The organism is Streptomyces sp. NPDC058576, assembly GCF_042718715.1.
Taxonomy (GTDB): Bacteria; Actinomycetota; Actinomycetes; order Streptomycetales; family Streptomycetaceae; genus Streptomyces.
This window is the reverse complement of the sequence record NZ_JBHXPF010000030.1, coordinates 1-57,671: the sequence shown is the minus strand read 5'-3', so window position 1 is coordinate 57,671 and position 57,671 is coordinate 1. Positions and strand designations below refer to the sequence as shown.

Genomic DNA, 57,671 nt, shown 5'->3' with positions numbered 1-57,671 from the left:
GGTGCTGGCGCTGATCTGCTTCGCGGTCGGGATCTGGGCCCTGACGCAGGTCTGACGGCCCGCGCCGACCACGCGGGGCCCGAGTCGGCGGCACGGGGGCCCGTCCCGCCGATGCAGGAGCCCGTGCCGGCGACGCGGGGGCCCGTGCCGCCGATGCAGGAGCCCGTGCCGGCGACGCGAGGGCCCATGCCTCCGATGCAGGAGCCCGTGCCGCCGACGCGACGATCCGGTACCGCCGACGCGAGGGTCCCGCGTTCGGACGCCGGCGCTCCGGCCCGCGACTACCAGCCCTGCGGCGGCTGGTGGCCCTGGTGACCCCCACCGGCCGGGGCTCCGGCCGCCGCGCGTCGGCGGGCCAGCAGCATCCAGACGCCCAGCCCGAGCACCAGCACGGACCCCGTGCCGATACCGGCCGCGGCGACCGCCTTCATCGGGCCGCTCTTCGCGGCCTGCTCGGCGTTCTGCCCCTTGCGCGCCACTTCCCGGTCCTCGTCGGTGACGCCGAAGACCCCGGCGTCACCGTCGTACGGGGACTCCTCGGCCTTGTTCTTCACCTGGACCGACAGCTCGAACGGGATCGGCTCGGCCCCGTAGGACTCCTTCAGCTTCGGGCTGAGGGACACCGACAGGTAGTACCAGCCCGCGAAGCGCATGGCGCTGACCTGGGTCGAGGAGTCGAACCGGTTGCGGTAGGCCACCGGCGGCAGCGGCTGCAGCGACGCGGACGCGGGCCCTCCGGAGTAGGAGAGCGATGCGTCGGAGACCGGCCCCTGGGCGGGGTTGGCCAGCGACAGGGTGAGCGCGTTGCCCACGAACTCGTCCGCGGAGCCTGTGCTGTTGGAGAGCCCTGCGGTGGCGTGGATCTGCTGCCCCCAGTCCACCGGCACCCGGTAGAAGCGGGTCTGTCCGGGGGCCACGGTGTCCTGCCAGCGGCCGTTCTCCAGGCTGGTGGCCTCGGTGTACCCGGCCCCGCCGGACCGCTTCTGCTGCTTACCTGTCAGAGGTGGCGGCGAGGCCGAGGGCCAGCTGTCGGGCGCCTCGGTCGGCATGGACGACCCGCTCCTGAGCCGCGGCTCCTGGAGGAAGCGCAACTCCAGGTTCCAGGTGCCGGAGTCGGAGGTGTCCTTGCTCTCGCGCTCGACGAGGACGTCGTACTGACCGCCCTCCTGGCAGGTGGTACTGCCCTCCTCGACGGTCCGGAAGGCGTACGCGGCGATGGGACGGGCGTACTCGCCCGAGCCGAAGTTCGCCCGCCCCGAGCCGCACTGGGAGTCGTCGGTCTCCCGGAGGCTGACGTCGACGCCGTCGCCGTAGGCGACCGTGCCGCCGTCCCCGGGCACCGCGACCGCCGAGACATAGGCGGCGGAGACGTCGTCCAGCGTGACCCGGTAGTAGAGCTTCTCGCCCGCCCTGATGGTGCTGCGGTACGGGACGCCCTCGTCGAGTTCGGACGCCTCGACGTTCGCCGTCGCCCCCTGCACCTTCTTCGCCTCGGGGTCGAACGCGTACACCCCGGGGCCGGCCGCGTGTGCCTGCCCCGGCAGGACCGCCGCCGCGCACATCGCCGCGAGTGCCGCGGCCACCACCCGGCCCCTGTTGCGCTGCCTCTTCACGCGCTTCCCCTCGTCGTCCTCACGCGCCGGTGCCCGTCGCCCGCCCGGCCGCGATGCCGGTCCATCCTGCCCCGCCCGCCCCGCCGCTGTCTCCGGCCGCAGCCGGATTGCCCCGCTTGTCCGCGTTCCCGGCAGCACCACGGGCACCGGCACCGGAAACCCGTACTGACGGTCATTCACGTAAGCAAGCTAGTGATTTGCTCAAGTGAATTCAAGGGATCGGCCGTCACCGTCCCGCGACACGGAGTACGGACGACAAGAAGGCCCCGGACAGCACGAAGCCCCGGCCGCTCAGCGACCGGGGCCCGTAACAGACTGTGCCGTCTCACACACCCGAACCTGCGGGCACGGAGTCGGTCGCCTCCGTCCACAGATCCTGCTCGGCGCGATCCGCCTGGATCTGGCGGTACACGAGGAGCCCGCCGATGGCGGCCAGTGCGACCAGGAGAAGCTTCTTCACCGCGCTACCTCGTCTTTCCTTGGCGTAAGGGCCTTCTGTCGCCGACTATACACACCGGCCGATACCGATCGGTGACCTGCCCGGACCCCCGCCGGAGCCCCTCCACGGCGTCCGGATCGACCTCCCGGGACCGCCTCTCCGCCGCCATCGAGGGCCTGTCCAGCCCGGTTGCACCATACGAGTGGTGTTCATCCGAAGATCGGCACAGAGCGGGCGTCGCTCCTCGAAAACGCGGCCCGGATCCACATGATCGGAGAAGTCAGCAACCGGACCGTCCGAAAGCGAGGGGCCATGAGCACCTTCCAGCCCAAGAACCTCTGGACCGCCTTCATCACCGCCTTCTTCGCCCTCCTGGCGTCGCTGGGCCTCGCCACCGCCACGGCGAGCACCGCGAACGCCACGAACGCCGCCGCGCAGCCGAGCACCACGACCCAGGAGCACACGGGTGCCACCGCGGCAACCCCGATCGCTCCCTCGGTCCGATGGACCCTTCCGCGTGACCGGGCTCTCCCGCCCACGATGAAGCAGCGCATCCGGGCCGAGGCCCACGGCTCCTCCCCGGCCACCCGCCACCTGGCGATCGACCCCGCGGAGACCGCCCGCACCACCGGCCAGACCGGCTCCCACCCCACAGCCCCGGAAGGCGACTCCCCGGCCCCGCCCCCCTGACGCCGGCGCCCACCGCACTCCGGGGCCCCTGGTCCGGTTCACACCGGCCGGGGGCCTTTTCGTGTGCCCGAACCGCTGACCCCCCAGGGTCCTGGCACACACGGCGGATTCCCCGGGCGAACCGGCACAGAGCCCGACGCCGCCCGCGCGCGAGGAGGCCGACCACCGGAGCGACCAGGGCGAGCCGGGACCGTCGTACGGCCTCACCCCCGGGAGCGAGAGGGCCCCGAGCACGGCTACCTCGTCCGGCCGGCCCCCGCAAGCTGACCGCACCACCGCAACGCGAAAGGCCCCCCACCGTCTCCGGTGAGGGGCCTTCGTGCTGGTGGGGCTAACAGGATTTGAACCTGTGGCCTCATCCTTATCAGGGATGCGCTCTAACCAACTGAGCTATAGCCCCGCCGCGCTGTGTTGCGTCGCGCTGACTTCTGAAGATTAGCGCACGTCGGGGCCAGTCCCAAAATCGATACTCGGCGACCTACTCGTCCTCGGCCAGCGTGAGCTCGACGCCGCCCACGAAGCCCGCCGACAGGTTGTAGATGAACGCGCCCAGCGTCGCCAGCGCGGTGGCCAGCACCACGTCGATCACGGCGATGACCGAGGTGAAGATGAGCACGCGCGGCAGCGACAGGAACGACTGCAGATCGAAGCCGTTGCTCTCGTTCGAGCCGGTGGCCTCGCTGATCGTGCCGCCGACGGTCTCGAAGACGCCCATCGCGTCCATGACCATCCACAGCACCGCCGACGCCACCACCGTGCAGATGCCCAGCGCGATGGACAGCAGGAAGCTGACCTTCATCACCGACCACGGGTCGGCCTTCGCCACCCGCAGACGGGCCTTGCGGGTACGCGGCGTGGTCCGCGCCCCCGTGCGCGGCTTGCGCGTCGCCTGCGCGGCGCCCACGCCCTGTGCGCCGCCCAGCGTGCCGCCGCCCTGGTCGTGGCGCTGCTGGCCGCCCTGGGTTCCGCCGCCGGGCGCCTGGTACGCCTGGGGCGGGTGGTACGGCCCCGAAGGCCCCGGTGCGGGCTCACGCTCGCCGGGCAGCGGCCCGGTCGCGTAACCCTCGTACTGGGGCTGAGACCCTCGTGTGTCCGTCACAGTGCCCCCTTGGGAGTCCGTGGCAGGGCCACGGGCACCGTTCGCTCCTGCTCCGGAAGCGGCCGAACCGGCGCCCGTGGCTCCACTCACGCTCTACTCCTCGTGCTCCCCGGTCGAAGGCTCCGTGCCCTCGACAGTGCCCTCACTCACGCCCTCGGCGTGAACCTCGGCCTCGCCGTCGACGTCATCGGCCCCATCGACCTCTTCCGCCTCACGACCGGCCTCGGCGTTGCGCGCGATACCGACGACGGCGTCGCGCTTGCCCAGATTGATCAGTTGGACGCCCATGGTGTCACGGCCCGTCTCCCTGACTTCATTGACTCGCGTACGAATCACACCACCGCCGAGCGTGATGGCGAGAATCTCGTCGGTCTCCTCGACCACCAGCGCACCGACGAGCGATCCGCGGTCCTCCACGATCTTGGCGGCCTTGATGCCGAGGCCGCCGCGACCCTGGACGCGGTACTCGTCGACGGGGGTCCGCTTCGCGTACCCGCCGTCGGTAGCGGTGAAGACGAACGTACCGGGCCGGACGACATTCATCGAGAGGAGTTCGTCGCCCTCGCGGAAACTCATCCCCTTCACGCCCGAGGTGGCGCGGCCCATCGGGCGCAGCGCGTCGTCCGTCGCGGTGAACCGGATCGACTGGGCCTTCTTGCTGATGAGCAGCAGATCGTCCTCGGCCGACACCAGCTCGGCGCCGATCAGCTCGTCGTCGCCGCCCTCCGGCATCTCGCGCAGGTTGATCGCGATGACACCGCCCGAGCGCGGCGAGTCGTAGTCCTTGAGCGCGGTCTTCTTCACGAGACCGCCCTTCGTCGCCAGGATCAGGTACGGCACGGCCTCGTAGTCGCGGATCGCGAGGATCTGGGCGATCTTCTCGTCCGGCTGGAAGGCCAGCAGGTTGGCGACGTGCTGGCCGCGCGCGTCCCGTCCGGCGTCCGGGAGCTCGTACGCCTTGGCCCGGTAGACCCGGCCCTTGTTCGTGAAGAAGAGCAGCCAGTGGTGGGTCGTCGAGACGAAGAAGTGGTCGACGATGTCGTCTTCCCGCAGCTTCGTCCCGCGCACGCCCTTGCCGCCGCGCTTCTGCGAGCGGTAGTCGTCGGTCTTCGTGCGCTTCACGTAGCCGCTGCGGGAGATCGTGACGACGATGTCCTCCTCGGCGATCAGGTCCTCGATGGACATGTCACCGTCGAAGGGCACCAGCGCGGAGCGCCGGTCGTCGCCGAACTTGTCGACGATCGCCGCCAGTTCCTCGCTGACGATGGTGCGCTGCTTGGCGGGCGAGGCCAGGATCTCGTTGTACTCGTTGATCTTCGCCTGGAGCTCGTCGTGCTCGGCGGTGATCTTCTGGTGCTCCAGCGCGGCCAGCCGGCGCAGCTGCATCTCCAGGATCGCGTTCGCCTGGAGCTCGTCGATCTCCAGCAGGCCCATCAGGCCCTCGCGCGCGATCTCCACCGTGTTGGAGCGCCGGATGAGGGCGATGACCTCGTCGATGGCGTTCAGGGCCTTCAGGAGGCCGCGCAGGATGTGTGCCCGCTCCTCCGCCTTGCGCAGCCGGAACTTCGTCCGCCGGACGATGACCTCGATCTGGTGCGTCACCCAGTGGCGGATGAACGCGTCGATCGACAGCGTGCGCGGCACCCCGTCGACGAGCGCCAGCATGTTCGCGCCGAAGTTCGTCTGGAGGTCGGTGTGCTTGTACAGGTTGTTCAGGACGACCTTGGCGACCGCGTCCCGCTTGAGGACGACGACCAGGCGCTGCCCCGTACGCGAGGAGGTCTCGTCGCGGACGTCGGCGATCCCGCCGACCCTGCCGTCCTTGACCAGGTCGGCGATCTTCTGCGCGAGGTTGTCGGGGTTGGTCTGGTACGGAAGCTCCGTGACGACCAGGCACTGGCGGCCCTGGATCTCCTCGACCGCGACGACCGCGCGCATCGTGATGGAGCCGCGGCCGGTGCGGTACGCCTCCTCGATGCCCTTGCGGCCCACGACCAGCGCGCCGGTGGGGAAGTCGGGGCCCTTGATGCGCTCGATCAGCGCGTCCAGCAGCTCCTCGTGCGAGGCCTCGGGGTGCTCCAGATACCACTGCGCACCGGCGGCGACCTCGCGGAGGTTGTGCGGCGGGATGTTGGTCGCCATGCCGACCGCGATCCCCGCGGAGCCGTTGACCAGCAGGTTCGGGAAGCGCGCCGGCAGGACCGTCGGCTCCTGGTTGCGGCCGTCGTAGTTGTCCTGGAAGTCGACGGTCTCCTCGTCGATGTCCCGGACCATCTCCATGGACAGCGGCATCATCTTGCACTCGGTGTACCGCATGGCGGCGGCCGGGTCGTTGCCCGGAGAACCGAAGTTGCCGTTGGAGTCCACCAGCGGCATGCGCATCGACCAGTGCTGCGCGAGGCGCACCAGGGCGTCGTAGATGGAGGAGTCGCCGTGCGGGTGGTACGTGCCCATGACGTCGCCGACGACGCGGGCGCACTTGTAGAACCCCTTCTCGGGGCGGTAGCCGCCGTCGTACATCGCGTACAGCACCCGGCGGTGGACGGGCTTGAGGCCGTCCCGTACGTCGGGCAGCGCACGCGAGACGATGACGGACATCGCGTAGTCGAGGTAGGAGCGCTGCATCTCCGTCTCGAGCTGGACGGGCTCGACACGCATCCCCACGCCGGGGACGGTGTCCTCCTCGTCGGGCGTCGCGGGTTCAGGTGTCACAGGGGTGTTCTCGTCGGCCATTGCTGGTCAAAGTCCTTTCGAGCTGCGGCGTGCGGATACGGCCGACTCAGATGTCGAGGAAGCGGACGTCCTTGGCGTTGCGCTGGATGAACGAGCGCCGCGCCTCGACGTCCTCACCCATGAGCACCGAGAACAGGTCGTCGGCCTGCGCCGCGTCGTCCAGCGTCACCTGGCCGAGGACCCGGTGGTCGACGTCCATGGTCGTGACGCGCAGCTCTTCGGCGTTCATCTCGCCGAGGCCCTTGAAGCGCTGGATCGAGTCTTCCTTGATCCGCTTGCCGTTCTGCTTGCCGAGCGCCACCAAGGCGTCGCGCTCCCGGTCCGAGTACGCGTACTCGAAGTCGTCCCGGCCCCACTTGATCTTGTAGAGCGGCGGGCGCGAGAGGTAGACGTGCCCGGCCTCCACCAGCGGCCGCATGAAGCGGAAGAGGAAGGTCAGCAGCAGGGTGTTGATGTGCTGCCCGTCGACGTCGGCGTCCGCCATCAGAATGATCTTGTGATAGCGGAGCTTCTCGATGTCGAAGTCCTCGTGGACCCCGGTGCCGAACGCCGAGATCAGCGCCTGGACCTCGGTGTTCTGGAGGATCTTGTCGATCCGGGCCTTCTCGACGTTCAGGATCTTGCCGCGGATCGGCAGGATCGCCTGGTACATCGGGTTACGGCCGGACTTCGCCGAACCGCCGGCGGAGTCACCCTCGACGATGAAGATCTCGCACTTGGTGGGGTCGTTCGACTGGCAGTCGCTGAGCTTGCCCGGCAGCGAGGCGCTCTCCAGGAGCCCCTTGCGCCGCGTCAGGTCGCGCGCCTTGCGGGCCGCCACGCGGGCGGTCGAGGCGGCGATGCCCTTGCGGATGATGTCGGCGGCCTCGTTGGGGTTCCGGTCGAACCAGTCCGTCAGCTGCTCGTGGACGACCTTCTGCACGAAGGTCTTGGCCTCCGTGTTGCCCAGCTTGGTCTTCGTCTGGCCCTCGAACTGCGGCTCGCCCAGCTTCACCGAGATGATCGCGGTGAGACCCTCGCGGACGTCCTCGCCGGTGAGGTTGTCGTCCTTCTCGCGGAGCAGCTTCTTGTCGCGCGCGTACCGGTTGACCAGCGAGGTCAGCGCCGCGCGGAAGCCCTCCTCGTGCGTACCGCCCTCGTGCGTGTGGATCGCGTTGGCGAAGGAGTACACGCCTTCGGTGTACTGCGTGTTCCACTGCATGGCGATCTCGGCCGAGAGGAGACGGTCCTTGTCCTCGGCCTCGATGTCGATCACCGACTGGTGAATGACGTCGCCCTTGCGGGAGTTGAGGTACTTCACGAAATCGACGATGCCGTTTTCGTAGTGGTACGTGACCGAGCGGGCGGTCTCCTCCTCGGCGGGCTCGACCGCGTCCGCGCTGTCCGCGCCCGCCGTCGCCTTCGCCGACTCACGCTCGTCGGTGAGCTTGAGGGTGAGGCCCTTGTTGAGGAACGCCATCTCCTGGAAGCGGCGCGAGAGGGTCTCGAAGCTGTACTCGGTGGTCTCGAAGATGTCCCCGTCGGCCCAGAACGTGACCGTCGTGCCGGTCTCCTCGGTGGCCTCGTGCTTGGCCAGCGGGGCGGTCGGGACGCCGAGCTTGTAGTCCTGGGTCCAGCGGTGGCCGTCCGTCTTGACCTCGACGGCGACCCGGGTGGACAGGGCGTTGACGACGGAGACGCCGACGCCGTGCAGACCGCCGGAGACGGCGTAGCCGCCGCCGCCGAACTTGCCGCCCGCGTGCAGCACGGTCAGCACGACCTCGACGGCCGGCTTCCCTTCGGACGGCACGATGCCGACCGGGATGCCACGGCCGTTGTCGATCACACGCACCCCGCCGTCGGGCAGGACCGTGACGTCGATGGTGTCCGCGTGGCCCGCCATCGCCTCGTCGACCGAGTTGTCGACGACTTCCTGCACGAGGTGGTGCAGGCCGCGCTCACCGGTCGAGCCGATGTACATGCCAGGCCGCTTGCGGACCGCGTCCAGCCCTTCCAGCACGGTGATCGCGCTGGCGTCGTACGAGGCGGAGGCCTCGCCCGGCTCACCGGCCGTGGACGGAATGTTCTCGTTGGGGTTGCCGGAATCGGCCACGAAGCGCCCTTTCTGGCACAGCACAGGCCGTTCTCCGGACAGGCGGGAGCGGCTGCGTCGTTCGGCTTGTATCGACGACTCCCGCCTCAGCGGCGGGATTACTCACCAGTCTACCGGTAGCGCTGACATGAATGGGGGTTTGCCGGTACCTGAGTCCGCATGTGCCGCCCTGAATGAGCGGCTGACGACTCCCCATATTCAGGAAGGGGCTCCAAGAGGCCCTGAAGGGCTTTGAGCGCTTCGGCCTGTCAACCTCCCGCTACGGTGAGGGACGCTCCCGCCGTACCGTCCGGTTTCCTCCCGCGCGAACCCTGACGAACTCACCCAGAATCTCGCCCAGTACACGACAATTTTGCGCCGAAAGTGCAGCTCAGCGTTGCCGAGCGATGATCGGTGGGGAAGAGGCGGGGGAGCGGAGAACCGACCGCGGGCCCCCTGCGGCCCGACCGCCTCCGGCCGGCGGCCCGAAGGCTCAGCCGTAGGTGTCCCCCGGACCCTTGCTGCCGGGCGCCCGCAACGGCCCGAACCGGCGCTCCGGACCGCCCGGACCGACCACCTTGATCATGCGTACGGTGCCCTGCCCCAGATCCGCGTTCAACCGGGCCACCAGCTGCGGGGCCAGCAGCCGCAACTGCGTGGCCCACGCCGTCGAGTCACAGCTCACCGTCAGCACCCGGGCGGCCGGATCGTCGTCGTACCGCAGCGGTACGCAGTGCTTCGCCAGGTCGTCGCCGACGATCTGCGGCCATCGCCCCATCACCCCGCCGACCGCCGCGGGCGTCTCCCAGCCCCGCTCGGTGATCAGCCGGTTGATCGCGGAGCCGAGCCGCTGCGGGTCCCGGCCGTCGGACCGGGCGCCCGAGCGCAGGCCGCCGCCGCGACGTGCCTGCTTCTTCTGCTGCGCCGCCGCACCCCGCGCCCTGGCCTGCTCCTTCGCGGCCCGCAGCGCGACCCGGGCGAGATCGACCCCGGTCGCCTCGGGCGGCTTCGGGCTCCCGGCCACGGGTACCCCGTCGTTCGCGCGCGGCTCGTCCGCCCGCTCGCCCCGGCCGGTCATACGCGCTCCACCTCGCCCGCACTCACCGCGTACCGCGTCCCCGCCAGCACGCCCGGCACGTCCTCGGCCACCGCGGCCGTCACCAGCACCTGCTCGCCCGGGGCCACCAGCTCAGCCAGCCGCTCCCGGCGGCGTGCGTCCAGCTCGGCGAAGACGTCGTCCAGCACCAGCACCGGCTCGTTGCCCTCGGAACGCAGCAGCTCGTAGCTGGCCAGCCGCAGCGCCAGCGCGTAACTCCAGGACTCGCCGTGACTCGCGTACCCCTTCGCCGGCATGCCCCGCAGGCCCAGCAGCAGATCGTCGCGGTGCGGACCGACCAGCGTCACGCCGCGCTCGATCTCCTGCTTGCGGGCCCCCACGAGCGCCGCGATCACCTGCTCGTACAGCTCGTCGCGGGTGCGCTCGGGCCCCACGTCCTCGCCCACCGAACTGCGGTACTCCAGCGCCACCGGACCGCCGCCCGGCGCGACGTCCCCGTACGCCTTGTCGGCCAGCGGCTGGAGCGTGGCGATCAGATCGAGGCGCTGCGCGAGCAGCTCGGCGCCCACCCGGCCCAGGTGCTGGTCCCAGACGTCGAGCGTGGACAGGTCCATCGAGCGGCCGCCGTGCCGCCGGGCCATCGCCGCCGACTTCAGGAGGGTGTTGCGCTGCTTGAGGACGCGTTCGTAGTCGGAGCGGACCCCGGCCATCCGGGGCGAGCGCGCGGTGATCAGCTCGTCCAGGAACCGCCGCCGCTCGCCGGGGTCGCCCTTGACGAGGGCCAGATCCTCCGGCGCGAACAGCACCGTCCGGACGATGCCGAGCACGTCACGCGGTCTGACCTGCGAGGACCGGTTGATACGGGCCCGGTTCGCGCGGCCGGGATTCAGCTCCAGCTCGACCAGCTGCGAGCGCTCGCCCTGGGTGACCGCAGCGCGGATCACCGCCCGCTCCGCGCCCATCCGCACCAGCGGGGCATCCGAGGAGACCCGGTGGCTGCCGAGGGTGGCGAGATAGCCGACGGCCTCGACGAGATTCGTCTTGCCCTGCCCGTTGGGCCCCACGAACGCGGTGACGCCCGGGTCGAGAGGGACCTCGACCCGGGCGTACGAGCGGAAGTCGGCCAGCGAGAGATGCGTGACGTGCATGGTGGCCGGCCTCTCCCGTGGTGCTTCTGTCTCGCAGGCTGGTGCGCCTGCTTCGCGCTGTGCGGCGCCTGGCAGCGCCCTGTCCCGCCGACGACCGGTCGTCGGCGGTCCGGTCAGTTCTCGGACTTGGACTCGACCGCGTGCCCGCCGAACTGGTTGCGCAGCGCGGCGATCATCTTCATCTGCGGCGAGTCGTCCTGGCGCGAGGCGAACCGGGCGAACAGCGACGCGGTGATCGCGGGCAGCGGCACCGCGTTGTCGATCGCGGCCTCCACCGTCCAGCGGCCCTCGCCCGAGTCGGCGGCGAAGCCCCGGAGCTTGTCCAGGTGCTCGTCGTCGTCGAGCGCGTTGACCGCGAGGTCGAGCAGCCAGGAACGGATGACCGTGCCCTCCTGCCAGGAGCGGAAGACCTCGCGCACATCGGTGACGGAGTCGACCTTCTCCAGCAGCTCCCAGCCCTCGGCGTAGGCCTGCATCATGGCGTACTCGATGCCGTTGTGGACCATCTTCGCGAAGTGGCCGGCGCCGACCTTGCCCGCGTGCACGGAGCCGAAGTCGCCCTCGGGCTTCAGCGCGTCGAAGATCGGCTGGACCTTCGCCACGTTCTGCTCGGTGCCGCCGTACATCAGGGCGTAGCCGTTCTCCAGGCCCCAGACGCCGCCGGAGACGCCGCAGTCGACGAAGCCGATCTCCTTGATGCCCAGCTCGACGGCGTGCTTCTCGTCGTCGGTCCAGCGCGAGTTCCCGCCGTCGACGACGACGTCGCCGGGCGAGAGCAGCTCCGCCAGCTCGTCGATCGTGGACTGGGTCGCGGCCCCGGCCGGGACCATGACCCAGATGACCCGCGGGCCCTTCAGCTTGCCCACAAGCTCTTCGAGACTGTGGACATCGGCGACATCCGGGTTGCGGTCGTAACCGATGACGGTGTGGCCTGCGCGGCGGATGCGCTCGCGCATGTTGCCGCCCATCTTGCCGAGGCCGACGAGACCGAGCTCCATCAGAGATTCCTTAAGCGTCGTGGCGATAAGCGTCGGGGGCATGTGTGCACCCAGGACCGAGCCTACGCCCGGCCGGGGACAGCACGGCGGGCCCGCTCCGCGCCGAGCGGGCCCGCCGGAAACTGCCGCGGATACGTCCCCCGATCGGGCGGGGGACGCGGGGATCAGCCGGAGAGGCGCACCGGCATGATCAGGTACTTGTACGCGTCGTCCGCCTCGGCGTCGACGGCCGGGCGGCCGCTGAGCAGGGCGGGCTTGGTGGACGTGGTGAACGAGAGCTGGGCGACCGGGGAGTCGATCGCGCTCAGACCGTCCAGCAGGAACGTCGGGTTGAAGGCGATCGAGATGTCGTCGCCCTCCAGCACCGCGTCGACCCTCTCCACAGCCTGTGCGTCGTCGCTGGAACCGGCCTCCAGGATGAGGACGCCCTGCTCGAAGCTGAGCCGTACGGGGGTGTTGCGCTCGGCGACCAGGGCCACGCGCTTGACGGCCTCGACGAAGGGGGCCGTCTCGATCACCGCGACGGAGTTGAACTCGGTCGGGAACAGCGTGCGGTACTTCGGCAGGTCGCCTTCGAGCAGCCGCGTGGTCGTGCGGCGCCCGGCGCCCTCGAAACCGATCAGGCCCTCGCCCGCGCCGGAGCCCGAGAGCGCCAGGGTGACCGTGTCGCCGCTGGTGAGTGCCTTGGCGGTGTCCAGGAGCGTCTTGGCGGGCACCAGGGCGACCGCGGAGGCGTCGGCGTTCTCCGGCTTCCACAGGAACTCGCGGACCGCGAAGCGGTAGCGGTCGGTGGAGGCGAGGGTGACCGTGTCGCCCTCGATCTCGATCCGCACACCGGTGAGCACGGGCAGCGTGTCGTCGCGGCCGGCGGCGATGGCGACCTGGGCGGCGGCCGAGGCGAAGACCTCACCGGGGACGGTGCCCGTGGCGGTCGGCATCTGCGGCAGCGCCGGGTATTCCTCCACAGGCAGTGTGTGGAGGGTGAAGCGGGAGGAGCCGCAGACGACCGTCGCGCGCACACCGTCGGTGGAGATCTCCACCGGGCGGTTGGGCAGGGCGCGGCAGATGTCGGCGAGCAGCCGGCCGGAGACGAGCACCGTGCCGTCCTCGTCGATCTCCGCGTCGACGGAGACCCTGGCGGAGACCTCGTAGTCGAAGCTGGAGAAGCTGAGAGCCCCGTCCTCGGCCTTCAGCAGAAGGCCCGCGAGAACGGGCGCCGGCGGACGGGCCGGGAGGCTGCGGGCCACCCAGGCCACCGCCTCCGCGAGTACATCGCGCTCCACCCGGATCTTCACCGGAACCGCCTCCTGCTGTTGCTCGCTCGCCCTGCTGGCCTTCGTCGTCTGGACCGGAGCTCCCTGCCGAGGGCTGGGGAGGCTCCGGGGTCCAGTCTGACCTACGGCACCGACAGCCGTTGCTGCTCGGGGTCAAGTCGGGCCAAGAGCTTCGCGGCGGTCGACGGTCGAGTTGTACACAGGCCCCACTTCGAAGCGGATTCCTGGCTAACTCTGGGTGGTAGTAGTAGTAGGCCTTGTGGATACCGTGGATAACGTCGTTTGCGCAGGTCAGCAACTGTTTTTTGTCCACCGGTCCTGTGGGTGGCGCCCGTGGACAACCGGGGCTTTCTGTGGACGGACGAAAGTTCTGCACACCCGATGCACAGGAGGGGGCCACTTCTCCCCAGGCCTGTCCCCAGCTTTACCCACGTTCCCCACAGCCCAACCGAGCACCTTGGTGTGACGCCTTTCACTCCAGGCGGTGAGAGCGTGTGTTGCGTTGCCGAACAGTGGACAGGGGTGTGGAGAAGCGGGGCGAAGCTGGGGACAAGAGGGCTCTGCCTGTGGGCCGCCGGTGGACAACATCGACGACCTCCTGTGGACGAAGATTCTGTCCACAGGCTGTGGATCATTGTTGACCACAAATCCCCAACCACGTGACCTGGCCTGATGGAGTATCGACAGCGCACCCTGTGGACGCAATATGGACAACTTCCCAGTCCCCAGGCTGTGGACGGAAGATTTCTCGCACATCTGTGGAGAAGGGCCTCTGAGCAGCCCTTATTCGAACAGCGCGAGCTCGGCGGGGCGCTCGTCGCGAACCTCGGACAGCCCCACGTAGGCTCCGGGCGACCCTCTGAGGGCCCCGGGAACGCGAAAGAGCGCCTGCCGCGGACCGTGGAGGTCTGTGGCAGGCGCCCCTGAGGAACGCTCCAGGAGAAGCCCGGGAAGCCGCGTCAGCCGTTCTTGATGCGGTTGGTCAGCTCGGTGACCTGGTTGTAGATGGAGCGGCGCTCCGCCATCAGCGCCCGGATCTTACGGTCCGCGTGCATCACCGTCGTATGGTCGCGGCCGCCGAACTGCGCACCGATCTTCGGGAGCGAGAGGTCGGTCAGCTCGCGGCACAGATACATGGCGATCTGGCGCGCCGTCACCAGGACCCGGCTGCGCGAGGATCCGCAGAGGTCGTCCACGGTGAGACCGAAGTAGTCCGCGGTGGCCGCCATGATGGCCGGCGCGGTGATCTCCGGGGCCGACTCCTCGCCGCCCGGGATCAGGTCCTTCAGGACGATCTCCGTCAGCCCGAGGTCCACCGGCTGCCGGTTCAGTGAGGCGAAGGCCGTCACCCGGATCAGCGCGCCCTCCAGCTCACGGATGTTGCGCGAGATCCGCGAGGCGATGAACTCCAGGACCTCCGGCGGGGCGTTGAGCTGCTCCTGCACCGCCTTCTTCCGGAGGATCGCGATCCGGGTCTCCAGCTCGGGCGGCTGGACGTCGGTCGTCAGGCCCCACTCGAAGCGGTTGCGCAGCCGGTCCTCCAGCGTCACCAGCTGCTTGGGCGGCCGGTCCGAGGAGAGCACGATCTGCTTGTTCGCGTTGTGCAGCGTATTGAAGGTGTGGAAGAACTCCTCCTGCGTCGACTCCTTGCTCGCCAGGAACTGGATGTCGTCGACCAGCAGGATGTCCACGTCGCGGTAGCGCTTGCGGAAGGTGTCGCCCTTGCCGTCGCGGATGGAGTTGATGAACTCGTTGGTGAACTCCTCCGAGCTCACGTACCGCACCCGGGTCCCCGGGTAGAGGCTCCGCGCGTAGTGCCCGATGGCGTGCAGCAGGTGGGTCTTGCCGAGCCCCGACTCCCCGTAGATGAAGAGGGGGTTGTACGCCTTCGCGGGCGCCTCGGCGACGGCGACGGCCGCGGCGTGCGCGAACCGGTTGGACGCCCCGATGACGAAGGTGTCGAAGAGGTACTTCGGGTTCAGCCGGGCATGCGGTTCGCCGGGCCCCGGCGCGGGGGCCGGCTGGGCGCCCATCGGACCGGGGACCGAGCCGCCGGCCCGCCCGGGGCCGTGGCCCGGACCAATCTGGCGGTGCTGCGGCTGCTGCTGGTCCTGACGGTGGTCCTGCCGGTCGGGGCGCTGCTGCTCGTACCCCTGGTGCTCGGGCGGCTGCGACCGGTAGTCGTGGCTCGGCTGCTGGGGGCGCCCGGTGCCGTACGGCTCGCGCCACTGCTCGGCGGGCTGCTCCCGGTACTGCTCGTTCTCCCGGTACGGCTCGCCGGAGGGCTGCTCGCGGTCCTGGTATCCGCCGTGCCGCGGCTGCTGCCAGGAGAGGTCCTCCTGGGTACGCGGCCAGGCGCCGGGCTCCGGGCGCTGCTGCTGGTAGTCGGGGTAGGCCGGCCGGGCCGTCGGCATGCCGTCGTCGGAGGGCCGGTGACCGTATCCGTCGTACGTGTCGCCCCGAGGCGCGTCGTCGCGCTGCTGGGACGGGTAGCGGTGGCCCTGCTGGCTCTGGTGCGACTGGTGCATGGGGGGCGCCGGCGGGGAGGGCGGTTCGCCGGCGGAGTCGTCGACGGTGATCGCGATCCGGATGGGCCGGCCGCACTCCCGGGTCAGCGTCTCGCTGATGAGCGGCGCGAGCCGGCCCTCCAGGACGCGCTTGCCCCATTCATTGGGGACGGCCAGCAGTGCGGTGTCGGCGACGAGTGCCAGTGGCTGGCAGCGCTCGATCCACTGCTTGTCCTTCGGCTCGATGCCCTGCTGGCCCTCCCCGAGGAGTTGTTCCAGCACTCGCGGCCACACTGCGGCAAGATCGGCAGGTACGTCAGCCACAAGGCACGCTCTCTCGCATGTCCCACGAATGTGTGGTTCTCGGGACGGGATGGGTCGGGTCGGGTGAGGCCCGGCAGTCGGGAAGGAAAAGAACCGGAGTTCGGCCACGGTAGTCAGGCCGACCCGCGCGGTTCAAGTTGTTGTCCACAGGCTGTGCACAATGGGGGGTCGCGCGGAGCCGGTTTGACCGGATGGCGTAGCCGCGCGTACCGTGACCAGGTCGAGTTGTCGATGGCTGCTGCCGCCTGCCTCCGATGGGCAAAGATCACGATCTGTGATTGTGAAGCGGTGCACTAAGGCGTTTACGCGAGTTCCTCGTGGGCGCACGGTGACAGCCAGGCGATGTCCCGCCAAGACACGAATCATTTCTGGAGCCCCCGAGTGAGCAAGCGCACCTTCCAGCCGAACAACCGCCGTCGCGCCAAGACCCACGGCTTCCGTCTGCGCATGCGTACCCGTGCCGGCCGTGCGATCCTCGCGAACCGCCGCGGCAAGGGCCGCAGCAGCCTGTCCGCCTGATCGCTTACAGGTCCATGACGTGCTGCCTACCGAGAATCGGCTGAGGCGGCGCGAGGACTTCGCGACCGCGGTACGACGAGGACGTCGAGCCGGACGTCCGCTGCTCGTCGTCCATCTACGCAGCGGTGAAACGGACCCGCACGTGACGGGGGAGACTCTTCCCGCGCCGCGTGCGGGTTTCGTTGTCAGCAAGGCCGTGGGTAGCGCGGTCGTCCGTACCGCGGTGAAGCGGAAGCTTCGCCACCTGGTCCGCGATCGGCTGCCTCAGCTGCCCCCCGGTAGCCTTGTTGTCGTACGGGCGCTGCCCGGTGCGGGCGACGCCGACCATGCACAGCTGGCCCGAGACCTGGACGCCGCTCTTCAGCGGCTGCTGGGAGGGGGCGCGCGATGAAGTACCCGCTGCTGGCTCTCATCAAGCTGTACCAGTGGACGATCAGTCCACTCCTCGGGCCTGTATGCCGTTACTACCCGTCGTGTTCCCACTATGGATATACGTCGATCGACAGGCACGGTGCCATCAAGGGAACAGCGCTGACCGCCTGGCGCATCCTGCGGTGCAATCCGTGGTCACCCGGTGGTGTGGATCATGTTCCGCCACGCAAGCGTCCGCGGTGGCACGAGCTGCTGCGCAATGCCCTGCGCGGCGAAAAGGGCGGGGAGTCCGCCGCTGATGTGCCGTCCGGGGGGTCGGTCTCCGAACCTCCGAGCCCGGCCGCAGAGACCTCGCCCAATGCTCAAGGAGCCTGATTAGTGGACACGATTGCCAGTCTGTTCAGCTTTATCACCACGCCCGTCTCATGGGTCATCGTTCAGTTCCACAAGGTCTACGGGGCGCTGTTCGGCGACGACTCCGGCTGGGCCTGGGGCCTGTCGATCGTGTCCCTGGTGGTGCTGATCCGGATCTGCCTGATCCCGCTCTTCGTGAAGCAGATCAAGTCGACCCGCAACATGCAGGTGCTCCAGCCGAAGATGAAGGCGATCCAGGAGCGCTACAAGAACGACAAGCAGCGTCAGTCCGAAGAGATGATGAAGCTGTACAAGGAGACGGGCACCAACCCGCTCTCGTCGTGCCTTCCCATCCTGGCGCAGTCCCCGTTCTTCTTCGCCCTGTATCACGTGTTGTCTTCCATCGCCTCGGGCAAGAAGATCGGTGCGATCAACCAGGACCTGCTCGACAGCGCACGTCAGGCGCACATCTTCGGCGCCCCGCTGGCCGCGAAGTTCACGGACAGCGTTGAGAAGGTCACCTCGCTCGACGCCTCCCTGACGGACGTCCGGATCGTCACCGCGATCATGATCGTGCTGATGTCGGCCTCGCAGTTCTTCACCCAGCGCCAGCTGATGACGAAGAACGTCGACCTGACGGTGAAGACCCCGTACATGCAGCAGCAGAAGATGCTGATGTACATCTTCCCGGTCATCTTCGCCGTGATGGGCATCAACTTCCCCGTCGGTGTCCTCGTCTACTGGCTGACCACGAACGTCTGGACCATGGGTCAGCAGATGTACGTGATCAACCAGAACCCGACGCCGGGCAGCAAGGCGCAGGACGCCTACCTCCAGCGGGTGCTCAAGAGTGTGACCGGCCACGGGCAGGTCCGCGGCCGTACCCGGCGCAACACCGTCAAGGCCATCGTCGCCAAGGGCTCCGACCGCAACGACATCGAGCGCAAGTTCATCACCGGTCTCAGCAAGCTGGGCCTCGCGGCCCAGGAGGACGGCACGGTGCACAAGAGCGAGACCGCCGCCGCCGATGCCGAGGGCAGCCAGGCGCACAAGCGCCAGCAGCCGAAGCGCCAGACCAAGGCGAAGCGCCAGACGGCCGGTGCCACGGCCGGCGGGGCCAAGGACGCGGAGCCTGCGGCAGCCGGCTCCAAGACCTCGCTCGAGAAGCAGGACGCACCGCAGGACGACAAGCCGAAGTCGGCGGGCAAGCCCGCCTCCGGCTCCTCACGCCAAGCCAAGTCCGGACAGCGCAAGGGCCCGCAGCGGCCCAAGCACCCGTCCAAGAAGTAGAAGGAGTCCATCCGTGACGGAAGGCACCACCTCCACGGCCGCCGCTGAGGCCGGCAGCGACACCCTGACCCGCCTGGAGCAGGAGGGTGAGATCGCGGCCGACTACCTCGAGGGACTGCTCGACATCGCCGACCTCGACGGCGACATCGACATGGACGTCGAGGCGGACCGGGCCGCGGTGTCGATCATCAGCGAATCGGCGCGCGACCTGTCGAAGCTCGTGGGCCGCGACGGTGAGGTCCTGGAGGCGCTCCAGGAGCTGACGCGGCTGGCCGTCCACCGGGAGACCGGCGACCGCAGCCGTCTGATGCTGGACATCGGCGGCTTCCGGGCCAAGAAGCGCGAGGTCCTCGCGGAGCTGGGTGCCAAGGCCGCGAACGAGGTCAAGAGCTCGGGCCAGCCGGTGAAGCTGGACCCGATGACGCCGTTCGAGCGCAAGGTCGTGCACGACGCGATCGCCGCGGCCGGACTCCGGAGCGAGTCGGAGGGCGAGGAGCCGCAGCGCTTCGTCGTCGTTCTCCCGGCCTGACCCGATCCTTGTACTGTCGGCCCCGTCTGTTCGCAGGCGGGGCCGATCTTTGTCAGCCTGATAGTCAGCCACCCACAGTGCGCTAGTGCGGTATGGAAGGACGGTCCCCGTGACGGAGGCAGCAGAGCTCCCCCAGGCACCTGCGGAGGCGCAGGCGGTGTTCGGAGAGCTCTTCCCGGAGGCTGTCCGGTACGCGGAGCTTCTTGCGGATGCCGGGGTCAAGCGAGGCCTGATCGGGCCGCGTGAGGTCCCTCGGCTGTGGGAGCGGCACCTGCTGAACTGCGCGGTGCTCTCCGAGGTCGTGCCCGAAGGCGTCACCGTGTGCGATGTGGGCTCGGGCGCTGGTCTGCCCGGGATCCCACTGGCGTTGGTGCGCCCCGATCTCAAGATCACCCTGCTGGAGCCGCTGCTCCGGCGGACGAACTTCCTCCAGGAGGTCGTCGACCTGCTCGGCCTGGACCATGTGACGGTCGTGCGTGGCCGGGCCGAGGAGGTCCTCGGGACGCTCCAGCCCGTTCAGGTGGTGACCGCTCGTGCGGTGGCGCCGCTGGACCGGCTGGCGGGCTGGGGCGTCCCCCTGCTGAAGCCTTACGGGGAGATGCTCGCGCTCAAGGGCGACACCGCCGAGGAGGAGATCAACGGCGCCAGGGCCGCGCTCAGCAAGCTCGGTGTGCTGGAGACCGAGGTGCTCCAGGTCGGCGAAGGCGTGGTCGATCCGCTCTCCACCGTGGTCCGTGTCGTGGTGGGCGAGAGCCCGGGCGGTGTGAGGTTCGCCGCAAAGAGGGCCAAGGCGGCTCGGACGGGCCGCACGCGCAGGCGTCGCTGAGGGGCTTCGCGGGACGGCTCCGCATAACGGTTTGCGGCCCAGAGCGGTCGGCCGGTATGCGGAGTCTGTTGGTTCTTGGGTTGCTTAGCAGCAGTAATCCCGGAATGTAGCGATACATACCCCGTGCGGAGTGTCGTGGCCTGGTAGTTGCTCGGCGGGGGCATCGTGTTTCACGTGAAACGTCGCTCTCTGCTGCAGGGAATCATCGGCCGCGGTCGTGCGGCTGCCACGTCGCGCGACCGCAAGCCCGGACGGGTTGCCGAGTTGTCCACACGCACGGATTCATCCACAGAACAGCGGGCCTCGCTGGTTCACGACCCCGAAAGCATGGCAGGCTCTGTTCATTGCGAGCCTGAAGTCGAGGAGAGTGAATCCTTGCGGTCCGACGCCAACATCGCGGGACCGATGACCGACCCGGTCCCCGGTCCCCGAACCGAGTCCGTGGGTGAGGGTGTTTCACGTGAAACACCGCCGCCGATGGACGACACACCCATCGGCCGTGCCGCTCAGCTGGCGGTCGAGGCCCTCGGCCGCGCCGGCGAAGGGCTGCCCCGCCCTGACCGCACCCGCGTCATGGTGGTGGCCAACCAGAAGGGCGGGGTCGGTAAGACGACCACGACGGTCAACCTTGCCGCTTCCCTGGCCCTGCACGGTGCGCGCGTTCTGGTGGTCGACCTCGACCCGCAGGGCAACGCCTCCACGGCTCTGGGCATCGATCACCACGCCGATGTCCCCTCGATCTACGACGTCCTGGTGGACAGCCGCCCCCTCTCGGAGGTGGTCCAGCCCGTACCGGACGTGGAGGGTCTCTTCTGTGCCCCGGCGACCATCGATCTCGCCGGTGCGGAGATCGAGCTGGTCTCGCTGGTGGCACGGGAGAGCCGGCTTCAGCGGGCCATCCAGGCGTACGAGCAGCCGCTGGACTACATCCTCATCGACTGCCCCCCCTCGCTGGGCCTGCTGACGGTGAACGCGCTGGTGGCCGGCGCCGAGGTGCTGATCCCCATCCAGTGCGAGTACTACGCGCTGGAAGGCCTGGGACAGCTCCTGCGCAACGTCGACCTGGTGCGGGGCCATCTGAATCCGGATCTGCATGTCTCGACGATCCTGCTGACGATGTACGACGGCCGGACGAGGCTCGCCTCCCAGGTCGCCGAGGAGGTCCGTACCCACTTCGGCAAGGAAGTGCTGCGGACGAGCATCCCGCGGTCGGTGCGCATTTCGGAGGCGCCGAGCTACGGGCAGACCGTGCTGACCTACGACCCGGGATCCAGCGGTTCGCTCTCGTATCTCGAAGCCGCCCGGGAGATCGCCCTGCGGGGCGCCGGGGTGCACTACGAGGCTCAGCACGCCCACACGAGCAGTCAGAACAGCCAGCGACACGTTTCGGAGGGCCTTCAGTGAGTGAGCGTCGTAGAGGACTGGGACGTGGGCTCGGTGCGCTGATCCCCGCCGCTCCCCAGGAGAAGCAGGTGCCGGCGCCCGGAGGCGCGTCATCGTCCGGCACGGGCCCGGTGCTGACGGCGGAGCGTGGGGTGGCCGCGGCGAAGGTGACCGCGCTGCCGGCCGCCCCGGTGGTGCCGGAGCCGGCGTCGGCCCCGGAGGACCGCTCCGAGCAGGATGCCGGGACGTCCGGTGCGTACTTCGCCGAGCTGCCGATCGGGATGATCACCCCGAACCCCCGCCAGCCCCGTGAGGTCTTCGACGAGGACGCGCTGTCCGAGCTGGTCGTCTCCATCAAGGAGGTCGGTCTTCTCCAGCCGGTAGTCGTCCGCAAGGTGGGCCCGGACAGCTACGAGCTCATCATGGGTGAGCGTCGTTGGAGGGCCTGCCGGGAAGCGGGCCTGGAGCGGATTCCCACCATCGTCCGCGCCACGGACGACGAGAAGCTGCTCCTGGACGCGCTGCTGGAGAACCTCCACCGGGCTCAGCTGAACCCGCTGGAAGAGGCAGCCGCGTACGACCAGCTGCTCAAGGACTTCAAGTGCACCCAAGACCAGCTGGCCGATCGGATCGGCCGCTCCCGTCCGCAGGTGACGAACACCCTGAGGCTCCTGCGGCTTTCGCCGTCGGTGCAGCGCCGGGTCGCGGCAGGCGTGCTCTCGGCCGGCCATGCTCGTGCCCTGCTGTCCGTGGACGACTCCGAGGAGCAGGACCTGCTGGCCCACCGCGTCGTGGCTGAGGGGCTTTCGGTGCGCACGGTCGAGGAGATCGTGAGGCTCATGGGTTCGCACCCCACTGGCTCGGTGAAGCCCAAGGGCCCGCGGGCCGGCGGTCGGGTGTCCCCCGCTCTGACCGATCTGGCGACCCGTCTGTCCGACCGCTTCGAGACCCGGGTGAAGGTCGACCTGGGGCAGAAGAAGGGCAAGATCGTCGTCGAGTTCGCGTCGATGGAAGACCTGGACCGGATCCTCGGCAGTCTCGCTCCGGGCGAGGGCCGGGTGCTGGAGCGTCGGCTGGCCGAGACGTCCGAGGAGGACGACGAGGGCTGAGCCGCGGGGTTCACGGAAGGGCGGGCCGTGCGCCGGTGCATACCGGAACACGGCCCGCCCTTTGCCCTCTCGCGGTATCCGCATCACCTCTGGGTGGATACGATGCGTTCTGGGACGGCGCATCCACGGTGAACGACCTCAGAGGAGGGCGGAGGCCTTGCGAAGAGTGAGCCGCAGTCGGCTCGTCACGGTCGGGCTCGGCCTGGGCGCCGTCGGGGGATTCGTCGGCAGTCTGTTCCATGAACGGAGCGCGCTGGCGGCCGCACGTGGTGCGGCGGGCGAAGGAAGTGAGGAATCGCCGTCATGGGGCGTCGGCTCGTACCACTCACCCTGGACAACCTTCCGGATCTCCCCGAGCGTTGCCGCTCGTGCGTCTTCTGGGAGCTTGACCCGGTCAGCGGGGAAGCCGCGGTAGAGGCGGGCAAGGCGGAACTGGAGAAGGAAGCCTGGATCTCCGCGGTCCTCCTGGAGTGGGGCTCCTGCGGCCGGGTGGTCTACGTGGACGACGTGCCGGTCGGCTTCGTGCTCTACGCCCCGCCGGCTTACGTCCCCCGCTCGACGGCCTTCCCGACCAGCCCGGTCTCCCCCGACGCCGTTCAGCTCATCACCGGTCTGATCATTCCCGAGTACCAGGGCCAGGGCCTTGGCCGTGTCATGGTGCAGACCGTCGCCAAGGACGTGCTGCGCCGGGGCTTCAAGGCGATCGAGGCGTTCGGTGACGCGAGGTCCGAGCAAGCCACCTGCGTACTCCCCGCGGATCATCTGCTGGCCGTCGGCTTCAAGACCGTGCGGCCGCATCCGGTATACCCACGGCTGAGGCTGGAGCTGCGGACGACGCTCTCCTGGAAGGAAGACGTGGAGATGGCGCTCGACCGGCTTCTGGGGGCGGTCCAGAAGGAACCGGTGTTGCGACCGTTGTGAGGCCGGCCCGCCGGTTGCGGCTGCCATGCGAAACGGGCCCACCCTTCAGGGGTGGGCCCGTTTCACGTGAAACATCGCGCCGGGGCGCTGCGCGCGGTCAGGCGCTGATGAAGCCTTCGAGGTCGCGGAGGATCGCGGCCTTCGGCTTGGCGCCGACGATGGTCTTGGCGACCTCGCCGCCCTGGTAGACGTTCAGGGTGGGGATGGACATCACGCCGTACTTGGCGGCGGTGGCCGGGTTCTCGTCGATGTTGAGCTTGACGATCTCGATCTGGTCGCCGTGCTCTGCCGCGATCGCCTCCAGCGAGGGGGCGATCTGACGGCACGGGCCGCACCAGGCAGCCCAGAAGTCCACCAGAACAGGCTTGTCGCTCTTGAGGACGACCTCGTCGAAGGTGTCATCCGTAACGTGCTTCAGGTCGCCGGCCACGGCGGCCTCCTTAGTCTCTCGGGGTGGTGGTGTGCGGTGCGTACGTTCAGACGGCCGGGGTCTTCTCCGGTTCGGCGGGCTCGGCGTCGGCCAGAGCCGCGAGGAAGCGCTCGGCGTCCAGGGCGGCGGAGCATCCGGTGCCCGCTGCCGTGATGGCCTGACGGTAGGTGTGGTCGACCACGTCTCCGGCGCCGAAGACACCGGGCAGGTTGGTGCGCGTGGAGGGCGCCTCGACCTTCAGGTAACCCTCGTCGTCGAGCTCCAGCTGGCCCTTGAAGAGCTCGGTGCGCGGGTCGTGGCCGACGGCGATGAAGAGCCCGGTCACGGGAAGCTCGGACGTCTCGCCGGTCTTGGTGCTGCGCAGGGTCAGACCGGAGAGCTTCTGGTCGCCCTTGACCTCGGCGACCTCGCTGTCCCAGGCGAATTTGATCTTCGGGTCGGCGAAGGCCCGGTCCTGCATGGCCTTGGAGGCGCGCAGGGTGTCACGGCGGTGGACGATCGTGACGGACTTGGCGAAGCGGGAGAGGAAGGTCGCCTCCTCCATCGCGGTGTCGCCGCCGCCGATCACGGCGATGTCGTGGTCCTTGAAGAAGAAGCCGTCGCAGGTGGCGCACCAGGAGACGCCGCGTCCGGAGAGAGCGTCCTCGTTGGGCAGTCCGAGCTTGCGGTGCTGGGAACCGGTGGTGACGATGACCGCCTTGGCGCGGTGGACGGTGCCCGCGGTGTCGGTGACGGTCTTGATGTCACCGGTGAGATCGACCGCGACGACGTCGTCGGGGATCAGCTCGGCGCCGAAGCGCTCGGCCTGGGCCCGCATGTTGTCCATGAGCTCGGGGCCCATGATGCCGTCCTGGAAGCCGGGGAAGTTCTCCACGTCGGTGGTGTTCATCAGCGCACCGCCGGCCGTGACGGCGCCCTCGAAGACCAACGGGTTCAGCGACGCGCGGGCGGTGTACAGAGCGGCGGTGTACCCGGCCGGTCCGGAGCCGATGATGATCACATTACGGACGTCGCTCACGGGTTTCTTCCTCGTTTCTGCAGACTGCCTAACTGCCTACGGGGGTCGGTCAACGACTCTCACCCCACCCAACGGATCCTACGGCGGATGCATTCCCGAACATGCCGCGGCGGTCCCGGACGGCCTTCAGGGGCGGTTGTAGGCGCGCGTGAGCAGCAGTTGGCCGGGGGCCTCGGGAGCGGTGTCCACGCAGGCGGAGGCCACGAGGTAGGCCTGTACGCGTGCGGAGTCGGTCGCATGCGGAAGGACGACGAGATAGGCGTCCTTTCCGCGGTACGTGCCCTCGTCGAGGGCGAGGGCCGGCGTGGTGCGGCCGGTGGCCCGCTGCACACAGGGGGGCACGTCGACGACAGGGGCCTTCATGGGGCTCCTGGATGCCTCGGCGTCGGGGGTGAGGGCTTCGCTCGTCGACTTGGTGTCCGCCTCCGGCGGCACCTTCTTGACGCCGGGGCTCTCCGGGCCTGCTTCGTCGCCGTCGCCCAGGAGGTGGTGCACCTGGGTCTCGAGCGTGCCGTCGGCGTAGGCGGGCGCGCCGCTGTCCGCGGCACTGACTCCGTTGTCGGCCGCCGACTTGGCCGCATCGCCGGACGGGGCGACCGCCTGCAGGAAAAAGACACTCATCCCGATGACCGCGGCGCCGAACGCGGTGCCGAGGACCACGGCGCGCTTGCGGCGGCGGGTGGGACGGCGGCCCGGTCCGGTGGCAGCCGAGGACCTCCCCGCCGGGCGGTCCGGGGCAGTGGCGCCGCCGCTCACAGCAGAGGCCCCGCTCACCGTGCTGGTGGTCGTCGCGCTCTCGTCGCTCGTTGTTTCACGTGAAACAACGAGCGGCTCGTCCTCGGTGGGAGGTGTGGAGCCGGCTTCGGCCGCGAGGGCCGCGTCGATGCGGGCGGCGATGTCCTCGGGCATCGGCTCGGGGGCGGGCATCGTCCCGAGCAGCCCGCGGATCTCCTCCAGGGAGTCCAGGATCTCCGCGCAGAGGTCGCACTCCGCGAGGTGCTGCCGGACTTCCGCCGTCCGGGAAGGGGAGAGCAGCCCTTCGGTGAGATCGGAGATCTCGGAGACCTCCGGGTGCTGAGCCGTGTCGTCCGTGGATGTCACGGGCGCCCACCTCCTCCCTTCGTGGCGGCAGGATCGCTTGCTCCTGCGTCTCTGGGTCCTGACGCAAGTGGGACGGATGCTCCGGGCGTCCGGTTCCTTCCTGTGGCGCCGTTGTCTCCGTCGGGGGTCTGTCCCCCGGTTCCCGCGCGCAGGTGGCGGACCAGGGGGGCCAGTCTCGCCCGGCCCCGTGCGCACCGGCTCTTCACGGTGCCGGTCGGCACCTCCAGGATGCTGGCCGCCTCCGCGACGGGGTAGCCCTGCATGTCAACGAGGACGAGGGCCGCCCGCTGCTCGGCGGGCAGTGTGGCCAGGGCCTCCTGGAGCTGGCGGTGAAGATCCTGCCGCACGGCGGGGGCCTCGGCCGATTCGTGGGGTTCCAGGAGCTGGTCGAGGCGTTCGGCGTCGTCCACCGGGGACGTCTTGCGGGAGGCGGCCTTGCGGACCCGGTCGAGGCAGGCGTTGACGGTGATCCGGTGCAGCCAGGTGGTGACGGCGGACTGGCCGCGGAAGGTGTGGGCAGCGCGGAAGGCGGAGATCAGGGCGTCCTGCACGGCGTCGGCCGCTTCCTCCCGGTCCCCCAGGGTGCGCAGCGCCACGGCCCAGAGCCGGTCGCGGTGGCGGCGTACGAGTTCACCGAAGGCGTCGGGGTCGCCCGCCACATGCTGGGCGAGCAGCTCCGAGTCGCTCGGTGCCTCGGGTGGAACGGAATCCACCGTGCTCCCCCCTCCGAACCGGATCCGATGTCGTCTGTGGGCCGCGCCCGGCGAAGCGGTGCGACGGGAGAAGACTGCCGTCACGGGTGTGACGGCCGCAACCCTTGGCGTCGCGGGCGCTCGGTGGGCGAACGGTCCGCCCCACCGTATCGGGCGGTGGATCAGCCGAGGACGGAGATGTCGGTGATGCCGCCCCGGTAGCCGCCCGTTCCGTCCGACGGGAGCTCCGTGATGTGGACCAGGACGTAGCGGGTACGGACGGGCTTGTCGAGCTTCTCCTCGAGCTTCGACCCCGAGACGGTCCGCTTGACGATCGGCTGGTCGAAGTCCGCCGTCACGGACGGGGACGAGGCGTCCGGGGACGCGGCGAGCACGGTCGTCGTCTGCCCGTTCCGGTACATGGACACGTCGACGCCCGAGACGTCACGCACCTTGCCGAGGTCGACGATGATGCCGCTGCCCTGCTTGCGCTGGGGGAGGTTGCCGAAGTTGGCGAAGCCCTCGTACCGCGGGGTGACCCAGTGGGTTCCGGGGTCGCCGTCGATGGTGTTCGGCACCTCCTGCTCCTTGATGCCGGAGCCGTCGGGCTTGAACTCCGTGGCCCCCGCGATGTCCAGGGGTTCGGCGGACGACGCGGGCTTGTCGCCGTTGTTCTTGTCGTCCTCGTTCGGCTCGGTGACGCCGGTGTCGTCGGAGCCCTTGCTCCGGTCGAGCAGCGCCTCGGCGAGCTGCCAGCTGCCGAGTCCCAGCGCGGCGATGAGGAGCGCCGAGACGGTCCACTTGAGCACGCGGCCGGTACGGCTCTGCAGAGGGGCCGGAGGGACCGGCATCACGGGCTGGGCGGCGACGGAGGGGTGCGAGGACGGGCGCCCGTACGTGCCCTGCTGATAGGTCGTGCGCTGATACGCGGGAGGCGCGGTGAACGTGGGCTCCGGCGGGAGGATGCGCGGCATGGCGGCGACGGCCTTGGCGAGCTCGTCCGGCGTGGTGCAGGGCGGTTCCTGCCGGGAGGCGGTGGCGCCGTCGTTGGCGAGCGCCCGCATGGCGAGCTCGGAGAGGCCGCGGTGGACGCCGGCCCGGACCTGGTCCGGGGCGATGAGCCCCAGGCCCTTGGGCAGCCCGGCGAGCCCGTGGGCGTCGTCCCCGTACGGCCATCGGTGGGTCAGCGCGGCGTACAGGAGGGCGCCGATGGCCTCGGTGTCGGTACGGAGGGGCCGTTCGGCGGTGATGCCGCGCAGCGCGGCGTTCACGGCGAGACCGCGGATGCGGTACTGCCCGGTGGAGCTGCGCAGAACCGCGCCGGGGGTGAGGCGCAGATGGGACAGGCCCTCGCGGTGGGCGGCGGCCATCGCCTGGGAGAGCTGGCTGACGAGCTGGTAGGCGTCGTGGGCCTCCATCGGCCCGGTGGCCAGCAGAGCGGTGAGCTCGGTGGCGTCCGGCAGCCATTCGTGGACCACGTAGACGAGGTCGTTCTCCTCGACGGCGTCCAGGACCTGGACGAAGCGGGGGTCGCCGAGCAGGGCCGAGGAGCGGGCGGCAGCCAGCACCGAGCGGGCCCGCGGGTGGTCGGCGGGCAGCAGGTGGACGCCCACCGCCCGGCGGAGCTTCTCGTCGACCGCGCGCCAGCTGCTGAAGCCGTCCAGACGGGTGACGCACTCCTCCAGGCGGTAGCGCCCGGCGAGCTTGTGACCGCTGTGCAGATCGGGTGACGCCGGAACGGCCTCGGAGCGCTTCCCGTCCGTGTTGTCGGTGTCCTTGGGGCTCGCGCCCTTGGTGTCCTCGGCTTGCGCCGTCCCGTCGGTCGTGGCCTCGTCCGCCTTGGCGGTCAGCGGCTCGTCGCCGCCGTTGTCGGCCACGTCGACGGCGGCCGTGCTACGTTCCGCCACCGTCGTTCCTGCCTCCCCATCCGTTGCGCGATGCCAGCCAGCTCTGCACAGTCACGCCAATTGTGCCCACACTCCGGCGCTATGCACGACACGCGGAGTGCGGCGATGGTTGTGCGGGCGGGTGCTCATTCAGCGGCCGAGCCGTCCACGGACCATGCCGACCAGGCCGTTGACCTCTTCGATGCGCATCTTCTTCGCCGCGGCGAAGAAGATGCCCAGGAGGAGGACGCCGCCGCAGATCAGCGCGGCCAGGGAGCCGAGGGCGCCGGTGCCGACCAGTTCCAGGATTCCGAATCCGACGGCGCCGCCGACCAGGGCGGCGGGCACCGCCGCCATGCAGAGGCGGGCGTAGGTCCGGACGATGTGCGCGCCGTCCAGGTCGCCGCCCAGCCGGTTGCGCAGCCGGCGCCAGGCGACACCGACACCGACCGCGTAGGCCAGACCGTAGGAGAAGGCCATGCCGACGACCGCCCAACGGGCGGGCAGGACGACGTAACAGAGCGCGGACGCGGCGGCGTTGACGGCTGCCACGATCACCGTGTTGTAGAAGGGCGTGCGGGTGTCCTCGTAGGCGTAGAACCCGCGGAGGACGACGTACTGCACGGAGTACGGGATCAGGCCGAGCGCGAAGGCCATGAGGATGAAGCCCATGGAGCGGGCGGCCTCGGCGCCGCTGGACGCGTACAGCAGGGTGCACATCGGCAGGCCGAGCGCGAGGAAGGTGAAGGCCACCGGCACGATGGCGACGGCCGAGTTGCGCAGTCCCTGCGAGATGTCGTCGCGGACCGCACCGGGATCGTTGTCGTGGGCGGCCCGGGAGATGCGGGGCAGCAGCGCGGCCATGACGGAGACGGTGATGATGGCCTGCGGCATGCCCCAGATCAGCTGGGCGTTGGAGTAGGCCAGGAACCCGGTGCCGTCCCTGCCCGAGAGCTTGCCCGCCGCTGTGGCGAGCTGGGTGACGACCAGGACGCCCGCCTGGTTGGCCAGGACGAACAGCACGGTCCACTTGGCCAGCTTGACGGTCTTGCCGAGCCCGTGGCCCTTCCAGTCGAACCGGGGGCGGAAGCGGAAGCCCGTCTCGCGCAGGTAGGGGATCATCGCCAGGGCCTGGACGACGAGGCCGAGCAGAGTGCCGATGCCGAGCAGCCGGACGCCCTCCGCCGGGATGGTCTCGACGCCCATCTGCGATTCGGCGGAGGTGCCGTAGACCCAGATGAACAGCCCGAACGTGATGATCATGACGATGTTGTTGAGGACCGGGGTCCACATCATCGCGCCGAACTTGCCACGGGCGTTGAGGATCTGGCCCATCACCACGTGCACGCCCATGAAGAAGATGGTGGGCAGGCAGTACCGGGCGAAGGTGACGGCCACGCTGTTGGCGGCCACGTCGTCGGCGATGGTGCTGGACATCAGCTTGATCAGCACCGGCGCCACGAGGACCGCGGCGGCGACGATCAGGCCGAGCGCGACCATCACCAGGGTCAGGAGCCGGTTGGCGAAGGCTTCTCCGCCGTCCTCGTCGTCCTTCATGGCGCGGACGAGCTGGGGGACGAAGACCGAGTTCAGGCCGCCGCCGACGGTGAGGATGTAGATCATCGTCGGCAGGGTGTACGCGATGGTGAAGCTGTCGCCGAGCATCGCGGCGCCGAGTGCGGCGGTGATCACCAGGGACCGGACGAAACCGGTGAGCCGGGAGACGAGGGTGCCGGCGGCCATGACCGCGCTGGACTTGAGCAGACCGGAGACCTTGCCGCCGCCGCCCTTGGCGGGCGCGGGTGCGGGAGCCGGTTCGGGCTGGGGCGGTACCGGAGGCTTTCCCGATCCTTCCTGGTCCCGGAAGAGATGGGCGAAGGCGTCCGGCTCCTGCCGGTCGTCCGAGGCCTGGGTCACCAGATCGTCGACGCCGACGAACTGCGTGGTCGCGGGGCGGTCCCCGTACGGCAGGTGCCGGGAGGGCCCCGCCGGCTCGGGAGGCGGGGGCTGCGCCCAGATGCGCGGGTCCGGGGCGTACGGAGCGGGGGGTGGCTGCTGGTAGAGCGGCGCCGGCTCCTGGTAGGTGCCGGGAGGCGGCGGCGGGTGGGCGGCCCGGTCGTAGAGCGCCTCGCCCACCGGGTCCTGGGCGGTGAGGTCCTGCGCCCGGTAGGGGTCGTCCTCGTAGGCGTGCTGGAGGTACGGGTCCGGCGGCACGGAGCCGTCCTGGCCCGCGTCAGGGGGAACCGGAGGCCCGCCCGGAGACGCTGCTCCGCCCGCGCCCTGCCCGCGGTCACCGTCGTACGGCGCGTTCATCGAAACCCCTACCTCATCGTCCCCGGCCGACCGGCCACGACAGACATCGCTCAACGGTCCACTTTCTCACCCGTTCCCGACGGGGCCCCGCTTTCCGGACCGGTGTCCGGAGTCGGGTCACTCGGCTGCTCGGGTCCGTCGCCGTTGCCGTCCGCCGTGTCGCTTGCCACGGCGCGCTTGCGGTGGGTGTACATCCTGATGCCGGCCAGCACCAGGAGCAGCAGTCCGCCGGCGATCACGAGCAGCACGGTGGGCGTGACCTCGGAGACCTTCACGGTGAAGGTCATCTCCTCGCCGTACGGCGTGCCGTCCTCCGTGAACAGCCGGGCGGTCACCTGGGCCCGGCCGTTGGCGCTGGTCGCCGTGTCGAACTTCACGGACTGGCTGTGCCCGCCCGCGATGCTGACCGGCAGTTCGGCCGTGGACCCGTCGTCGTTGAACTTGAGCCGGATGTTGTCCGAGGTCAGCTGGAGAACCAGCCGGTCCACGCCCTGCACCAGCTTGTTCTGCACGGTGACCGGGATCGTCGCGCTGCGCCCGGAGAGGGTGACGTCGGACTTCTCGATGAGCTGCACCTCGGAGGTGAGGCTCCGCAGGTAGTCGCGGACCGCGTCCCGGTACTGCTGCGCCTCCAGGGACCGTCCGCGCCAGGACGTCGACATCGAGCGGTTGACGGCGTTGCCGAAGGGCGTCACCACGCGTTCGGGCTGCGACAGGATCGTCTCGAAGCTGTCGAGCGAGCCCTGGGTGGTGCGGATGTCCTGGAACGCCTGTGTGGGCAGTTCCTGGGCGCGGAGCTTCTTCGGGTACGCGGAGGCCGGGGGAACCTTGGCGGTGGCCCTCGGGTCGGGCTTCGTCTCGGCGGCCGCGACGAGGTCCAGGGGCTGCGTCCAACGGTCGCCCGACAGGCCCTCCAGCGCCCGGGCCATCGTCTGGGCCTGCGCGGCGGTGGGCATCCGCGGCGGGGCCACGACGATGCTGCGCTCGTTGTCCGGCGCCTGCTCGGTCAGCGCGAGGGTCTGGGCGAGGAACTTCTGGACCGCGAGGGTGGAGGCGCCCGCCCTCGACATGTCTCCGTCGAAGAGGGTCGACAGCCTGGCGTCCGCGACGACCGCGGTGGTCCCCCCGCCGATCGGCCGTGCCGCGGTCGGCGTGTACGGAAGACCCGCGGTCTCCCGGAAGCTGTCGCTGCGGGCGATCACGTTGTGGGCGCCCGCCGAGGTCGCCACATCGACGATGGAGGAGTCCACGGCGCCGTTCACGGGCCAGGCGAAGTCGGTGGAGGGCTTCACATGGAGGATGGTCTCCACCGTGGTCGCGGCCACCGTGGAGGCGTTCTGCAGATGGCTGAGCGTTCCGGAGACGTTCTTGCCGCGGTGCGCGATGGAGGCCAGATCGGGATCGGCGAACGGCAGCGCGATCACCTTGCCGTCATCCACCACTTTCTCCAGCGCGGTGAGCCACTGCTTGGCGACGGCCTGGTTCTTGCCCGGGACGGTCGTGTCACCCGACTCGACCTCGTACGTCCCGGCCATCGCCGCGACGCTCGCCAGGAGGTCCGGGTCGACGACCCAGGTCACCGGGAGCCGGCTGCCCAGGGACACCATCTGCTCCAGCCGGCCGCCGGGCGCCAGCTCCTTGGCCAGGTCGTCGTCGGTGAACACGGGTGTCTGCTGTTCGTCCGACCGGGTCTCCGCGGTGACGTGGGGAGACGCGATCAGCGGCCAGAGGAAGGTGAGCTTCGTCCTGCTGTCGCTCGCCTCGGGCTGCCAGGGCAGGAACGAGCGCTCGATGCCCAGCACCTGCTCGTAGGGGGCGGTGGTCGTACGGCCGGAGACCGAGACGCCGAGCTGGTAGACGCCCGAGTCGTTCAGGCCCAGCTTGTCGACGGGGACTTTGAGCGTGAAGTCCTGGCTGATCCCTCTGGCGAGCTTGGGGAAGTTCACCGTGTACTTGTCCCCGACGGCGACCGGGTCGGCTCCGGGGACGTACGTGGAGCGCTTCGCGGCGTCGTCGACCTCTCCGCGGCCGGTGAGCCTCGGTCCGACCCGCAGATCGACCTCGGCGCTGCTGATCGTCTCCCTGCCCTTGTTGGTGAGCGTTCCGGAGACGGTCAGGGTGTCGTCCTCCGAGGGAACGCTCGGGGTGAGCGTGTCCAGGGACACATCGACCGTACGGGAGCCCGTGGGGGCCTTGGCGGGCTCGGCGGCCGGGGCGGCACCGGCGGCCGGAACGGCCAGCAGACCGGCCAGCAGCGGTGCTCCGAGCACCGCCGAGGCCGTGCGCCGGAGCCACCGGCGGGCAGGAGAGGGACGAGTCCCCTGGAAGTCTGCCGCCTTGGCCACGCGCCTACCCGTCCCTCGTCCTCGTCAGATGCTGTCGATCGTTCGGTCCTGCGTCCCCGCATGGTAACGAGGTGCGGCGGGCCGAAGTGCTGGGGTCCATCGCACATGATCGCGGGTATCCCGCAGGGCCGCCGTAAACGATGACGCCGCGACCGGCCCGTGCACGTACCCTTTTCTGTTGTGCCGAACGCCAACGAAGAGAACGCCAGTGCACTGAGCCAGGTGCAGCACCGTGCGGTGAGTGAGCTGCTGCGGGTGTCCCCGGTCGCCGACGACCTCGCCCGCCGATTCCAGGAGGCCGGATTCGGCCTCGCGCTGGTCGGCGGCTCGGTCCGCGACGCATTGCTGGGCAGGCTCGGGAACGACCTGGACTTCACCACCGATGCCCGCCCCGAGGACGTGCTCAAGATCGTCCGCCCCTGGGCCGACTCGGTGTGGGAGGTAGGGATCGCCTTCGGCACCGTCGGTTCCCAGAAGGACGGCTACCAGATCGAGGTCACGACCTACCGGTCCGAGGCCTACGACCGGACCTCGCGCAAGCCGGAGGTCTCCTACGGCGACTCGATCGAGGACGACCTCGTGCGCCGCGACTTCACGGTCAACGCGATGGCCGTGGCTCTGCCGCAGAAGGAGTTCGTCGATCCGCACGGAGGTCTGAAGGACCTCGCCGAGCGGGTGCTGCGCACGCCGGGCACGCCCGAGGCGTCCTTCTCCGACGACCCGCTGCGCATGCTGCGCGCGGCCCGCTTCGCCGCGCAGCTCGACTTCGAGGTGGCCCCCGACGTCGTCACCGCCATGACGGAGATGGCCGCGCGGATCGGCATCGTCTCCGCCGAGCGGGTCCGCGACGAACTCAACAAGCTGCTGCTCTCCCAGCACCCGCGCAAGGGTCTGGGGCTCCTGGTCGACACCGGGCTGGCCGAGCATGTGCTGCCCGAGCTTCCCGCGCTGCGCCTGGAGAGTGACGAGCATCACCGGCACAAGGACGTCTACGAGCACTCGCTGACCGTCCTGGAGCAGGCCATCGCTCTGGAGGAGAACGGCCCCGACCTCATCCTGCGTCTCGCCGCGCTGCTCCATGACATCGGCAAGCCGAGGACCCGCCGCTTCGAGAAGGACGGCAGGGTCTCCTTCCACCACCACGAGGTGGTGGGCGCGAAGATGACGAAGAAGCGTATGACCGAGCTCAAGTACTCCAACGAGCTGGTCAAGGACGTGTCGAAACTGGTGGAGCTGCACCTGCGCTTCCACGGGTACGGCGACGGCGAGTGGACCGACTCCGCGGTGCGCCGGTACGTGCGCGATGCGGGGCCGCTGCTGGAGCGGCTCCACAAGCTGACCCGGTCGGACTGCACGACCCGGAACAAGCGCAAGGCCAACGCGCTCTCCCGCACCTACGACGGGCTGGAGGAGCGCATCGCTCTGTTGCAGGAGCAGGAGGAGCTCGACTCGATCCGCCCCGACCTGGACGGCAACGAGATCATGCGGATCCTCGGGGTCGGCCCCGGGCCGGTGATCGGCAAGGCGTACGGCTTCCTGCTGGAGCAGCGCCTGGAGCACGGGCCGATGGAGCGGGACGCCGCCGCGGCAGCGCTCAAGGAGTGGTGGGCGCAGCAGGGCTGAGCAGGGCTGGGCGATGTTTCACGTGAAACAACGCCCCTCGCCACATCCAGGACCGGCTTAGGGCCGGCTGCTGATGGCGTCGTTGCGTCGCCAGCGGAACATCGTCGCCGCGACCGCCGCGTACAGCACGGACACGACCGCCACGACGGCGACCGATCTGCCGTCCGGCGGGAGCATCAGGGCAGCCACCCCCGCGGCGCTCACGAACGCGACGTTGAAGAGCACGTCGTAGAGCGAGAAGACCCGGCCGCGGAAGGAATCGTCGACCGAGGTCTGCACAACCGTGTCGGTCGCGATCTTCGACCCCTGCGTCACGACACCGAGCACGAACGCGGCGATCAGCATCGGGACGGGAGCGAAGGAGAGTCCCAGGGCGGGCACCAGGACCGCCGCCGACCCGGCGCAGCCCACGATCCATCCGTACCGGCCGAGCTGACCCACCGCCCACGGGGTGAGGACGGCGGCGACGAAGAATCCCGCACCGGAGATACCGATCGCCAGGCCGAGCAGGGCCAGTCCGTCGGACTCGTTGTCGGACCAGGCGTAGCGGCACAGCATGAGCACGGTCACGGTGAGTGCGCCGTAGCAGAAGCGGATCACGGTCATGGCGGCCAGGGCCCGGGCCGCGTGGCTCCGCTGGGCCAGATGGCGCAGGCCGGCGACGAGCCCGCGAGCCGTGACGGCGAGCGCTGCCCGCAGCCGCAGCGGGCTCCCGTCGGTATCCGGCCCCAGCAGCGTGCGGGGCAGGCTCAGGGACGCCAGCGCGGAGAGCAGGTAGAGCACCGACCCCAGCAGCACGACCGCCGCGTCGGACTCGTCGGCCACCAGCCGTACGACGAAGGCGAGGCCGCCTCCCGCGGTGGCCGCCAGGGTGCCGGCGGTCGGGGAGAGGGAGTTGGCGACGACGAGGCGATCGGTGTCCACCACCCGGGGCAGGGCGGCGGAGAGACCGGCCAGCACGAAGCGGTTGACGGCGGTGACGCAGAGGGCCGAGGCGTAGAAGAGCCAGTCGGGCACCGAGGCGAGAATCAGCAGGGCCGTCGAGCAGGCCAGGGCGGCCCGCAGGAGGTTCCCGTAGAGGAAGACCTGACGTCGGGGCCAGCGGTCCAGCAGCACCCCTGCGAAGGGCCCGATCAGGGAGTACGGCAGGAGGAGCACGGCCATCGCGGAGGCGATGGCGGCGGCCGACGTCTGCTTCTCGGGGGAGAAGACGACGTACGCGGCGAGGGCGACCTGGTAGACGCCGTCGGCGGACTGGGACAGGAGCCGCACGGTGAGCAGGCGGCGGAAGTTCCGCAGGCGCAGCAGGGTGCGCAGATCACGCGCGACAGACATGGGAGCAAGCGTCACACACGTCGGGGGTCCACGGGCGGATTGCCCGGGGACCCCCGACGTGCGGCAGGAAGAGGTGAGCGTCTCCGCTCAGCGCTCCGGTGAAGCTGTCAGCCGAGAAGGCCGGTTCAGCTCTCGGTGTCGCCGTTGATGAACTTCTCGACGTTCTCGCGTGCCTCGTCGTCGAAGTACTGCACCGGCGGGCTCTTCATGAAGTAGCTCGAAGCCGAGAGGATCGGGCCACCGATGCCGCGGTCCTTGGCGATCTTCGCCGCACGGACGGCGTCGATGATGACACCGGCCGAGTTCGGGGAGTCCCACACCTCGAGCTTGTACTCCAGGTTCAGCGGAACGTCGCCGAACGCGCGGCCCTCGAGGCGCACGTACGCCCACTTGCGGTCGTCCAGCCAGGCCACGTAGTCCGAGGGGCCGATGTGGACGTTGTCCGCGCCGAGCTCACGGTCACGGATCTGCGAGGTGACGGCCTGCGTCTTCGAGATCTTCTTGGACTCCAGGCGCTCACGCTCGAGCATGTTCTTGAAGTCCATGTTGCCGCCGACGTTCAGCTGCATCGTGCGGTCCAGGATGACACCGCGGTCCTCGAAGAGCTTCGCCATCACGCGGTGCGTGATGGTGGCGCCCACCTGGGACTTGATGTCGTCGCCGACGATCGGGACACCGGCCTCGGTGAACTTGTCCGCCCACTCCTTGGTGCCGGCGATGAAGACCGGGAGAGCGTTGACGAACGCGACCTTGGCGTCGATGGCGCACTGCGCGTAGAACTTCGCCGCGACCTCGGAACCGACGGGCAGGTAGCAGACGAGAACGTCGACCTGCTTGTCCTTGAGGATCTGGACGACGTCGACCGGGGCGTCCGTGGACTCCTCGATCGTCTCGCGGTAGTACTTGCCGAGACCGTCGTGGGTGTGGCCGCGCTGGACGGTCACGCCCGTGTTCGGCACGTCCGCGATCTTGATGGTGTTGTTCTCGCTGGCGCCGATGGCGTCCGCGAGGTCGAGGCCGACCTTCTTCGCGTCGACGTCGAAGGCGGCGACGAACTCGACGTCACTGACGTGGTAATCGCCGAACTGGACGTGCATCAGACCGGGCACCTTGCCGGCCGGATCGGCGTCCTTGTAGTACTCGACGCCCTGCACCAGCGAGGCGGCGCAGTTGCCCACGCCTACGATGGCTACGCGAACCGAACCCATTCCGGTTGCTCCCTGTGTAATCGGTGTTTCCGATGAAGTCGCCGCGGAGTGCGGTGACTTCACTTGGCGGTGTCGTCGGACGGATCCGGCGGGGTGTCGTCCCGATGCCGGGGCAGGCCGCCCGTCTCTCCAGGAGTGTCCTGCTGAGCGGAGCCCTCGGGCGAGGATCGTCGCCGATCCCGTCCCGATCGCTCGCTCTCGATGAGCTCGTTCAGCCAGCGCACTTCGCGCTCCACGGACTCCATGCCGTGTCGCTGCAGCTCAAGTGTGTAGTCGTCGAGTCGTTCGCGGGTGCGGGCGAGAGAGGCGCGCATCTTCTCCAGGCGCTCCTCCAGCCGACTGCGCCGGCCTTCCAGGACCCGCATCCGCACATCGCGTTCGGTCTGGCCGAAGAAGGCGAAGCGCGCCGCGAAGTGCTCGTCCTCCCAGGAATCCGGACCGGTGTGCGACAGCAGCTCCTCGAAGTGCTCCTTACCTTCTGCCGTCAACCGGTAGACGATCTTCGCCCGGCGTCCTGTCAGTGAGGAGGAGGAAGCGGCCGAGCGTCCGGTGACCGGCGCGGTGTCCGCCGGGTCACCGGCGGGCTCCTCGATCAACCAGCCGCTGGCGACCAGCGTCTTGAGGCAGGGGTAGAGGGTTCCGTAGCTGAACGCACGGAAGATCCCCAGCGAGGTGTTGAGGCGTTTGCGCAGCTCATAGCCGTGCATCGGCGATTCGCGGAGCAGGCCGAGAACGGCGAACTCGAGGATGCCGGAGCGTCGGCTCACCGGTGCCTCCTCCTTCTCCCGCTGCTTCCGTCGGCACGGTCCGCAGGAGTCACCCGCGTACTTATGCCGTGCTGATGTATCGACTCGATACATCAGCACGATAGATCGGTCCGTCCTGTTCGACAAGGGTGACCTTCGTGAACGGCGTCACATCGGCAATTCCCAGGGTTCGACTTGCGTTGTTTGGGGTGAAGTTCGGCGCTAGGCGGGTTTTGACCGTGCGTAGTCTGTGCGGCATGCAGACCACCGGGAACCGCGAGAAGCTTTCGCGCGTCAGTCATCGCGGACTGCCGGATGTACTGCGGATGAGCCTTCCGCAGTGGCTTGTCCGTAATTCGGGGGGACCGGATCTCAACTGCCGCTTCCAGGCGCTCTCGCCTGCCCGAGGAGTAGTCGTTCCATGAGCGAGCACCGTCGCAAAACGCCGCAGCCACAGGGTGGCGGGCGTGCCGCGGCCAGACGAGCCGCCCAGCAGTCGACCGGACGCCGAGCTGTCCCGTCACGCAGAGCCACGTCGGCGTCACCTTCCGAATCACCATCCGAGTCGTACGGCGAGCAGCCTCAGTACGGCAGCCGCGCCGAGGCCCGCCGAGCGGCCCAGAAGGGCGGCCGGCGCCGCGGCGCGGACGCCGGGGGCCACGGCGCGGGCGGCGGTGGCCGACGCCGCGGTGGCGGCGGAGGTTCCGACGGCCCGGGGGGTCGGGGGCGCGACCAGGGTGGCCCCGGCAAGAAGCGGATGATCGACTATCCGCGCTACGGCAGGTACGGGTTCCGTCGCTGGGTGCCCTCGTGGAAGCTGGTCTCGGGGCTCTGTCTGGGGTTCCTCGGCGCTCTGATGGGTATCGGAGGCATCGCCTACGCCCTGGTGGTACCGCCGGACATCAACAAGACTGCCAAGGCGCAGAACAACGTCTACTACTGGGCCGACGGCTCGCAGATGGTCGCGACCGGTGGCGCGGTCAACCGCCAGAAGCTCAACTACGAGCAGATCCCGGTGGAGATGCGCAACGCCGTGATCTCGGCCGAGAACAAGAGCTTCGAATCGGACCGCGGCATCGACCCGGTGGGCATTGGGCGCGCGTTCTTCAACATGGCCACGGGCGGTGAGACCCAGGGTGGGTCGACGATCACCCAGCAGTACGTGAAGAACTCCATGCTCAGCCAGGACCAGACGCTCAAGCGGAAGTTCCAGGAGCTCTTCATCACGCTCAAGGTCGGCGGCGAGATGAAGAAGGAAGAGGTGATGGAGGGCTACCTCAACGTCTCGTACTACGGACGTGGGGCCTCCGGGCTGCAGGCGGCCGCCCGCACCTACTACAACAAGGACGCCGACGAGCTGAACGCGAGCGAGTGCGCCTTCCTGGCCACCCTGCTCAAGGGCGCGAGCTACTACGACCCCGCCGGTGCCACCGACATCGACAAGGAGAACGCGACCAAGGCGAAGAACACCAAGCGGGCCAAGGCGCGTTGGGAGTGGATCCTCGACGAGCAGGTCAAGGACGGGCGGATGACGCAGGCGGACCGCGCCAAGTACACGAAGTTCCCGGACCCGCTGCCGCCGAAAAAGGACGCCAAGCTGGGCGGCCAGACCGGCTACCTGGTGGAGCTCGCCAAGAAGTACTTCCTCGCCAACAACGACAAGGGCATCACCGCCAAGGAGCTCGAACTGGGCGGCTTCGAGATCCACACCACCTTCCAGAAGAAGCGGGTGGAACAGCTCGAAGCAGCCGTGAAGAAGGTCTACAAGGCCAAGATCCGGCCCAAGGAGCGCCCCAAGACGGACACGCACGTCGAGTTCGGCGGTGCTTCCGTGGACGCGAAGACCGGCGCCATCATCGCCACGTACGGCGGCCAGGACGCCACCACGCACTTCACCAACAACGCTGACGCCACGGGTGCTCAGGTCGGTTCGACGTGGAAGCCCTTCGTGCTGGCGGCGGCCATGCAGTACGGCGTGCGCGATCCGTCCGGCCCGCCGGAGCAGAGCGAGTCCCAGCGCACCCAGGTCTCGCCGAAGAGCATCTACAACGGCGACGACGGCCTGCGGATCAAGGACTACACGGGCAAGGTCTGGCTCAACGAGGACGACGAGGAATGGCGCCAGACCAACGACGGCAACTACGACTACGGTGAGATCGACCTGCGGACGGCCATGGAGAAGTCCGCCAACTCCCCGTTCGTGCAGCTCGGCATGGATGTCGGGACGGACAAGGTCAAGGACGTCGCCGTCGCCTCCGGTCTGAAGGACGACACCTTCATGGCGGACGCGACCGTTCCCTCGTTCTCCATCGGCACCTCGTCGCCCAGCGCCATCCGCATGGCGGGCTCCTATGCCACCTTCGCCACGAGCGGCCAGAAGAACGACACCTACTCGGTGACCGAGGTGAAGGAGAGGGGCGTGGTCGTCTTCCAGCACAAGAAGGACCCCAAGCGCGCCTTCAGCCCGATGATCGCCGACAACGTCACGGACGTGCTGAAGAACGTCGTGGAGAACGGGACGGGCGAACCCGCCAAGCTGGAGGGCCGTGAGGCCGCGGGCAAGACCGGTACGACCGACGGCAACCGGTCCGCCTGGTTCGTCGGGTACACGCCGCAGATCTCGACCGCCATCAGCATGTTCCGCCTCGACGACGACGAGACGAACAAGACACGCAAGTTCGAGGAGATGTTCGGGACGGGTGGCGAGGAGAAGATCCACGGAAACTCGTTCCCGGCCTCCATCTGGCACGACTACATGACCGGGGCGATGAAGGGCAAGAAGGCCATCGCCTTCCCGACGCCGCAGGACCCGGGCGACGTCGTGTGGGGCGGCGGCGCGGTCAGCCCCAGCCCGACGCCCAGTCCCACGCCGTCGGAGACGCCTTCCGACGACCCGACGACGCCCACGCCGACGCCGACGCCGACCACCCCGAGCCCGACGCCGACGCCGACCAAGACCTGCGGCATCTTCGACCCGAACTGCGAAGAGGCCAACGGCGGGGCGAACGCCGGGGCGGACGGTGGAGGCCAGAACGCCGGAGCCGACGGCGGAGGCGGCGACAACACCGGAGCCGACGGTGGTGGCGACAACACCGGAACGACCGACGGCACCGGCAACGGCGGCGCCCAGGGAGCCAACGGCAACCAGGGCGGAACCGGCTCCATCTGGGGCAGCTCCGGATAGCCGGACCGCCGGCCGGGACCCTCACGGGCCGGACCGGCACAGCGGCGAGGGCCGCCGTACCCACCCGGGTGCGGCGGCCCTCGCCGTGTTCCCCACGAGGTGCGGAGTCCTGGACCGTCCTGCCGTGTCCCCCGGGCGGTCCTTGCCCCGGGCACAGCCCCGTACGGCAGGATGTGCGGCATGCCAAGCCCCAGCGCAGAAGACACGAGCGTGCACCAGGAACGGCCCGTCGTGCGGCCCACCGACAGGGACGAGGTCGCGGCGGCCGGCAGCGAGCTGTTCGGCGGCCGGGTGGGACGCTGGGCGCGGCTCGGCGACGGCCCGCTCACGCCCGTGCGCGTCATCGCGCTGGTCATGATCGGGATGTTCGCCCTCGGCATGGTGCAGAAGATCCCCTGCTACGAATGGGCCTGGTTCCGCGGCGCCACCTCGCAGTACACGCACGCCTGCTACTCCGACATTCCGCACCTCTTTCTGGGACGCGGGTTCGCCGACGGCCTCGTGCCGTACTTCGACCGGCTGAGCGGCGATATGCAGTACCTGGAGTACCCCGTCCTGACCGGGGTGTTCATGCAGGTGGCGGCCTGGCTGACGCTGACGCCCGACAGCGACCCCATCCAGCAGCGCGAGCAGATGTACTGGATGGTCAACGCGGGCATGCTGATGATCTGCGCGGTGGTCATCGCCGTGTGCACCGTCCGTACGCACCGCCGTCGCCCCTGGGACGGTCTTCTGGTCGCGCTGGCCCCCGCGTTCGTCCTCACCGCGACCATCAACTGGGACCTGCTGGCCGTCGCCCTGACGGCCGCGGCGATGCTCATGTGGTCCCGGGGGCGGGTGCTCGCGTTCGGCATCCTCATCGGCCTGGCCACGGCCGCCAAGCTCTACCCCGTCCTGCTGCTCGGCCCCCTCCTGGTGCTCTGCTGGCGGGCGGGCCGGTGGCGCGAGTTCGGGACGGCGCTGCTGGGCGCGGGCGCGGCCTGGCTGGTGGTGAACCTGCCGGTGATGGTCTTCGCCCCCGAGGGGTGGCGGAAGTTCTACACCTTCAGCCAGGAGCGGCCCATCGACTTCGGCTCGTTCTGGCTGATCATCACGCAGCGCACCGGCAAGCCCATCGACGTGGAGACGGTCAACACCGCATCGGTCGTCCTGATGGTCGTCTTCTGCGCGGGCATCGCGGGCCTGGCGCTGACCGCGGCCCGCAGGCCGCGCTTCGCCCAGCTGGCGTTCCTGGTGGTGGCCGCGTTCATCCTCACGAACAAGGTCTACTCACCCCAGTACGTGCTCTGGCTGATCCCGCTGGCCGTCCTGGCCCGGCCGCGCTGGCGCGACTTCCTCATCTGGCAGGCCTGCGAGGTCATGTACTTCCTCGGGATCTGGTCCTACCTCGCCTACACCAGCGGCGGGGACAAGAACCAGGGGCTGCCGCAGGAGGGCTACCAGGTCGCGATCGCCCTGCACCTGCTGGGCACGCTGTACCTCTGCGCGCTGATCGTCCGGGACATCCTCCTGCCGGAGAAGGACCCGGTGCGCGCCGACGGGTCGGACGACCCGTCGGGCGGCGTGCTCGACGGGGCTCCGGACGCGTTCGTGCTCGCGCCCGAGGCCCGCCCGTCCGGGCACACGGCTCGGACGGTCACGGGACCTCGGGTGGAATGGGGCGCGAAGCCCACCCGGGACGCCTGAGCCGGGGCCGCCCTTCAGGGCGGGCGGCTCAGCGGTCGACGAGCCGGTCGTACTGGGTGGTCGTGTGGCGCAGATGCGCGACCAGCTCGTCACCGACCCGCGGCTCCTGGGCGTCCGAGGGCACGAACAGGATCGACACCTGCATGTGCGGCGGCTCGGCGAACCACCGCTGCTTGCCTGCCCAGACGAACGGCGACAGGTTGCGGTTGACCGTGGCCAGGCCCGCGCGGGCGACGCCCTTGGCCCTCGGCATCACCCCGTGCAGAGCCTTGGGCGCCTCCAGGCCGACCCCGTGGGACGTACCGCCGGCCACGACCACCAGCCAGCCGTCGGACGCGGCCTTCTGCTGGCGGTAGCCGAACCGGTCACCCTTGACGACCGGGGTGACGTCCAGGACGGCCCCCCGGTACTCGGTGGCCTCGTGGTCGCCGAGCCAGAGCCGGGTGCCGATCCGGGCGCGGAAGCGGGTCTGCGGGAACTGCTGCTGAAGCCGGGCCAGCTCCTCGGCGCGCAGATGACTGACGAACATGGTGTGCAGCGGCAGCCGGGCCGCGCGCAGCCGGTCCATCCAGCCGATGACCTCCTCGACGGCGTCGGAGCCGTCGGTGCGGTCCAGCGGCAGGTGCAGGGCGAAGCCTTCGAGCCGTACGTCCTCGATCGCCGCGTGCAGCTGCCCGAGCTCCTCCTCCTTGACGCCGTGGCGCTTCATCGAGCTCATGCACTCGATGACGACCCGGGCGCCCACCAGGGCGTGCACCCCGTCGACGGAGGAGACGGACCGGATGACGCGGTCCGGCAGCGGTACGGGCTCCTCACCACGCCGGAACGGGGTCAGGACGAGCAGGTCGCCGCTGAACCAGTCCTTGATCCGGGCCGCCTCGTAGGTCGTCCCGACGGCGAGGGTGTCGGATCCGAAGCGGATCGTCTCGTCGGCGAGGCGCTCATGGCCGAAGCCGTAGCCGTTGCCCTTGCAGACGGGTACGAGACCGGGGAACTGGTCGATCACGGACTTCTGGTGCGCCCGCCAGCGCGCGGTGTCGACGTAGAGGGAGAGCGCCATGGCCGGCCCGGAACCTTTCTGGTGGCTGCGGTGAATCAGGAACGAACGGGGTGTGCGGAGATGAGGTGACCGAAGCCGGTCAGCGGCGCGACATATACATGTCGAGCGCCTTGTGGAGCAGCTTGTTGAGCGGGAAGTCCCACTCGCCGACATACTCGACGGCCTCGCCGCCGGTGCCGACCTTGAACTGGATCAGGCCGAAGAGGTGGTCGGTCTCGTCCAGCGAGTCGCTGATGCCGCGCAGGTCGTAGACGGTCGCGCCCATCGCGTAGCTGTCGCGCAGCATGCGCCACTGCATGGCGTTCGACGGCCGGACCTCGCGCCCGATGTTGTCGGAGGCGCCGTACGAGTACCAGACGTGTCCGCCGACGACGAGCATCGTGGCCGCGGAGAGGTTCACGCCGTTGTGCCGGGCGAAGTAGAGCCGCATCCGGTTGGGGTCCTCGGAGTTGAGGACGGTCCACATGCGCTGGAAGTACGAGAGCGGGCGGGGCCGGAAGTGGTCGCGCACGGCGGTGATCTCGTAGAGCCGCTGCCACTCGGCGAGGTCCTCGTACCCGCCCTGGACGACCTCGACGCCGGCCTTGTCGGCCTTCTTGATGTTGCGGCGCCACAGCTGGTTGAAGCCCTTGAGGACGTCCTCCAGGGAACGGTTGGCCAGCGGCACCTGGAAGACGTAGCGGGGCTGTACGTCACCGAACCCGGCGCCGCCGTCCTCGCCCTGCTGCCAGCCCATCTTGCGCAGCCGGTCCGCCACCTCGAAGGCGCGCGGCTCGATGTGCGTGGCCTCGACGTCGCGCAGGCGCTTCACGTCCGGGTCCTGGATGCCGGACTTGATGGCCGCGGAGTCCCAGCGGCGGATGACCACCGGCGGGCCCATCTTCACGGAGAAGGCGCCCTGCTGCTTGAGGTGGGCGAGCATCGGCTGCAGCCAGTCGTCCAGGTTCGGCGCGTACCAGTTGATGACCGGGCCCTCGGGGAGGTACGCCAGGTAGCGCTTGATCTTGGGCAGCTGGCGGTACAGGACGAGGCCGGCGCCGACGATCTCGCCGTTCTTGTCGAACCAGCCCAGGTTCTCCGAGCGCCATTCGGTCTTCACATCAGCCCACGCCGGGACCTGGCAGTGACTGGCCGAGGGCAGGCTCTGGATGTATGCCAGATGCTGCTCTCGGCTGATGGTCCTCAGGGTCAGGCTCATGCGGGGCGCTCCTCGGCAGGTGTGTCCCCATCGGTCAGGGGCTCCGGCTCTCGCGCCGAAGCCTACTGTGACCGAGGGGCGCCCGGCCTGGCCCCGGGGTGACGGAAAGCCGCACGGGCCGGTGCGGGCGCCCGAGCGCCCGCACCGGCCCGTGCTCCGGCCGTCGCTCCGGCCGGTGCTCCGGTCAGGTGATCACGCCGCCGAAAAGGCCGCCGTGGGCCATGCCGAGGTAGAAGCCGACCGCGGAGGCCCCAAGACCCACGATCAGGCCGAACCTCTCCCAGGTGGTCCTCGAGATGTACTGGCCGTAGGCGCCGGTCAGGATCCCGATGAGCCCCGCCCAGGAGCTGATCAGGTGCAGGTGGTGGAACATCGCCGTGACGAACGCGAGGATGCCGAGCACCCCGGTCACCACCATCAGGACGTCCTGGACGGGATGCGGCCTGCCGTCCGTCGCGAAGAGCGAACCGGTGGCGCGGCGGCCGGTCGGGGACCGGGAGCCGGCGGGGCGGATGGTCTGTGCCATGGAGTACCTCCTGGCCGGACGGATGGGCGGGTGAATCGGACGCCTCCCACCGCGGCGGGTGTAGCGCCTCTCACACCGCATCTGTCTCGATTGTGCCCTCTGAGCTCCTGATTTCAACCGGAAGCCGGTCTACGGGTAGTCTGTACGGTCTGCACCGGTGTCTGCCCAGGCCAGCACGGCGAGCCTCTCCCCGAACCCCGTCACCGGGATCGTTCGGGAGCGGATTGTCAGTGCCGGGTGTTCTCCTCGGGGACGCCGTTGCATCACGCATCACGACCCTCCTGCCACGGAACGACCGTGGCCGCTGAGTCCAAAGGAGGTGGGTTCCACATGCGTCACTACGAGGTGATGGTCATCCTCGACCCCGATCTCGAGGAGCGAGCAGTCTCCCCGCTGATCGAGAACTTCCTCTCCGTCGTCCGTGAGGGCGACGGAAAGGTGGAGAAGGTCGACACCTGGGGCCGTCGTCGGCTCGCCTACGAGATCAAGAAGAAGCCCGAGGGCATCTACTCGGTCATCGACCTGCAGGCCGAGCCTGCGGTCGTCAAGGAGCTCGACCGCCAGATGAACCTGAACGAGTCGGTCCTCCGGACCAAGGTCCTCCGTCCCGAGATCCACTGAGCATCTAGCTCAGCGGTTTTCGGGTCCGAGTAGCAGCAAGCAGCCAGAAGCAATCCCCGCCGAGAGGTTCACCCATGGCAGGCGAGACCGTCATCACGGTCGTCGGCAATCTCGTCGACGACCCCGAGCTGCGCTTCACCCCGTCCGGTGCGGCGGTCGCGAAGTTCCGTGTCGCGTCCACTCCCCGCATCTTCGACCGGCAGACCAATGAGTGGAAGGACGGCGAAGGCCTGTTCCTCACCTGCTCGGTCTGGCGTCAGGCGGCGGAGAACGTCGCGGAGTCGCTCCAGCGAGGCATGCGCGTCGTCGTGCAGGGCCGGCTGAAGCAGCGGTCCTACGAGGACCGTGAGGGCGTCAAGCGCACGGTCTACGAGCTGGACGTCGAGGAAGTCGGCCCCAGCCTCAAGAACGCCACGGCCAAGGTCACCAAGACCACCGGTCGCGGTGGTCAGGGCGGCCAGGGTGGATACGGCGGCGGCCAGCAGGGCGGCGGCAACTGGGGCGGCGGTCCCGGTGGCGGTGGCCAGCAGGGCGGCGGCGGTGCACCCGCCGACGACCCGTGGGCGACCGGCGCGCCGGCCGGCGGCCAGGGCGGCGGGGGACAGCAGGGCGGTGGAGGCGGCTGGGGCGGAAGCTCCGGCGGTTCCGGCGGCTCCGGCGGTTCCTCTGGCGGCGGCTACTCGGACGAGCCTCCCTTCTAGGGCTGCTCGTACCCCCACTTCTTGATCACACAGGAGAAACACCATGGCGAAGCCGCCTGTGCGCAAGCCTAAGAAGAAGGTCTGCGCGTTCTGCAAGGACAAGACCCAGTACGTGGACTACAAGGACACGAACATGCTGCGGAAGTTCATTTCCGACCGCGGCAAGATCCGTGCCCGCCGCGTCACCGGCAACTGCACGCAGCACCAGCGTGACGTCGCCACGGCTGTCAAGAACAGCCGTGAGATGGCGCTGCTGCCCTACACGTCCACCGCGCGATAAGGGAAGGGTGACAACAGCATGAAGATCATCCTCACCCACGAGGTCTCCGGCCTCGGTACCGCCGGCGACGTCGTCGACGTCAAGGACGGGTACGCCCGTAACTACCTGGTTCCGCGTGGCTTCGCCATTCGCTGGACCAAGGGCGGCGAGAAGGACGTGGCGCAGATCCGCCGCGCCCGCAAGATCCACGAGATCGCGACGATCGAGCAGGCCAACGAGATCAAGGCCAAGCTCGAGGGCGTGAAGGTCCGTCTGGCTGTTCGCTCCGGCGACGCCGGCCGTCTCTTCGGCTCGGTCACCCCGGCCGACGTCGCTGCGGCGATCAAGGCCGCCGGTGGTCCTGACGTCGACAAGCGTCGCGTCGAGCTCGGCTCGCCGATCAAGACGCTCGGCGGACACCAGGTGTCCGTCCGTCTGCACCCCGAGGTCGCAGCGAAGCTCGGCGTCGAGGTCGTTGCTGCCTAAGGGCAGAGCTCAGCAGAGCCATTGAAGGGCCGCACCCACTGGGTGCGGCCCTTCAGTGCGTCCGGGATGCGCGGCGTTTCACGTGAAACACCATGCATCGGCTGTTTCACGTGAAACAGCCGCCAATGGTCCGTGCCTGTGCATGCGAATCGGGCGGGTTGTTTCACGTGAAACAGGCCCGCCGCGTGTGGATCAGCGCGTGGCCCCGGTCACGATCCACCGGCCCGACCGGGTACGCAGCCAGAGCGTGATGAGGCGGACGGCCATCATCAACGTCATCGCCCACCAGAGCGCGGTGAGACCGCCGCCGAGGGAGGGCACCAGGAGCGCGACGGGAGCGAAGACGGCGAGCGTCACCAACATGGCCCAGGCGAGATAGCGTCCGTCACCGGCTCCCATCAGGACACCGTCCAGGACGAAGACCACGCCGGCGATCGGCTGCGAGACCGCCACGACCAGGAGCGCGGGGAGCAGGGCGTCCTTCACCGAGGGGTCGCTTGTGAAGAGCGGGATGAACAGGGGCCGGGCGAGCACGATCAGGACGCCGAGCAGGATGCCGCAACCGATGCCCCACTCGACCATGCGGCGGCAGGCCTCACGGGCACCCTTCTCGTCGTTCGCCCCCAGATAGCGGCCGATGATGGCCTGCCCCGCGATGGCGATGGCGTCGAGCGCGAAGGCGGTCAGGCTCCAGAGGGAGAGGATGATCTGGTGCGCGGCGATGTCGACGTCCCCGAGCCGGGCGGCGACAGCGGTGGCGATCATCAGGACGGCGCGCAGGGACAGGGTCCGGATCAGCAGAGGCACGCCGGCCCGCGCGCTGGCCCTGATGCCGGCCGCGTCGGGGCGCAGCGACGCGCCGTGCTTGCGTGCTCCGCGGATCACCACGAGGAGATAGGCCACGGCCATACCGGCCTGGGCGATCACCGTTCCCCAGGCGGATCCGGCGATCCCGAGCCCGGCACCGTAGACGAGGGCCACATTGAGGACGGCGTTCGCCGTGAAACCGCCGATGGCGACGTACAGCGGGGTGCGGGTGTCCTGGAGGCCGCGGAGTACGCCGGTGGCGGCGAGCACGACGAGCATGGCCGGGATGCCGAGGACGGAGATCCTCAGATACGTGATGGCGTACGGTGCGGCGGTGTCGGATGCGCCGAAGACGTCGACGAGCCAGGGGGCCGTCGGAATCGCGAGGGCGACGACGGCGGCTCCGAGCAGAAGGGCGAGCCAGATGCCGTCCATGCCCTGACGGATGGCGGCGGGCAGGTCGCCCGCACCCACGCGGCGGGCGACGGCCGCCGTGGTCGCGTAGGCGAGGAAGACGAAGATGCTCACGGCCGTCATCAGGAGGGCCGCGGCGATGCCGAGGCCGGCCAGCTGCGGGGTGCCGAGGTGGCCGACGACGGCGCTGTCGACCATCACGAAGAGAGGCTCGGCGACGAGTGCGCCGAACGCCGGGACGGCAAGGGCGACGATCTCGCGGTCGTGTCGTCGGCGGCCGTTCTTCGGGGTCGCGGGGGCCTGGGTCATGGGGGTCAATCTAATCTTCCACAGGTAAGAGATGCAATGGGCTCTTGGTCCTTACTTGCGCCCGGGTGGGGAGATCCTTCCCGCGCCGTTTGCGGTGATCTTGAAATGAGGGCGAAAGTTTTTCTCCCCCACAGTCAGTGGATGGAGAAAATGCAGGTCAGAGTGGTCGCGCCGGTATCGCTATGAGTTTGTCCACAGTGCTGTCCCCCGGTCCGTGCACAGGTTCGGCAGGGTTCTCCACAGCATCTGGTCCGTCGTCCACATGCCCTGTGGATAACCAGATTGGCTGACGGTGCGGAGGGGCCTACCGTGGTGCGGCGCCCGCACTCCGTTCCGGCACCGGAATCCACCGAACCAGACGCGCCGGAAGTGGAGTCGGGCGACCTGTTTGTCGGTGCCGTGCCGTAAGAAAGAGTGGCACGGCTAGGTCCGCGATGCGGACGGGAGGAGGCGGCCCGGTGAGCATTCCCGAGCCTTTGGACGACCCCTGGACCGAGACCGGTCCCGGGGACCGTCTGCCCGTATCCCGCCAGCGTCGAGGGGACCGCAAGGGGCGCGAGGACCGCCATGATCGCGGTTCGGACGAGGCCTGGGAAGGCGGTGCCCCCAGCTTTGAGCGGGTGCCGCCCCAGGATCTCGATGCCGAGCAGTCGGTGCTCGGCGGCATGCTGCTGTCCAAGGACGCCATCGCGGACGTCGTGGAGATCATCAAGGGTCACGACTTCTACCGCCCCGCCCACGAGACCGTCTACACGGCGATCCTCGACCTCTACGCCAAGGGCGAGCCGGCCGACCCGATCACGGTCGCCGCCGAGCTGGTGAAGCGCGGAGAGATCACGAAGGTCGGCGGAGCCCCGTATCTGCACACCCTGGTGCAGTCCGTGCCCACCGCGGCCAACGCCTCGTACTACGCCGAGATCGTCCACGAGCGGGCGGTGCTCCGGCGGCTGGTCGAGGCGGGCACGAAGATCACGCAGATGGGATACGCGGCCGACGGGGACGTCGACGAGATCGTCAACTCCGCACAGGCCGAGATCTACGCGGTCACCGAGCAGCGCACCAGCGAGGACTACCTCCCCCTCGGCGACATCATGGAGGGCGCGCTCGACGAGATCGAGGCCATCGGCTCGCGCAGCGGCGAGATGACCGGTGTGCCGACGGGCTTCACGGACCTCGACGCCCTGACGAACGGCATGCACCCCGGCCAGATGATCGTCATCGCGGCCCGTCCCGCGATGGGCAAGTCCACGCTGGCGCTGGACTTCGCGCGCGCCGCGTCGATCAAGAACAATCTGCCCAGCGTCATCTTCTCCCTCGAAATGGGGCGCAACGAGATCGCGATGCGTCTGCTGTCGGCCGAGGCGCGGGTGGCCCTGCACCACATGCGGTCCGGCACGATGACGGACGAGGACTGGACGCGGCTCGCACGCCGGATGCCCGAGGTCTCGGCCGCTCCGCTCTACATCGACGACTCCCCCAACCTGTCGATGATGGAGATCCGCGCGAAGTGCCGCCGGCTCAAGCAGCGCAACGACATCAAGCTCGTGATCATCGACTATCTGCAGCTGATGCAGGCCGGTGGGTCGAAGCGGTCCGAGAGCCGTCAGCAGGAGGTCTCGGACATGTCCCGAAACCTGAAGCTGCTGGCCAAGGAGCTGGAGGTCCCGGTGATCGCGCTCTCGCAGCTGAACCGCGGCCCCGAGCAGCGCACGGACAAGAAGCCGATGGTGTCCGACCTGCGTGAGTCCGGCTCCATCGAGCAGGACGCCGACATGGTCATCCTGCTCCACCGCGAGGACGCGTACGAGAAGGAGTCGCCGCGCGCGGGCGAGGCCGACATCATCGTCGGCAAGCACCGTAACGGTCCGACGGCCACCATCACCGTGGCCTTCCAGGGCCACTACTCCCGCTTCGTGGACATGGCGCAGACCTGACCCGGTCCATCCGCCTCCAAGAGAACAGAGGCACGCCCCACCATGCACACCTCCCCCGCCGCCGCCCCCACGCCCTCGTGGACCGTGGGCGGCGTCACCGTCCTCCGCATCGACGAAGTCGCCCTGCCGCCCGCGACCGGAACCTGGCTGCTGCCCGACGCCACCCCTGAGGTGGTGACCGCCCAGGACTGGCTGCGCCCCCACTTCGCCGGCGAGGACGCGATTCTGCACATCGACAGCCACAGCTTCGCGTTCGTCGTGAACGGGCTGCGCGTTCTCGTCGACACCGGCATCGGCAACGGCAAGGAGCGGGCCAACCCGGCCTGGCACAACCTGCGGACCGGCTTCCTGGAGCACCTCACCGCGGCCGGTTTCCCCCCGGACTCCGTCGACCTGGTGATCCTCACTCACCTGCACGCCGATCACGTCGGCTGGAACACACGGCAGCTCAACGGAGCGTGGGTCCCCACCTTCCCCAACGCCCGCTACCTCACCTCCCGCGCCGAGCGGGACTTCTGGGCCACGTACGACATGGAGGAGGCGCGCCAACAGATGTTCCGCGACTCCGTGGTCCCGGTCGAACAGGCGGGGCTGCTGAGCACGGTCGACGTCCCGCACCAGGGCGCCGAGATCGCTCCCGGCCTGCGCTTGATCCCGACACCGGGCCACACTCCCGGCCACGTCGCCGTGGAACTGACCAGCCAGGGGGAGACGGCGCTGATCTCCGGTGACTGCGTCCACCACCCCGTCCAGCTCGCCCACCCCGTCATCGGCGCCTGCGTCGACATCGACCCGCGGCAGTCCGAGGCCACCCGCCGCGAGCTGCTCGGGTTCCTCGCCGGCACGGACACCCTCTTCCTCGGCACCCACTTCGCACCGCCCACTGCCGGCCGCGTGGTCGCCCATGGGGACGCCTACCGCCTGGAGCCCGTCCCCGCTTCCTGACGAGAATCCGCTGACCGCCATGAGCCCGTCCTCCCGCAGCCCGTCGCCGGGGAGCGGGAGCCGTCAGGCGTTCGTCAGGGTGCGGGCGAGGAGGGGGAGCAGGCGGTCCCAGTGGTGCCGGAGTCCGGCCGCGTCGAAGGCGTCGGTGTCGGACATGGTGAAGCCGTGGACGGTGCCCGGGTAGATCTCGGAGGTGTAGTCGATCCCCGAGGCGTCCAGGGACCGGTTGAGCTCGCCGAGTGCCTCGGGCGTGATGTCCGTCGCGGCGTGGCCGAAGTGGACCTCGGCGGTGAGACGGCGCAGGCTGTCGGGCCCGTCGGCGGCGACCGGCGCGTGGAACGCGGCGAGGGAGGCCACCTGTCCGGGGTGGGCGGCGGCGGTGCGTGTCGCCAGGAGGCCGCCGATGCAGTAGCCGGTCACCGCGACCGGTCCGGCGTCCGCTTCGGGCTGGGACGAGAGGAACGTGAGGTAGGCGTCCGCGTCGCGCAGGACGCGTTCGGCGGTGTGCGCCTCGATCAGGGGCATCAGTCGGCCGATGAGCGCGGGCCGGTCCTCCTCTCCGATGTGCTCGGGAAGGTCGACGACCGGCGTCGGCCCGTTCCGGTAGAAGAAGTTGGGGACGAGCACGTAGTACCCGTGGCCGGCCAGTTCGCGGGCCATCTCCCGCAGTACGGGCCGGATGCCGAAGGCGTCCGCGTACATCAGCACCCCGGGATGCCGCTCGCCGTGGTCGGGGTAGGCGGCGAAGGCGTCGGCCAGGCCGTCCGTGGTGGGGATCTGCACGGTCTTGGTGGGAATGGCGGATCTTCCTTCCTGAGAGTTCGCCGAGCTGACGTCTGTGACGCGAACGTTCATCGGGATAACGTTCGTGACACCAACGTTTTCGGCGCGAGCGAACGTACTGCGTCGGTCGGCCCGGCGCAAGGAGAGAGTGGATGTCATGGGCGGAACCGAAGCCGTGGGCATGCCCGACGAGGGCGCTGCCCGGACGCCCGAGAGGCTGCGTCGGCGGCCGAGCCGCTTGCTGTCGCAGCTGACCGTGCGGTCGGACCGGCTGATCATCGACGGGCTGGTTCAGGTCGACGCACGGAAGTGGCACTACGCCGTGCTCGCCTCGCTGCAGGAGTACGGGCCCGGCAGCCAGGCCGAGTTGAGCAGACGCTCCGGCATCCACCGGAGCGACATGGTCGGCGTGCTCAACGAACTGGCCGAGCGCGGCCTCGTCGAGCGGGTGCCCGACCCCGAGGACCGGCGCCGCAATGTCATCACGGTCTCCCCCCTCGGCCGCCGGCACCTGAGCCTCCTGGACGAGACCCTGGACGACCTGGACGCCGAACTGCTCGCGCCGCTGAGCCCGTCCGAACGCGACCAGCTCGTCCGGTTGCTCACCCGCTTGCTGGACCACCACACCGGTCCCTCGTGATCTCACGTCATGTGCCCGTACTGCCGGGTATGACGACGAGGACTCCGCCCGAGCCGGAACGCGGCGTCCTGTAGGTGTCAGGCCGACGGCGACAGCAGGGTGCTGCGCGCCGAGCACGCGAGGAGCATGGCAGCACGGCGTTCGCGCACACCGGCCTCGTCGAGCTGGCGGCCGGTCATCGGCCGTCGTGCGGGCGACTCGGGCCGTTCGGCCCATGACTCCGTGACGTCGTGAATCCCCGACTCAGCGGAAAAGGGTTCGTCAAGGAGTGGCGCGTCGGATAAGGGTTGGACCATGACTTCTACCGGCGAAGACCTGCTCCCCAGTACCCGGCGCGCTCTGTTGCACCGCATCGCCGTCGCGCAGCGGGACGGCCGTGCGCCGTCCCTCGTGGCCGCCGTGCGGCGACAGGGACGTACGGCCTGGAGCGGGGCGCGTACGTGCGTCGAGGGGCATGCTCCCGACGCCGACACCCAGTACCGGATCGGCTCGATCACCAAGACGTTCACGGCCGTTCTGGTGCTGCGGCTGCGGGACGAGGGCCTGATCGACCTGGACGACCCCCTGGAGAAGCACCTCCCCGGTACAGGTGTCGGCGGGGTGACCGTCTTTCAGCTGCTGTGCCACAGTGCGGGACTGGGCGCCGAAGCGCCCGCCCCCTGGTGGGAGCGGACGCCCGGCAGCCTGCGGCCCGAGCTCGCCGATGTGCTGGGCGACCGGCCGATGACGCACCCGACCGGACATCTCCATCACTATTCCAACCCGGGCTATACCGTGCTCGGTTCGCTGGTGGAAGCGGTACGCGGCGTCTCCTGGGAGGAGGCGCTGCGCCGCGAGATCCTGGAACCGCTGGGCATGCACCGGACGACGAGCGACCCCGTGGCGCCGCACGCGGGCGGCTGGGCCGTTCACCCCTGGGCCGACGTCATGCTGAGCGAACCCGCGGAGGATCTCGGGATCATGGCGCCCGCCGGTCAGCTCTGGTCCACCGCGGAGGATCTGCTGCGGTTCGCCGCCTTCCTGGCAGAAGGCGACGACCGGGTCCTGTCGGCCTCCTCCGTACGGGAGATGCGCACGCCCGCCGCGCCGGTCGAGACGGGTGGCAGCGGTTACGGACTCGGGCTCCAGATCGTCGGGGGCGAGGGGCGCGTGCTCTTCGGGCACACGGGATCGCTTCCCGGGTTCGTCGCCGGCCTCTGGGTCTGCGAGGAGGAGGACGTGGCGGCGGTCGCCCTCGCCAATGTCACCTCCGGACTGCCCGCCGCGATGGTGGCCGCCGAACTCCTGGGCATCGTCGTCGAGGCCGAGCCTAGGATCCCGGAGCCCTGGCGTCCGCTGCCCGACGTGGACGACGAGCTGCTCGCGCTGACCGGCGTCTGGCACTGGGGCACCAACACGTTCACGCTGAGGCTCACGGGGGACCGGGGCCTACAGCTCACGCCGCTGGGCGGCAGGGGGCGGAGCGCGGGCTTCACCTACCGCCCGGACGGCACCTGGGTGGGCCAGAACGACTACTACGCCGGGGAGACGCTGCGCGTCGTACGCAAGGACGACGGCTCGGTGGACCACCTCGACCTCGGTTCGTTCGTCTTCACGCGCGAGCCGTACGAGGCGGGGGCGGCCGTCCCCGGTGGGGTGGACGCGGAGGGCTGGCGCGGGCTCGGCGGCTGACTTCCGGGCCGGTGAAGGGGTGGGTGTTTCACGTGAAACACCCACCCCTTCGTCAGAGCGCCAGCTTGAAGCCCACATGGCTGGCCGTGAAGCCCAGCCGCTCGTAGAAGCGGTGCGCGTCCTCGCGTGTGGCGTCCGAGGTCAGCTGCACCAACTGGCAATCCCGGCGACGGGATTCGTCCACCGCCCACTGGATGAGGCGGGTGCCGAGGCCGCTGCCGCGCTCCTCGCCATGGATCCGGACGCCTTCGATGATCGAGCGCGTCGCACCGCGCCGGGACAGCCCCGGGACGATGGTCAGCTGAAGGGTGCCGACGACCCGCTCCTCGCGAACAGCGACGACCACGTGCTGGTTCGGGTCGTCGGCCAGCCGCTGAAACGCCTCCCGGTAGGGGGTGAGGTCATGCGGTGACTCGCGCTGTGCGCCCAGCGGGTCGTCGGCGAGCATCGCGACCACGGCGGCCAGGTCGTCCGGGGTGGCGGATCGTATGTCCAGATCACTCATGATCGGCATCCTAAGGCGATCCCCGGTCGGCCCCCGAGGGCCCGTCGATCAGGGCCCGTCGATCAGGGTCGGGTCGATCAGAGTGGATCGATCAGGGTCGGGGTCATCGGCAGCGGTGAGGTCAGGCCGGGACCTTCAGCTCTTCGACCGCCCTGACCAGCGGGGCGAGCTCCGGGTTCTCCGCCGCCTCGTCCAGGGCCGCCCGCAGCGCGCTGTCGTTCGTGGGCCGGGCGGCCTCCAGCAGCGTGAGCCCGGCCTCGGTGACGTCGGTGTAGATGCCCCGACGGTCGGTGTCGCACAGGTAGCGGGTCAGCAGACCGCGGTCCTCGAGCCGGGTGACGAGCCGGGTGGTGGCGCTCTGGCTGAGGACGACGGCGTCGGCGACCTGCTTCATCTGGAGATGCCCGCCGACGCCGTTGTGCTGCCGGCTCAACACGTCGAGCAGGGAGTACTCGCGTGCGCTCAGCCCGTGGCCGGCCTGGAGGGCCCGCTCGATACGGGCCTCGATCTTCCCGTGGAGCAGGGAGAGCGTGCACCAGCTCTGGGCGATGGCGGTCAGGGCGGGATCGGTTGCGGTCATGTCTCTCTCCTCCGTACGGGAGCTGCGTGACTCCAGGATAGGGGACATTCGCAATAGCCCGCGTTTGCAATTAACCAGCGTCTGCAATTATTGTGGACGCTCGTAAGGCGCAGACGCAATCTTTCAGGGAAGGTGAAACCCATGCCGCTGGCGCTCCTCGCCCTCGCCATCGGGGCATTCGGGATCGGAACGACCGAATTCGTGATCATGGGGCTGCTCCCCGAGGTCGCCGGTGATTTCCAGGTCTCGATCCCGACCGCGGGCTTTTTGGTGACCGGCTACGCGCTCGGAGTGGTCCTCGGAGCCCCGCTGATGACGCTGCTGGGCACCCGCATCACCCGCAAGCGCATGCTGATGCTCCTCATGGGGCTGTTCATCGTGGGCAACGTCGTGTCCGCGCTCGCGCCGGTCTTCGGCGTCATGCTCGCCGGACGCGTGATCGCCTCCCTCGCGCACGGTGCCTTCTTCGGCATCGGCTCGGTGGTCGCGGCCGATCTGGTCGCCCCGCAGAAGAAGGCCGGGGCCATCGCCATGATGTTCACCGGCCTCACCGTCGCCAACGTCGTCGGCGTGCCGCTGGGCACGTTCATCGGCCAGACCGCGGGCTGGCGGACCACGTTCCTCGTCGTCGCCGCCCTGGGAGTCGTGGGGCTGCTCGGCGTCGCGAAGCTCGTACCGGAGCAGCCCAGGACGGAAGGTGTGCGCATCCGTCACGAGCTGGCCGCGTTCCGCAACGTCCAGGTCCTGCTGGCGATGGCCATGACCGTGCTGGGCTTCGGCGGGGTCTTCGCCGCGATCACCTACATCACCCCGATGATGACCGAGATCGCCGGCTACTCGGCCTCGTCCGTCACCTGGCTGCTGGTCCTCTTCGGCCTCGGCATGGTGGGCGGCAACCTGATCGGCGGGAAGTTCGCCGACCGCCACCTGATGCCCCTGCTGTACGTCTCGCTCAGCGCGCTCGCCGTGGTCCTCGGCCTGTTCACCCTGACCGCCCACAACAAGATCGCCGCGGCCGTCACCATCGTCCTGATCGGCGCCCTGGGCTTCGCGACCGTTCCTCCGCTGCAGAAGCGCGTCCTCGACCAGGCGGCGGGTGCGCCGACGCTGGCGTCCGCCGTCAACATCGGGGCCTTCAACCTCGGCAACGCCCTCTCCGCCTGGCTCGGCGGGCTCGTCATCGCGGCCGGTCTCGGCTACACCGCCCCCAACTGGGTCGGGGCTGTGCTCGCCGCATCGGCCCTGGTCCTGGCGGTGTTCTCCAGCCTGCTGGAGCGCCGGCAGACCGGCAGGGGCCGGATCGTCGCCGGGAGCAGCCCCGAGCCGGCCGCCGTGACGGCGGCCCGGCACTGAGCCCCGCCCCTCCGGGGGCCGTCGCGCACGCGCAGCAGCCGCACCGCCTCCATGGC

At 69.4% G+C, this 57,671-nt stretch carries 50 protein-coding genes and 1 tRNA gene (1 of these 51 running past the window's edge); 23 read left to right on the top strand and 28 right to left on the bottom strand.

What is annotated here, in order from left to right:
• Positions 1-55, top strand: the 3' end of a protein-coding gene (locus ACFWRV_RS21510; RefSeq protein WP_384336871.1) for a serine/threonine-protein kinase. It extends 1,316 nt beyond the left edge of the window; the window shows 55 of its 1,371 coding nt (coding positions 1,317-1,371); its start codon lies off the left edge, out of view; the stop codon is at positions 53-55.
• A 226-nt stretch (positions 56-281) separates the two neighbouring features.
• Here ACFWRV_RS21510 and ACFWRV_RS21505 read toward each other — a convergent pair whose 3' ends face one another.
• Positions 282-1,613 (bottom strand): hypothetical protein, encoded by a 1,332-nt coding sequence (locus ACFWRV_RS21505; RefSeq protein WP_384336869.1) that lies wholly within the window; start codon positions 1,611-1,613, stop codon positions 282-284.
• A 325-nt stretch (positions 1,614-1,938) separates the two neighbouring features.
• Positions 1,939-2,073: a DLW-39 family protein gene (locus tag ACFWRV_RS21500; protein ID WP_003958712.1), complete on the bottom strand. Its 135-nt coding sequence runs from the start codon at positions 2,071-2,073 to the stop codon at positions 1,939-1,941.
• A gap of 291 nt (positions 2,074-2,364) precedes the next feature.
• Here ACFWRV_RS21500 and ACFWRV_RS21495 point away from each other — a divergent pair, with 291 nt between their 5' ends.
• Positions 2,365-2,742 (top strand): DUF6344 domain-containing protein, encoded by a 378-nt coding sequence (locus tag ACFWRV_RS21495; RefSeq protein WP_384336867.1) that lies wholly within the window; start codon positions 2,365-2,367, stop codon positions 2,740-2,742.
• A 323-nt stretch (positions 2,743-3,065) separates the two neighbouring features.
• On the opposite strand, the gene ACFWRV_RS21490 is transcribed toward ACFWRV_RS21495, so the two are convergent.
• The 9 genes from ACFWRV_RS21490 to dnaA all read right to left on the bottom strand — a co-directional run bounded on the left by ACFWRV_RS21490 (position 3,066) and on the right by dnaA (position 15,953).
• Positions 3,066-3,142, bottom strand: a tRNA-Ile gene (locus ACFWRV_RS21490).
• Positions 3,143-3,220: 78 nt separating this feature from the next.
• On the bottom strand, positions 3,221-3,841 hold the full coding sequence (locus ACFWRV_RS21485) for a DUF3566 domain-containing protein (RefSeq protein ID WP_384336865.1): 621 nt from the start codon (positions 3,839-3,841) through the stop codon (positions 3,221-3,223).
• Between the two features lie 93 nt (positions 3,842-3,934).
• Complete coding sequence (gyrA, locus tag ACFWRV_RS21480) at positions 3,935-6,574, bottom strand: DNA gyrase subunit A (RefSeq protein WP_384336863.1); 2,640 nt, start codon at positions 6,572-6,574, stop codon at positions 3,935-3,937.
• 46 nt (positions 6,575-6,620) lie between these two features.
• The gene (gene gyrB, locus ACFWRV_RS21475) at positions 6,621-8,690 is read right to left on the bottom strand and encodes a DNA topoisomerase (ATP-hydrolyzing) subunit B (RefSeq protein WP_384336861.1); all 2,070 of its coding nucleotides are present in this window, start codon (positions 8,688-8,690) and stop codon (positions 6,621-6,623) included.
• 448 nt (positions 8,691-9,138) lie between these two features.
• Positions 9,139-9,723 (bottom strand): DUF721 domain-containing protein, encoded by a 585-nt coding sequence (locus tag ACFWRV_RS21470; protein ID WP_384336859.1) that lies wholly within the window; start codon positions 9,721-9,723, stop codon positions 9,139-9,141.
• The gene (gene recF, locus ACFWRV_RS21465; protein ID WP_384336857.1) at positions 9,720-10,850 is read right to left on the bottom strand and encodes a DNA replication/repair protein RecF; all 1,131 of its coding nucleotides are present in this window, start codon (positions 10,848-10,850) and stop codon (positions 9,720-9,722) included. Before recF ends, ACFWRV_RS21470 begins: the two co-directional genes overlap by 4 nt.
• 113 nt (positions 10,851-10,963) lie before the next feature.
• Positions 10,964-11,848, bottom strand: coding sequence for a phosphogluconate dehydrogenase (NAD(+)-dependent, decarboxylating) (gene gnd, locus ACFWRV_RS21460; protein ID WP_384336855.1), 885 nt, complete (start codon positions 11,846-11,848; stop codon positions 10,964-10,966).
• Between the two features lie 164 nt (positions 11,849-12,012).
• On the bottom strand, positions 12,013-13,143 hold the full coding sequence (gene dnaN, locus ACFWRV_RS21455; protein ID WP_003967886.1) for a DNA polymerase III subunit beta: 1,131 nt from the start codon (positions 13,141-13,143) through the stop codon (positions 12,013-12,015).
• 938 nt (positions 13,144-14,081) lie between these two features.
• A complete protein-coding gene (dnaA, locus tag ACFWRV_RS21450; protein WP_384336852.1) occupies positions 14,082-15,953 on the bottom strand; it encodes a chromosomal replication initiator protein DnaA in 1,872 nt (623 codons plus the stop codon).
• Between the two features lie 381 nt (positions 15,954-16,334).
• Between dnaA and rpmH the strand changes: the two genes are divergently transcribed.
• From rpmH to ACFWRV_RS21405, 9 genes are all read left to right on the top strand, one after another.
• Positions 16,335-16,472 (top strand): 50S ribosomal protein L34, encoded by a 138-nt coding sequence (rpmH, locus tag ACFWRV_RS21445; RefSeq protein ID WP_003967884.1) that lies wholly within the window; start codon positions 16,335-16,337, stop codon positions 16,470-16,472.
• A gap of 19 nt (positions 16,473-16,491) precedes the next feature.
• Positions 16,492-16,863, top strand: coding sequence for a ribonuclease P protein component (gene rnpA / locus ACFWRV_RS21440; RefSeq protein ID WP_384336850.1), 372 nt, complete (start codon positions 16,492-16,494; stop codon positions 16,861-16,863).
• Positions 16,860-17,219, top strand: coding sequence for a membrane protein insertion efficiency factor YidD (gene yidD / locus ACFWRV_RS21435; protein ID WP_006125986.1), 360 nt, complete (start codon positions 16,860-16,862; stop codon positions 17,217-17,219). Before rnpA ends, yidD begins: the two co-directional genes overlap by 4 nt.
• Before the next feature lie 3 nt (positions 17,220-17,222).
• On the top strand, positions 17,223-18,488 hold the full coding sequence (yidC, locus tag ACFWRV_RS21430) for a membrane protein insertase YidC (protein WP_384336848.1): 1,266 nt from the start codon (positions 17,223-17,225) through the stop codon (positions 18,486-18,488).
• A 13-nt stretch (positions 18,489-18,501) separates the two neighbouring features.
• Positions 18,502-19,017, top strand: coding sequence for a protein jag (locus ACFWRV_RS21425; RefSeq protein ID WP_384336846.1), 516 nt, complete (start codon positions 18,502-18,504; stop codon positions 19,015-19,017).
• Between the two features lie 109 nt (positions 19,018-19,126).
• The gene (gene rsmG / locus ACFWRV_RS21420; RefSeq protein WP_384336844.1) at positions 19,127-19,843 is read left to right on the top strand and encodes a 16S rRNA (guanine(527)-N(7))-methyltransferase RsmG; all 717 of its coding nucleotides are present in this window, start codon (positions 19,127-19,129) and stop codon (positions 19,841-19,843) included.
• A gap of 327 nt (positions 19,844-20,170) precedes the next feature.
• Entirely contained in the window at positions 20,171-21,247 is a 1,077-nt protein-coding gene (locus ACFWRV_RS21415) for a ParA family protein (RefSeq protein WP_384336841.1), read from the top strand.
• Positions 21,244-22,335, top strand: coding sequence for a ParB/RepB/Spo0J family partition protein (locus ACFWRV_RS21410; protein WP_384336839.1), 1,092 nt, complete (start codon positions 21,244-21,246; stop codon positions 22,333-22,335). The genes ACFWRV_RS21415 and ACFWRV_RS21410 overlap by 4 nt, the downstream gene beginning before the upstream one ends.
• A gap of 303 nt (positions 22,336-22,638) precedes the next feature.
• Positions 22,639-23,256, top strand: a complete 618-nt coding sequence (locus ACFWRV_RS21405; RefSeq protein ID WP_384336837.1) for a GNAT family N-acetyltransferase — start codon at positions 22,639-22,641, stop codon at positions 23,254-23,256.
• Between the two features lie 97 nt (positions 23,257-23,353).
• On the opposite strand, the gene trxA is transcribed toward ACFWRV_RS21405, so the two are convergent.
• The 7 genes from trxA to ACFWRV_RS21370 all read right to left on the bottom strand — a co-directional run bounded on the left by trxA (position 23,354) and on the right by ACFWRV_RS21370 (position 33,041).
• Positions 23,354-23,686, bottom strand: coding sequence for a thioredoxin (gene trxA, locus ACFWRV_RS21400; protein ID WP_018957328.1), 333 nt, complete (start codon positions 23,684-23,686; stop codon positions 23,354-23,356).
• Between the two features lie 46 nt (positions 23,687-23,732).
• Positions 23,733-24,704, bottom strand: coding sequence for a thioredoxin-disulfide reductase (gene trxB / locus ACFWRV_RS21395; protein ID WP_205080958.1), 972 nt, complete (start codon positions 24,702-24,704; stop codon positions 23,733-23,735).
• Between the two features lie 126 nt (positions 24,705-24,830).
• Positions 24,831-25,805 carry an anti-sigma factor family protein gene (locus ACFWRV_RS21390; RefSeq protein WP_384336834.1) on the bottom strand — a complete coding sequence of 325 codons (975 nt, stop codon included), beginning with the start codon at positions 25,803-25,805 and terminating at the stop codon, positions 24,831-24,833.
• Positions 25,802-26,518 (bottom strand): RNA polymerase sigma factor SigM, encoded by a 717-nt coding sequence (gene sigM, locus ACFWRV_RS21385; RefSeq protein ID WP_384336832.1) that lies wholly within the window; start codon positions 26,516-26,518, stop codon positions 25,802-25,804. Before sigM ends, ACFWRV_RS21390 begins: the two co-directional genes overlap by 4 nt.
• A 161-nt stretch (positions 26,519-26,679) precedes the next feature.
• A complete protein-coding gene (locus tag ACFWRV_RS21380) occupies positions 26,680-28,404 on the bottom strand; it encodes a serine/threonine protein kinase (RefSeq protein WP_384336830.1) in 1,725 nt (574 codons plus the stop codon).
• 129 nt (positions 28,405-28,533) lie between these two features.
• Positions 28,534-30,696, bottom strand: coding sequence for a murein biosynthesis integral membrane protein MurJ (gene murJ, locus ACFWRV_RS21375; protein WP_384336828.1), 2,163 nt, complete (start codon positions 30,694-30,696; stop codon positions 28,534-28,536).
• Positions 30,697-30,746: 50 nt separating this feature from the next.
• Positions 30,747-33,041 carry a DUF6049 family protein gene (locus ACFWRV_RS21370; RefSeq protein ID WP_384336826.1) on the bottom strand — a complete coding sequence of 765 codons (2,295 nt, stop codon included), beginning with the start codon at positions 33,039-33,041 and terminating at the stop codon, positions 30,747-30,749.
• A gap of 180 nt (positions 33,042-33,221) precedes the next feature.
• Between ACFWRV_RS21370 and ACFWRV_RS21365 the strand changes: the two genes are divergently transcribed.
• Positions 33,222-34,664, top strand: a complete 1,443-nt coding sequence (locus ACFWRV_RS21365; RefSeq protein ID WP_384336824.1) for a CCA tRNA nucleotidyltransferase — start codon at positions 33,222-33,224, stop codon at positions 34,662-34,664.
• A 57-nt stretch (positions 34,665-34,721) separates the two neighbouring features.
• Here the strand turns inward: ACFWRV_RS21365 and ACFWRV_RS21360 are convergent, their stop codons facing one another.
• The 3 genes from ACFWRV_RS21360 to ACFWRV_RS21350 form a co-directional block, all read right to left on the bottom strand.
• On the bottom strand, positions 34,722-35,999 hold the full coding sequence (locus ACFWRV_RS21360) for an MFS transporter (protein WP_384336822.1): 1,278 nt from the start codon (positions 35,997-35,999) through the stop codon (positions 34,722-34,724).
• Positions 36,000-36,124: 125 nt separating this feature from the next.
• On the bottom strand, positions 36,125-37,207 hold the full coding sequence (locus ACFWRV_RS21355) for an inositol-3-phosphate synthase (RefSeq protein ID WP_384336820.1): 1,083 nt from the start codon (positions 37,205-37,207) through the stop codon (positions 36,125-36,127).
• A 59-nt stretch (positions 37,208-37,266) separates the two neighbouring features.
• Positions 37,267-37,974, bottom strand: coding sequence for a PadR family transcriptional regulator (locus tag ACFWRV_RS21350; protein ID WP_384336818.1), 708 nt, complete (start codon positions 37,972-37,974; stop codon positions 37,267-37,269).
• Positions 37,975-38,710: 736 nt separating this feature from the next.
• Here ACFWRV_RS21350 and ACFWRV_RS21345 point away from each other — a divergent pair.
• Positions 38,711-41,137: a transglycosylase domain-containing protein gene (locus tag ACFWRV_RS21345; protein ID WP_384336816.1), complete on the top strand. Its 2,427-nt coding sequence runs from the start codon at positions 38,711-38,713 to the stop codon at positions 41,135-41,137.
• A 171-nt stretch (positions 41,138-41,308) separates the two neighbouring features.
• Complete coding sequence (locus ACFWRV_RS21340) at positions 41,309-42,823, top strand: glycosyltransferase family 87 protein (protein WP_384336814.1); 1,515 nt, start codon at positions 41,309-41,311, stop codon at positions 42,821-42,823.
• Positions 42,824-42,851: 28 nt separating this feature from the next.
• Here the strand turns inward: ACFWRV_RS21340 and ACFWRV_RS21335 are convergent, their stop codons facing one another.
• The 3 genes from ACFWRV_RS21335 to ACFWRV_RS21325 form a co-directional block, all read right to left on the bottom strand.
• Positions 42,852-43,883 (bottom strand): alanine racemase, encoded by a 1,032-nt coding sequence (locus ACFWRV_RS21335; protein ID WP_003967862.1) that lies wholly within the window; start codon positions 43,881-43,883, stop codon positions 42,852-42,854.
• 79 nt (positions 43,884-43,962) lie between these two features.
• The gene (locus ACFWRV_RS21330; protein ID WP_205080944.1) at positions 43,963-45,081 is read right to left on the bottom strand and encodes a peptidoglycan bridge formation glycyltransferase FemA/FemB family protein; all 1,119 of its coding nucleotides are present in this window, start codon (positions 45,079-45,081) and stop codon (positions 43,963-43,965) included.
• Positions 45,082-45,265: 184 nt separating this feature from the next.
• The gene (locus ACFWRV_RS21325) at positions 45,266-45,607 is read right to left on the bottom strand and encodes a hypothetical protein (protein ID WP_384336812.1); all 342 of its coding nucleotides are present in this window, start codon (positions 45,605-45,607) and stop codon (positions 45,266-45,268) included.
• Positions 45,608-45,937: 330 nt separating this feature from the next.
• On the opposite strand from ACFWRV_RS21325, the gene rpsF reads away from it, so the two are divergent.
• From rpsF to rplI, 4 genes are all read left to right on the top strand, one after another.
• Positions 45,938-46,228, top strand: coding sequence for a 30S ribosomal protein S6 (gene rpsF / locus ACFWRV_RS21320; protein ID WP_018957345.1), 291 nt, complete (start codon positions 45,938-45,940; stop codon positions 46,226-46,228).
• A gap of 74 nt (positions 46,229-46,302) precedes the next feature.
• A complete protein-coding gene (locus ACFWRV_RS21315; RefSeq protein ID WP_073867202.1) occupies positions 46,303-46,929 on the top strand; it encodes a single-stranded DNA-binding protein in 627 nt (208 codons plus the stop codon).
• 43 nt (positions 46,930-46,972) lie between these two features.
• On the top strand, positions 46,973-47,209 hold the full coding sequence (rpsR, locus tag ACFWRV_RS21310; RefSeq protein WP_003967857.1) for a 30S ribosomal protein S18: 237 nt from the start codon (positions 46,973-46,975) through the stop codon (positions 47,207-47,209).
• An 18-nt stretch (positions 47,210-47,227) separates the two neighbouring features.
• Entirely contained in the window at positions 47,228-47,674 is a 447-nt protein-coding gene (rplI, locus tag ACFWRV_RS21305; protein ID WP_003967856.1) for a 50S ribosomal protein L9, read from the top strand.
• 192 nt (positions 47,675-47,866) lie between these two features.
• Here rplI and ACFWRV_RS21300 read toward each other — a convergent pair whose 3' ends face one another.
• A complete protein-coding gene (locus ACFWRV_RS21300; protein ID WP_384336809.1) occupies positions 47,867-49,204 on the bottom strand; it encodes an MATE family efflux transporter in 1,338 nt (445 codons plus the stop codon).
• A 458-nt stretch (positions 49,205-49,662) separates the two neighbouring features.
• Here ACFWRV_RS21300 and dnaB point away from each other — a divergent pair, with 458 nt between their 5' ends.
• Both dnaB and ACFWRV_RS21290 read left to right on the top strand, forming a co-directional pair.
• Positions 49,663-51,138, top strand: coding sequence for a replicative DNA helicase (gene dnaB, locus ACFWRV_RS21295; protein WP_384336807.1), 1,476 nt, complete (start codon positions 49,663-49,665; stop codon positions 51,136-51,138).
• Positions 51,139-51,180: 42 nt separating this feature from the next.
• The gene (locus ACFWRV_RS21290; protein ID WP_384336805.1) at positions 51,181-52,083 is read left to right on the top strand and encodes an MBL fold metallo-hydrolase; all 903 of its coding nucleotides are present in this window, start codon (positions 51,181-51,183) and stop codon (positions 52,081-52,083) included.
• 63 nt (positions 52,084-52,146) lie between these two features.
• Here ACFWRV_RS21290 and ACFWRV_RS21285 read toward each other — a convergent pair whose 3' ends face one another.
• The gene (locus ACFWRV_RS21285; RefSeq protein ID WP_384336902.1) at positions 52,147-52,881 is read right to left on the bottom strand and encodes a dienelactone hydrolase family protein; all 735 of its coding nucleotides are present in this window, start codon (positions 52,879-52,881) and stop codon (positions 52,147-52,149) included.
• 142 nt (positions 52,882-53,023) lie between these two features.
• On the opposite strand from ACFWRV_RS21285, the gene ACFWRV_RS21280 reads away from it, so the two are divergent.
• Both ACFWRV_RS21280 and ACFWRV_RS21275 read left to right on the top strand, forming a co-directional pair.
• Complete coding sequence (locus ACFWRV_RS21280; RefSeq protein ID WP_384336803.1) at positions 53,024-53,506, top strand: MarR family winged helix-turn-helix transcriptional regulator; 483 nt, start codon at positions 53,024-53,026, stop codon at positions 53,504-53,506.
• A 294-nt stretch (positions 53,507-53,800) separates the two neighbouring features.
• The gene (locus ACFWRV_RS21275; RefSeq protein ID WP_384336801.1) at positions 53,801-55,177 is read left to right on the top strand and encodes a serine hydrolase domain-containing protein; all 1,377 of its coding nucleotides are present in this window, start codon (positions 53,801-53,803) and stop codon (positions 55,175-55,177) included.
• 52 nt (positions 55,178-55,229) lie between these two features.
• On the opposite strand, the gene ACFWRV_RS21270 is transcribed toward ACFWRV_RS21275, so the two are convergent.
• Together ACFWRV_RS21270 and ACFWRV_RS21265 are read right to left on the bottom strand one after the other, a co-directional pair.
• A complete protein-coding gene (locus ACFWRV_RS21270) occupies positions 55,230-55,682 on the bottom strand; it encodes a GNAT family N-acetyltransferase (RefSeq protein ID WP_384336799.1) in 453 nt (150 codons plus the stop codon).
• A 121-nt stretch (positions 55,683-55,803) separates the two neighbouring features.
• Positions 55,804-56,262 carry a MarR family winged helix-turn-helix transcriptional regulator gene (locus tag ACFWRV_RS21265; RefSeq protein ID WP_384336797.1) on the bottom strand — a complete coding sequence of 153 codons (459 nt, stop codon included), beginning with the start codon at positions 56,260-56,262 and terminating at the stop codon, positions 55,804-55,806.
• 141 nt (positions 56,263-56,403) lie between these two features.
• Between ACFWRV_RS21265 and ACFWRV_RS21260 the strand changes: the two genes are divergently transcribed.
• Positions 56,404-57,615 (top strand): MFS transporter, encoded by a 1,212-nt coding sequence (locus tag ACFWRV_RS21260; protein WP_384336795.1) that lies wholly within the window; start codon positions 56,404-56,406, stop codon positions 57,613-57,615.
• Positions 57,616-57,671: the final 56 nt, after the last annotated feature.

Coding starts and splice junctions, on each gene's coding strand:
- ACFWRV_RS21355 (WP_384336820.1), bottom strand. CDS start 37,207: ATGGGTTCGGTTCGCGTAGCCATCGTAGGCGTGGGCAACTGCGCCGCC.
- rpsR (WP_003967857.1), top strand. CDS start 46,973: ATGGCGAAGCCGCCTGTGCGCAAGCCTAAGAAGAAGGTCTGCGCGTTC.
- ACFWRV_RS21415 (WP_384336841.1), top strand. CDS start 20,171: ATGGCAGGCTCTGTTCATTGCGAGCCTGAAGTCGAGGAGAGTGAATCC.
- ACFWRV_RS21330 (WP_205080944.1), bottom strand. CDS start 45,081: ATGAGCCTGACCCTGAGGACCATCAGCCGAGAGCAGCATCTGGCATAC.
- ACFWRV_RS21290 (WP_384336805.1), top strand. CDS start 51,181: ATGCACACCTCCCCCGCCGCCGCCCCCACGCCCTCGTGGACCGTGGGC.
- ACFWRV_RS21405 (WP_384336837.1), top strand. CDS start 22,639: ATGGGGCGTCGGCTCGTACCACTCACCCTGGACAACCTTCCGGATCTC.
- ACFWRV_RS21315 (WP_073867202.1), top strand. CDS start 46,303: ATGGCAGGCGAGACCGTCATCACGGTCGTCGGCAATCTCGTCGACGAC.
- ACFWRV_RS21260 (WP_384336795.1), top strand. CDS start 56,404: ATGCCGCTGGCGCTCCTCGCCCTCGCCATCGGGGCATTCGGGATCGGA.
- ACFWRV_RS21280 (WP_384336803.1), top strand. CDS start 53,024: ATGGGCGGAACCGAAGCCGTGGGCATGCCCGACGAGGGCGCTGCCCGG.
- ACFWRV_RS21300 (WP_384336809.1), bottom strand. CDS start 49,204: ATGACCCAGGCCCCCGCGACCCCGAAGAACGGCCGCCGACGACACGAC.
- ACFWRV_RS21325 (WP_384336812.1), bottom strand. CDS start 45,607: ATGGCACAGACCATCCGCCCCGCCGGCTCCCGGTCCCCGACCGGCCGC.
- ACFWRV_RS21335 (WP_003967862.1), bottom strand. CDS start 43,883: ATGGCGCTCTCCCTCTACGTCGACACCGCGCGCTGGCGGGCGCACCAG.
- gyrA (WP_384336863.1), bottom strand. CDS start 6,574: ATGGCCGACGAGAACACCCCTGTGACACCTGAACCCGCGACGCCCGAC.
- ACFWRV_RS21275 (WP_384336801.1), top strand. CDS start 53,801: ATGACTTCTACCGGCGAAGACCTGCTCCCCAGTACCCGGCGCGCTCTG.
- ACFWRV_RS21470 (WP_384336859.1), bottom strand. CDS start 9,723: ATGACCGGCCGGGGCGAGCGGGCGGACGAGCCGCGCGCGAACGACGGG.
- ACFWRV_RS21345 (WP_384336816.1), top strand. CDS start 38,711: ATGATCGACTATCCGCGCTACGGCAGGTACGGGTTCCGTCGCTGGGTG.
- rpsF (WP_018957345.1), top strand. CDS start 45,938: ATGCGTCACTACGAGGTGATGGTCATCCTCGACCCCGATCTCGAGGAG.
- gnd (WP_384336855.1), bottom strand. CDS start 11,848: ATGGAGCTCGGTCTCGTCGGCCTCGGCAAGATGGGCGGCAACATGCGC.
- ACFWRV_RS21360 (WP_384336822.1), bottom strand. CDS start 35,999: ATGTCTGTCGCGCGTGATCTGCGCACCCTGCTGCGCCTGCGGAACTTC.
- ACFWRV_RS21495 (WP_384336867.1), top strand. CDS start 2,365: ATGAGCACCTTCCAGCCCAAGAACCTCTGGACCGCCTTCATCACCGCC.
- recF (WP_384336857.1), bottom strand. CDS start 10,850: ATGCACGTCACGCATCTCTCGCTGGCCGACTTCCGCTCGTACGCCCGG.
- yidD (WP_006125986.1), top strand. CDS start 16,860: ATGAAGTACCCGCTGCTGGCTCTCATCAAGCTGTACCAGTGGACGATC.
- rplI (WP_003967856.1), top strand. CDS start 47,228: ATGAAGATCATCCTCACCCACGAGGTCTCCGGCCTCGGTACCGCCGGC.
- ACFWRV_RS21340 (WP_384336814.1), top strand. CDS start 41,309: ATGTGCGGCATGCCAAGCCCCAGCGCAGAAGACACGAGCGTGCACCAG.
- ACFWRV_RS21265 (WP_384336797.1), bottom strand. CDS start 56,262: ATGACCGCAACCGATCCCGCCCTGACCGCCATCGCCCAGAGCTGGTGC.
- murJ (WP_384336828.1), bottom strand. CDS start 30,696: ATGAACGCGCCGTACGACGGTGACCGCGGGCAGGGCGCGGGCGGAGCA.
- ACFWRV_RS21270 (WP_384336799.1), bottom strand. CDS start 55,682: ATGAGTGATCTGGACATACGATCCGCCACCCCGGACGACCTGGCCGCC.